The following is a 57,671-nucleotide window of genomic DNA, read 5'->3' as shown; positions in this document are numbered from 1 at the left end:
GAAATTTCCTAGAAAAGTTTACCACCTCAACTGGCGCAAGAATTGGCAGTTATCAAAAACTTGTAAAAGATCCTTTTTCAGAATGGAAAAAGTCAGAACAAAAAAAATATGAACAATATTACAATGATTGCATAACTGGAGAAAATGACCTAGGTAGACCATTACTTCCTGGTAAAACTCCAGACGAAATTTATGAAATTGATATATGGGCTGAAGAAAAGAGAACTAACTCCTATGAGCCAATTATTGCCGGTTCAAAACCTCCAGGTTACGCAGAAAAGAAAAGAGAAGGACTTCCAAAACCGTTCAGAAATTTTATTCCTCTTGGAGTTGTTTTAGGTGCAGCTCTGGGCATAATAGCTTGGTGGGGAGTTGACCTCTTTGTATTGGCTACTGCCAGTGGTGGTATTGCTCTTGGCGTTGGTTTTGCATTGAAAGAAACTTTTGAAAATTACTTTGCATATATGATGATAAGAAAAGACAAGATCTTTGTTGAAGGAGAAAGAATTGCATTAGCAAGTGGTTACAAAGGTATAGTCTATAAAATTACTTCACGTGTAACATTTGTACGTCACCCACTAAATGAATCCGTAGCAATTGTTCCTACACGACAACTAGTAACAAGTGAGATCATCAACTACACTAAAGAATTTGCAATTGTTCCTGCAACAGTTGAAGTTGGTGTTTCTTACCTAAATGACCCAAAACAAGTAGCAGCTGCATTAATGAAAGTAGGAACTCGTGCATTAAATGAAGTAAAGGACTCTAAGGGTAAACACCTTGCAGTTCAATCAAGATGTCCAAATATTGATGAAAACAAACCTAGCTGTGGATGTGATAAGACATTCATTTTAGATTTAGAACAACCAACTGTTAGATTCCAAAAATTCAATGATTCCTCGCTTGATTTTGCAATTTGGGTGTATGTGAGAGATTATGGTTCCCAATTCAAAATGGAAACTGACATGAGGATGATGATCTATGAAGAATTTAAAAAATATGATATTAGAATCCCATGGCCAATTAGAACTATCTATCAGGGCGATGAAAAAAAAGAGACTGAAGAAATTGATAAACTCAACACTGAACGCAAAAAGCTTATTGAAAAATATGGTATCGGAGATTTGCTAAAAGGCGATGGTGGAGATACAAACTAAATTAAATTCATTTTAAATTCCAAATTTTGACAATTTTACTACATTCAATATTTTCACTCTTTTTTACACATTTTAGAACATAAAGGTACAAAAAGCCAGGAATCAACTATTTTTATGCGTAAAAATCTCCTTTTTGTTTTCATAGTTACATTTATTGGAATTTTACTTGTATCTTCTTTCTCTTTGGGTGATTCATTTACTTTACTTCAAAATGGAAATGAACCGTCTTCTGCCCAAATACTCGAAGAAGATGCAACTTCTTTTTACGATAATATTCGAACTGCTTTTCAAAAAGCAGAAAATTCTGATTTTCTGCCTATTGATTATATCAATAGCCTAATTACTGAAATTGCAAAGGATTCCTCAATTTATGATATTGTTGGATTTTCTATTGGAATGGTTGTCTATGGTGTATTTGTTTATAATTTTTACAGATTTTTATCCAAACGAGATTTATTTAATATCAACATAGAAAAAATTTCTAAAGGTTATTTTTCCTCTTCTGGAAAAAAATCATCCGGTGCCCCTAGAGCTGCAGCATTTATCGCAACTAATTTCTTTGTATTTCCATTTGTGATATTTTTGTGGTTTTTGGGATATTCTTCATTTATGTTTATTCTTGTACAACATATGCCAACTGCAACAATCTTTCTTGTATCAAGCTCATTAATTATTGCAATTAGAATATCTGCATATTATAGGGAAGATCTTTCACGAGACCTTGCAAAATTACTTCCATTTGCATTACTTGCTATATTTTTATTTGATCCGCAATTTTATTCACTCGTTGATGTTCTCCAAAGATTATCTGAGATACCATCATTTCTAACACAAATTGCATCATTTATGATTGTAGCAATGATTGTTGAAATTTTCTTAAGCATAATTTATCTAATTAAAATCAGATTTTTTCACAAAGAGAAAAAATCCAAAGTTGATGATTCAGAACATCCTATTTAATTCCGATTCATTAAATAGTCGTCACGTGTTTTATTTACACATGTCTGCTCAAACTCGTAAAAGTAAGGTAATCATTCGTAATATGACTAAAGAGGACATACCCAAAATTGTAGAATTACAAAAAGCCGCATTTCCATATATGGCAGCTGAAGGTGTTTACTGGAAACCTGAACAATTAGAAGCACATCTCAAAGTATTTCCAGAAGGCCAATTTGTGGCTGACTATGATGGCAAGATTGTCGGTTCATGTAGTAGTTTAATTGTGAAATTTGACCCTGAATACAAAGAACACACTTGGAAAGAAGCTTGTGGTGATAGTATCTTTTCAGCACATAATCCAAAAGGAGATTCATTATATGGTGCAGATATCTCCACACATCCAGATAACAGACGATTAGGTGTAGCAACTAAAATTTATGATGCACGAAAAGCACTTGCAATAAAACTCAATTTACGTAGAATTATTGCAGGTGCGAGATTGTTCAACTATTGTGAATATGCAAAAGAACTATCTCCTCTTGAATATGTTAAAAAAGTTTTGAAACATGAAATTAGAGAACCTGTTTTAGAATTTCAAGTCAAAAACGGTTTCAAATTTATAAAAATTCTTAATGATTACATGAAGGATCCACGATCACTTAACCATGCCACTTTTATTGAATGGATTAATCCAAATTACAAAGCAAAATGATCATCGACTGCCATGTTCACGTAAATCAGTACGAACTCATCCAACATATCTCTTCTTTAGATGATAGAATAGATGAACTTCAAAAAGAAATGACAAGTAACAATGTAGATTACGCTATTATTTTATCATCCTACAAAACAAATTCAGAGAGGCCTTCTGCAAAACAGATCATTGATGCAATTAAAAAATACGATAATCTTGGTGTCGTTGCAGGATTCTCAATTGACAATCATACTGATGATGATCTAAAAAATTACAGAACTTGGATTAAAGATGGATTAGTAAAAGGACTCAAAATCTATTCTGGTTATGAACATTATTATCCCTATGATGAAAGATATCAAAAAATTTATGATACTTGTGTGGAATTTGACGTTCCTGCAATGTTTCATACTGGGGATACATATAGTCCAAAAGGAAAACTTCGCTATTCCCGTCCGTTAAATCTCGATGATGTTGCAGTAGACAATCCTGAGCTAAAAATTGTAATGTGTCATCTAGGAAACCCATGGATTCAAGATGCTCAAGAAGTGATATATAAAAATAAAAATGTCTATGCTGATATCTCTGGCCTCGTTATTGGCAGCTTTGATCACTTTTTTGAAAAAATGATCAAAGAAAAAGTTGCCGAGCTAATTAATTATGCCGGAGAACCAAAATACCTACTTTATGGAACTGACTGGCCTATCAGCTCAATGGATTCATACCTTAACTTTGTTGCAAAGTTGAAAATCAAACAGGAATTTATAGATAATTTCATGTACAAAAAAGCAAAAGAATTGTTTAAAATCTCATAAATCTAATTTCACGAAACTGAACCTAAGCAAATTTCATACAGCAATCTGCTTTTTTCCAACCCTTGTTGTATTTCTTTGATGTTTCTTTTGCAATATTCTCTGCTTCTGCGATACTACTGGCTTTATGCCATTTTGATGTGGCTGTATCATTTGGATTGCTTTGATAGACACCACAAGTCTCAAGATGGATTTTGACTTCAGATGCATTCAGTGTATCTTCCATTATTCTATATGTCAATAATTTTTCAATAACTTGCTAGTTGATAAAAATTTAGTTTAAATTGATATCCATTCTTAATTTATGACATTTAGCGTCATTGTACTTACTACTCTTGATAATTTTCTAATATCTGCAACCGCTTTTTCAAAATCTTTTTGCTCTTCTGTGTTTACTTCTACAATTACATCATATGCTCCATAAGTCAGATGTGCGTTTTTGACTTTGGGCATCTGTTTTAATTCCTCAACAATGTATTCTTCTGCACCAAGATCACAATTTAACAAAATAAATCCAATATGCATTTTTCTTAGAATAATAGTTCTATTACTTGTCTTTAAGTTTTACAGCTACTACCATCTACTGCGTCCGCCATAGCTATTTCCACTATTTCGGTCACCATATCTTTTTCTTCCACCACTTCTGTCATCTCTTGCATCTCCTCTACTGGAACCTCTATACCCACCAGAACCTCCAGACCTTCCATATCCACTACCGCCTCTGCCTCTTGAGTAACCTGATCTTGATTGTGAACCTCCAAATCTTCTGGATGGAGACTGTCTCTTTAGTGGGTCCGGAATTGAAATTTCTATTCCCATTTCTTTATTCAAATCTGTTAGTGGTACTTTGATTTGGCGTTTAATTAAATTCCAATCTCCTACTGATGAGTATGATACTAGTGTGATTGCTCTTCCTTTTGCTCCTGCTCTTGCGGTTCTTCCAATTCTATGGAAATATGCCATCTCTTGATTTGGAACATCATAATTTACTACCAGTTCTACTCTTGGAACATCAATTCCTCTTGATGCTACATCAGTTGCAACAAGAATGTCTACTTTGCCACTTCTAAATTTGGACATTGATTGTTCTCTTCTGCTTTGTGACATATCTCCTTCGATTGCAACTGCATCAAATTTTTCTTGATGAAGATATTTTGCTACATCTCTGGTTCTATATTTTGTAGAACAGAAAACTATGATCTGACCTTTAAGTGGTTTGATAAAATCAATAAGGTATTTCATTTTATCTCTGTCTTTAATTACCAGATATGCTTGGTCTATACCCTCTCCGCTAAGATCATCTGCATCAAGCAAAAATTGTTTAGGATTCTTTAGATAGTCTTCAGATAATCTTAAAATTTCAGTTGGCATTGTTGCTGAAAACAATGACATTACTCTCTCTTCTGGAGCAAGATCTAAAATAAACTGAATGTCGTCAACAAATCCCATATCTAACATTGTATCTGCTTCATCTAACACAATGTGAGTGATATCTCCTAGTTCAATTGAACCACGTTTAAGATGATCAATTAATCTTCCCGGAGTCGCAACTACTATCTCCACTCCTCTATCTAGTGCATCTAATTGTAATCCCATTCCTTGGCCTCCGTACACTGTTGCTACTCTAATTCCCGTATATTTTCCAAATTTCTTTATCTCTGATGAAATTTGCATTGCAAGCTCTCTTGTTGGAGCCATTACCAAACCTTGGATGCCTTTTTTTGGTTGAATCTCTTGAAGCATTGCTAAAGCAAATGCGGCTGTTTTACCTGAACCAGTATGAGCTTGTCCTACGACATCTCTCCCTGTAAGTAATACTGGAATAACGGCTTCTTGAATAGGAAATGCTTCTTCAAATCCCATTTCACGAATCCCTTTCAGTAATTCTTCTCTTAATCCTAAATCTTGAAATTTTGTCATTTTGTTTTCTTCTCTAAAGCAATGACGAAAAAGCTCATTGCCCACTCGTCATTATTCCGATACATTAAAGTCATTTTTAGGTCTAATAAACGCTTGTTCTGATTTTTCAAGAGTTGAGCTGAGACTCTATTATGCCTTGAAATACCTCAAAGGGCTGGGCTCCATTTACTTTTACAAATCCCAACTTTTCATTTCCAATGAAAAATCCAGGTGTTCCAGTAATCTCATAATTTCTTCCATCTGTTAGATCATTGTTGATCTCATTGACATATTTGCCAGAATCAAGACAAGCGTTGAATTGTTCTTGATTTAACTCTAATTCTATTGCATATTCTTTAAAGGTTGTAATTGCAGATGTAAAATCCATCTTATTCCAAATTCCTTGGTTTTCAAATAACATATCATGATACTGCCAAAATTTGTTTTGCTCATCTGCACACTCTGATGCAACAGCTGCTGGCATTGCATTAGGATGACTGGATTGAATTGGGAAATCTCTAAACACAAATTTCACTTTTCCTGTTTCTACATATTGTTCTAAGATTAATGGTAGGGTTTGAATTTGAAATCTAGCACAAAATGGACACTGAAAATCTGAAAATTCTATTATGGTAATCGGTGCATCGTGATTTCCAATGACTGGGTCGTCATCTGCAGATATCTTGATTGGCTGTATGTTTGGTTGTGTTGGCATCTGATTTTTTGAAATTTTTGCTTCAAGACTTGCTATTGCATTGTTTAATTCCGATTTTGTTACCTGCTCTGATTTTAAACTAATAAAAGAACCTGCAAAAAATGCAGCTATCAAACTAACTCCAATTATTGAAACCACTAAAATATTAAAAACCGATTTATTCACTATTTTTTTCCCACTGTGATTTGATTCTACATCTGAATCCATTTAGGCTTGCTTCAATTGTTACATACTTATTCGTATTGCCTATTTTTCTTTCTAACAGTTCTTATATTCCCTCATAAGTATCTCTAGCAATGTCAGTAGATGACCGAAAAATGTACCCATGTACATGTTCTGATTGCGGAAAAGAATCCCAAGTACCTTTTCAACCAATAGAAGGTAGAGATGTATTCTGCAAAGAATGTTTACCAAAACATAGAAAACCAAGATCTGAAAATAGAGGAAGATATTAGGCTGAAATACGCTTAACGTCGTTTTTTCTTTTACTCTTTTGAAGTTATTTTTATAAAAATTAAAAAGCCAATAATGGGATCCGAACCCACGACCCTCAGATTACAAATCTGATGCTCTAACCAGGCTGAGCTATATTGGCACAAAATCCAATAAAAATTTCGGATCTTTAAAGTGTTACCGAATATCTTCAATCTACGTATCATGAGTTTAGTTATGCAAAACTTCTGAAATTATTTGATGGATCTATTACATCAGATTATAATAGTGTCAAATAATCAATAATTTATCCATGAAATATGTCAATCCTTTACGACTCAAAGTCTTAATGATGATGTTTTTTGTAACTGGTATTGTTGGTATTGTTGTGGGTCTGAAAGTTGCACCACCAAATACCTCATTATTAATTACATTTATGGGTGTCATCAATATCTCGTTGGGTGGATTTTTTGGTTGGGTCTTTCTTAATCAGACACCACAATCAGATAACAAAAGAAAGAAAAAGCGCGATAATAACTAGAATATTTGTTGCAAAGTGCATTGCAAACGAATGATTAATTCCCTTTTTATCATAAATATATTTGAACAAAAATCCTATTGGCAAAAGTAACAGTGCCATGTGTACTTTAATTCCCATAGCAATATGGATCAATGCCCAAACTACTACCATCTTCTTTGATTTTCTAAAATACAATTCTTCGACATAGTTGATGTGAATAAACATGTACACTAATAATGGGATAAACGGTACTATTCCCCAAAACCCTTGGTCTGCAAATGGGCCAAACGCAATGTTGTACCCTAACCAACTCCAATTTAGAATTGGTATGGTCTCAACAAAATCATGCGCAAAAACGATATATGCAAATAAAATTCCAAATGGAATTGGCGCATATTTTATTGAACCAATTCCTATTTTTAGATCTGTGATTCTTTTCCTAGTCTCTTTGATGAGAAGTAATGATGCCCCTACAGTTAGAATGTAATATCCAATCACAAATGAATCTGATTGAAAAAAATCCTCTAGCATAATTCAAATTGCTCTTATATTGTGTAAAAAATCTAACTCATCAATCACTAGGATGCCTTTAAATGATAATCTTGGCTGTGTTTTATTCCGTTATGCTAATTCGCTCTAGGTACAATAACATCTTAAAATCATCTCATTTTTTCACAAATATGGTAAATTTCTATAGAACGATTTTGTAAATGAGAAAACATCTTGAAACATTTTGATGTGGTGATACGACCAATTGATATTTTTTAAAACCTGTTTTTAGATTTTTCAATCAAAGTATAAATAATAAAACTGTTTCATCAAAAAAGAATTGCTAGATTTAGTTGCAAAGAAATTATTTCTTACAAAAGGTAAAGGCGTTCATGAAGACCGATTGACAAGTTTTGAGTATGCACTAAGGGATGCTGGTATTGCTGGTACAAATCTGGTTTTGATTTCTAGTATATTCCCGCCAAATGCAAAATTAATATCTAGAAATGAAGGTCTTAAGCAAATTAAACCTGGACAAATCTTGTTTACAATTTATTCTAAAAATCAAACAAATGAACCACAAAGACTGTGTTCTGCTTCAGTCGGTATTGCCAGACCTAAAGATACTAATCGTTATGGATATCTTTCTGAATACGAATCATTTGGTCAAAATGAACAACAGTCAGGTGACTATGCTGAAGATATTGCAGCACAAATGCTTGCATCTTCACTTGGAATTCCATTTGATATTGATAAAAGCTGGGATGAAAAAAGACAACAATGGACTATCTCTGGTCAAATTTACAAAACACAAAATGTTACTCAATCAACAAAAGGCGATAAAGATGGAAAATGGACTACTGTCTTTGCAGCTGCTGTTTTACTAGTGTGATTACTTTCTATACCCTTTAAGATAATATATTGCAGCACCAATTGCAATAACTGAAATTATTATTACAATTACAATTGATTCATCAAATGATGTTTCAATTTTAGGCGTAGATAACTGACTACCTCCTAATGAAAATATTAATTCATCTTTATCAATTGATTTTCTTTCCCCAAAAATAAATTTCCCTTGAATTCTCTTTCCTTGTTCAGGATCAAAAATCCATCCTTCTTTTGTAATTTCAGTAGGAATTTTTTCACCATCGACTAATTGTGAAGGTACGATATTTCCTCTTACGTCTGATACGTTAGTTGATTCTGGTGATAGTATTACTACTTGTAATATTGAATTTAATGGATAAAATCCTGATGCAAAGTATTCTGATCTTTTCAATTCATTTGTTTTCAACAATTCTAATGGACTGATTTGATTTATTGATGAGGCAGTATTTGGATAATCCACTGATAATTTTAATTGTAATAATGATTTACTTTCTATTGGTATTATGGAGAATGTTACCTTTGCATTTTCTTCTTTTGATAGATTCTTTGCTATATCATAAAATCCCCCTCTATCTCTAATCTCTCGTGGAAGAAGCATTGCTGAGATTTTTTCATACATTGAAGCAGTATCTTCCATAGGCATTGTATACACTGCCGATACAGTCCCTTTGCCTGAAATAGACCCAGATGTTTCTAAAGCCTTACTTGTTTCATCTCCACTTTGAATGAATACTGAATGAAATTTTGCTTCTGTATCTAATGCCTTATTCACATCATCGATAAATAACGATGCAACTCTTTTTGTAGTATTTTGTATTGCTAAAATGCCTTTGTCTTCTGGGTTTCTTGCAACGTTTATGATAATACATGATTTGTCAAAAACTCCTAAAATACAATGATTCTCATTTGTTACTACTATTGCTGTAATTCTTCTATCTTCTCTGATCTTTTGCTCCAATTCTGCTGGGATTTTTATCTCTTGAATACTTGTACTTTGTAAGGCAATTGAGGCTGTAACATTTTGAGATATACTCTTATCAATAATTATCTGTGCCGTCTCTTGAAATGTAGCAAGACTAGTTTCTTGGGAATATGCATGACCGGTCATCCCAATTAGTATACCTATCAATCCAAACAAAATCAAGATCTTCTGCATAGGTTTGACTTTTTTATAATGAAATTATTAAATTTACTCTCTTTTTATTCATCACACCTTTGATCTTTGATGAAATTTTTTTGCTAATTTTACTAAAACTCTCTATCTGGTACCTAATATTGTAATTTAAATTATTTTTTAGATGTGGTCCTAGCTCCATACTTAGTTGAAGTTTTTCAAAATCCTATATTTTCAATAGCTGCAATAGTAAGTGCGTTTGGGATTGGGGTTTTTCAAGGAATTATTTTGGGAAAAGCAATTCTCTTACGATTTCCGCGTCTCCAAAATCATGTAAAGACCGTTTCTGTCTCTTTATTTTTCTTGTTTCTTGCAAATGCCATCTTGAGTGTTCCTAGGTTTGCATCCACTGAAAAAATTGACATCTCTAGCATTTTTCAGGCAAATAATCTTGGAGAGATAACCTCTCTAATTTTTCTTGTATTTGGATTGAATGTTGGATTCTTGGCAGTTCTTGCCATATCTGTAACTGTTATGAGTTTTGTATTGATGAAATTTGCACCTATCCATGGAGCCACCAAAATTTTTGTTTTGTTTTTTAGCTTGCTTATTTTACTATTAACCGGTCTTAGTAGATTTACTGATCTAACGCCAAGTACTTTTGAAGTCTTTTTGTACTTTCTTTATCATATTGGGATTACTATTGGGATTTTGGCTGGCTCTATTCGAAAACTAAAATCAAGAAAAATAGACTGGGGATAGTTTCAAACATTTAAATCAGATAATTTTAAACTTCAAATTGACATCGAATTCAAACCGTTCGGGGAACAAGCTGGCAGTCCATGCGTTGGGCTGCCAGCCCCATTATTAAAAATCTAATTTAATGCTGAAAGTGCTTTTACTTGGCTTTGGACATAATCAAATCCGTCTTGCCAAAATTTCTCTGATCTTATGTCAAATCCGTGCTCTGCCAACAATTTCTCTGGCTTCTTTGAACCACCTGCAGCAAGAATATCGATATATGATGGAACGAAACTATTTCCTTCTTTTTTATATCTTTGAAATAATGCCAATGCAAGTAAATTTCCAAATGAATATGCATAGCAATAAAATGGTGTGTGGTAAAAATGAGGTATGCAACTCCACTCTATTGCAAAATCATCTGAGATGACAACTGCATTTCCAAACTGCTCTTTTAGATTTTGAAGATATGTCTTTGAAATCTCATCCACTATGGTTCCTTTTCCAATTTGCTCATGTGCTGATACTTCAAAAATAGTAAAAAATGCTTGACGCATAATTGTTGCATATAGGTCGTCAATTTTTTCAGCTAGCATTATTTTTTTCTCATCGTTTGTTACTTTATTTGATAAATTATCATATAGTAATAATTCCGAAAACGTGGATGCAGTTTCAGCTAGAGGTAACGGGGCATCTTGAACAAGAATTGATCTATCTTGAGCTGCTTGACTGTGAACGGCATGGCCTAATTCATGAGCTAGTGTGAAAACGTCTCTAGTTTTTCCAGTAAAATTAACTAAAACGTATGGTGTAATCTTTGGAGTTAATGTGCTGCAAAATGCACCGTCTCTTTTTCCAGGTCTTATGGATGAATCAACATGTTTTTCATCAAAGACTTTTCTTGCAAACCCTTCTAGTTTAGGGCTAAATCTTCCCAGTGACTCTAAAACAATTTTTACTGATTTATCATATTGATAATTTTTCTCTTTCATGTGGGTTGCTACAGGAGCATACAGATCATACCTGCGTAATTTTTTCATTTTTAGCATTTTTGCTTTTTGTAAAAAGAATTTTTGAAATACAGGAGAATTTTTTCTACATACCGTTAGAAGCGACTCTATTGTTTTATCATCTACATCGTTTCCAATATTTCTCATAGAGATTGGCGATTTGTACCCTCGAATTTCGATTCCTTCATCTTTCCAATTCAAAACAATGTTCTGATATATCTCTCCATTTACTCCCTTGTTTTCAGTATATTTTGTTAAAATTGTCTTGTATGCAGTCTCTCTAACTTTTGCATTTGTACTTCTAATGTAATTTGTAATCTCTTCACGTGTCATCTTTTTTGTTTTTCCACCTACTTTCATTTTGTACACATATGCGCTAGTCATTTTATCATACAGTTTGACAAGGGCAGAAATTCCTGTAACATCTAAAGTATTGATGATCTTTTCTTCTGGTTCCGATAAAGCATATTTTGCAAATAGTCTTTTATGATTGAGATATTCTGAAAGTTCGCCTGAATCTTTAATCAGTCTTTTTGCATTTTTATCATCAACCTGAGTTTTCCACCATAAATCAAAAAACAAAATTTTATTTGAAATTTCTGAACCTAATTTTGACATTCTAGTAATTAGTGAGGTTGCTTCATCTGACTGTGTATCTGCAGAGTATTGTAATGACGCATATCCTCCAATTTTGCTCATTTTTTCAGAAATTTCTTCTACTTCATGTAGTATATCAATAAATTTTTTTGATGACATTTTAGGGTCTAGTTTTAATTTTATTTTTTCAAATCTCTTTGCCATTTCCTCTAATTCTTTAATTTGTTTTTGAAATTCTGGACTCTTTGGATCCTTTGTAAGTTCTGAAAGATCCCATCTCTCCAGTTTGTACTCTGACATATGATAATCATATTTTACATCTATTAAAAAATGCATGCTGTATGCCTAAAAATTAAAATATTCAAAGAAATTTTTAACTGGAACTTAAGACCAAAACCGATTGGGTACTTGGTGAGAGTTCCAATTGATATTAATTTTCAAAATTAGTATTTAGGGCGTGCTGATGATTTCTATGTATGATTCATACGCGAGTGTTTTAAGCAAATTTTGTAATTGTATTGTATGACAAATAATACTGATACCCCACCTGCTTGGGAATCTATAATGGGATTATCTTGGATAATTCTAGATGACGAATAGTCATTAAAATACAGTATTTGTTAAAACAAATACGCATATCTTAATTTTCAATATTTTTTTAAAGTCTCTTTGTATCTTTTGATTGATTCCACGATGATCTCTTTTGCTTCTATAGCTCCTTTCCAACCTAATATCTCAACTTTTTTCCCTTCCAAATCTTTGTAGACCTGGAAAAAATGCCCAATCTCTGAGCGGAAATGATCTTCTACATCTGTAATGTCTACCGTATGAAGATACCTTGGATCATTTGTTGAAACACAGATAATTTTGTCATCTGGATTTCCATCATCTTTCATTTGTAACAATCCAATCGGTCTTGCCTCGATTAGAATTCCTGGGTATGTTGGATTTGTTACCAATACAAGGGCGTCAAGTGGGTCGCCATCTTCTGAAAGTGTTTGAGGAATTAAACCGTAATCTCCTGGATAATGAAATGGTGAAAATAATACTCGGTCTAGTTTTATCATGTTGTGTTTTTTATCGTATTCATATTTGTTCATGGATCCTTTTGGAATCTCAACTATGACATTAACAATCTCTGGAATGTCTACTCCTGATTCTATATCATGCCAAAAATTTTTACTCATATTCTAATTCTTAAAACTCTTTGAACTGTATATGAATTCTATGACTTTCTAAATTTGTGATTTGGTGGGAATAACTTTGAATATCTTTACAGTGTATTCTCCTTCAAAAATATCTATTATTTTACCAGTGTTTTGATCAGTATTTCTTATTTTGAATTTGTATTCATAGGAACCATCCCCCTTGACTTTAACCTGAGCTACATGTACTGGTTCATCTCCTTTGAAAAATTGAATTATTACTGGATATCTCTCAACATAGTCAGAAGCATCCCCCTTTACTTTTCCCCATGAGAGTGATTTGTCTTCAGGTATACGCATTGTTGAAATTGTCTTTTGGAGACTGATTTCGTCATTAATTTGTGTAATTGTTATATCTTCAGATGTGTCTGTGGCAGTAGCATTTGATGTATATCCAAACCCTGTTGCTACTAATACTATTAACACAAAATGTATGATGCCTATCTTTATCATGTCCTGATAAATGAAATTTCTTGGTTATAATACTAATGTTTTTGCAAAATCAACAACTTGTGTGGGTAATAAAAAATAGTATCTGCAAATAATGATGTTTTTACAGTATGATGATTTGATGATATTTTCCAAATTGGATCCTATGTGCGTAAAAAATTTCCATTTTACCTATATCCAATACTGATAATCGTAATCTAGATGATTTCAGAACTAACTCTTTTTGATAACGAGTCTGAGACTGAACTGTATCAACATAAAATAACTCTTGAGAAAATCAAGAATGAATTAATCAATTTTGGATTAACTGCAAATCAAAGTAAGGTGTTTATCTATCTAGGTAAGTATGGTCCAAAAACAGCTTCTGAAATAGCAAAAGCGCTTCAGTTACCTAGAACTGAGACATACCACCTGGTAAACTCTCTCCAAAATTTGGGATTGGTAATTGCTCAGATGGAACATCCTACCAAGTATTCTGCAATGGAGATGAAACAAGCAATTGAAACCCTGGTAAAACAAGAACAACAACGAGTTGACTCTTTGGCTGGTAAAGAAGAATCTCTCTCAGAATTGTGGAAACAGGTACCATTTTTTGTAGTGGAGACTGACGAGTCAAAATCTGAAAAGATGCAATTGCTTCATGGCATGGGCCCAATCATAAACAAAATAAAAGAAATGGTTGGAACCAGTACTGAATCTATCAAAATCTATGGAAGTATTCCCGACGTTTTACAATTCTATCATTCGGATGTGTTTGATTGGATTGATGAATCTAAATCTGAAATGGAAATGGTCATCTCACCATTAAGTAAAACTCCTGAGTTTATCTCTGAATTAGATCAGAAAAAAATCCGAGCAATTACCTTTGATTCCGATAACAAGTGTTTTGTCATTAATGACAAAAAAGAGGTTTTAATCTTTATGAGAAATGCAACTCATGCAACAAGACAAACTTTTGCATGGTGGTCCGATTCTGAAACTCTAGTAGATATGATGAATTCGTTATTTGATCTATCTTGGGAAAAAGGAGAGACATTATATTGATTCATACAGTTTTGGCACTATCTAGTTTAGAGCAGGAAGTTGGCAATATTTCAAAAAGTTCCTATGAACAAGGACGTGATAATCTTGATGATTCCGAAATCAACTATTTGCTAAAAATGACAAAACATGTTCTCATGAAGATAAGAGAGCAAATAACGGAGGACTCACAATGACTATGGGTGATTCTGAAATGAATCGATTATTGCAAATGACTGACATATTTCTATCAAAAATTAAAGAACAATCAAAGATATCTCAATAAACATCTGTAACGAAGATTATTTGCCATAGTATATGGGCCTACGCTGAGGCAAAAATTTCTGATTATTCTCTGCATGGTTAATTTGTTCAAATTATCTGTGTTAGTATTAAGAATCACGACTTAATTCTTTAGTGTGACTAGAATCATTTTTTACTGATTCTCTAACTCTTTTTTCGATATTCATTATGTATGAATCTCTACAACTCTGAGAACAGAATTTAGTATTATCCCCCTCAAATTGATGTCCACAATTCATACACACTAATTTCATTGCTCGTCATTTTTTTCTATATTAGTTAAGTCTAACTAGAATTTCCAAGTTTTGGGAATTTCATGAAAAATATGTAATAAAATATTACACTAATATGATTTTTTCATATAGTTAATAAATTCATTTTTGTAAGAATTTTTAGATGATTCAAAGTGAAATTGAAAAGGAAATGGAACAGTTACTCGTTAAGGAATTGGCCCAACTGCTTACAGAAGTTCATGAAGCCGTAGAAAAGAAAAAATTGTTAATGCAGCCTGAAGAACTATCTCCTAGAAAACACAGATATTGATTTTAGTTTTAATTATCTTCGCTGATTTTTTTAGTATGACTCTTATCATTTTGAGTCGCTTCATTGATTCTTACTGTGATTTCAATGATATGTGAATCCCTACAATTTTGAGAACAAAATTTATCATTGTCCTCAAAAGATTTTCCACAATGCATGCAGATAGATTTCAATGCGATCACGTTTTTTGGTACTCTAATAAATGCGATCATTAATTCTCATTTTTGGGACTTAAAAATGAGACTAGAGGAGTGGACCGGGAGGGATTTGAACCCTCGACCTTTGCGGGATTTCTCCATACGCAGTGTGAGTGCGTCATCCTAACCACTAGACAACCGGTCCAACGAAATTGCAAAACAAGCGTCTTTTTTGCCTTTAGGTTTTGTATATTATGATAACCTTGACCTTTTCTAGTAAAATTTCAAAAATCAAATATGTCTTTACACGAATTTGATGCTCTAATTGAGAGAATGCAACTAGCATTTGAGTATGCTGCTAATTTGGGACAATACACAGAAGCTGCCAAAGTACTCTATCAAATGAATGACCAATTACCTGATGACTTGCAACTATCCCTTGATGAATTGGAAAACGAAAATGCTGTTAGACCATTTATCTCTGAATATCAATACAAGATAAGATCAGCAATTGTTGAATATAGGCAAAGATTGATGAATTTCTAACTCTACTTTTTGACGCCGAGATTTCTGTTCTTTAGTCTCAAGTATGGATTTCTACATTTTCTACATCTGCTAGCATTAATGTCATTTCTACAACCACAGTTAAAGCAAATCTTCATTACCAAACGTGCAGCTTGTGCAATGCGTTTTTTCTCCGGGTCTGTTATGGGCATATAATTTTCTCCTTAATCTCTCTCTTTTATTCTAATCGGATTGTTGCATTTTTCCTGCTAGTAGTACTGGCACCTGAGACGGTCTTTTTGCCACTGGAATGTTTGCCTTGTTAAACATCGATACCTTTGATTCTGCAGAACCATACGTTCCCATCACTATGGCCCCTGCATGCCCCATTCTCTTTTCTTTTGGAGCAGCTCTTCCTGCAATGTATGCTACAGTTGGTTTTTTGAATCCAATATCTATAATTCGTTGAGCCAAAATTTCTTCCGAATCTCCTCCTATCTCTCCAACTACTACTAATCCTTCTAAATCTGGAATGTCTTTTATCATATCAAATGCATCAATCATTCTAGTTCCGTTAATTGGGTCTCCTCCAATTCCTATCGTTATTGACTGTCCAAATCCTGCACTTGTAAGTGCATCTGAAATTTCATAAAGTAATGTACCGCTTTTTGATAACACGGCAATCTTTCCTGCCTTAAATGGAGTTGCTGGCATGATTCCAATTTTTATTAATTCTGGAATCATTATTCCTGGAGTATTGGGTCCGATAATTACTGCGCCTTTTTTATTTGCTAAATCTAATACTTCCATTGTGTCTCTAACTGGAACATGTTCTGGAATTGCAACTAGTAGTTTGATTCCTGCTTCAAGTGCCTCTTTTGCAGCTCCCAAAAAGAATTTTGCTGGAACAAAAATAATTGAAATTTTTGCACCACTTGCATCAACTGCTTCTTTAACTGTATTGTAAATTGGCACCTTGTTTTCAAATTTCTGACCGCCTTTTCCTGGAGTTACCCCTGCAACAATGTTGGTTCCATAAGTTATCATGTTTTTTGCATGAAGTGAACCATATGCTCCAGTGATACCTTGAACAATTACCCCTTTTTTCTTGTAATCTGAATCTTCAGGAGTACCTTTTAGTATTTTGAAAATATCTGTCATCTTTTAATTCCCATAACTACTGCATTAATTGCTTCTTCTACTGAATCAAAAATTTTTGTTCTAGAATCTTTCAACATTTCTTTTGCTTTGTCTGATTCTGTACCTTTTAGTCTTGCAAACACTGGTAAGTTAATCAATTTATCATCATATGCTTTTAGAAATGCTTCTGCAACTACTGTAGTTTTTACAATTCCACCATAAAGATTAACTAAAATTCCTTTAACTCTATGCATTTTGCTAATCAAAGTTAGTGCTTCATAAACTGAATCAGTTGTTGCACCACCTCCCACATCCAAGAAACATGCTGGTTTGCCTCCGTTATCAGATAACATATCCAGTGTAGACATTACTAGTCCTGCACCGTTTCCAACAACTGCAATATCTCCATCTAATTCTACAAGTGAAAATCCACTTTTTTCTGCTCTTTCTTCAATCTCTGTTTTTTCTTGATACTTTTGTAATTCATCATGTCTAAAGTTGCTGTTGTCATCTGTTACAAATTTTCCATCAAGTGCTATCAATGAACCATCTTGCATAATTGCTAGCGGATTTATCTCTGCAAGCTCAGCTTCTTTTTCAACTGTAAGTTTTGCTAACTTTTGTAATATGTCTACAAAGTCATCTGCGGCTTTACCTTCTAGTTTCATCTCTTTTGCAACTTCTCTTGCTACTTGATCTGAAACTTCACCTAGGCCAACTTCTTTAATAATCTGATTTTTAACTGATTCAATTTCAACTCCTCCTTCAGGCGATGCAATAATTGTATAGCACCTTTTTGATCGATTCAAAAATAATGACAGGTACAACTCTTTTTTGATATCTGCCATCTTTTCAAGTAAAATTGCTCTTGCTTTTTCTCCTTTAATTGTCAAGCCTAACACTTGTGGATATTTTAACTCAAATTCGTCATCATTTTGACATTTTTGAATGCCTCCGGCTTTTCCTCTACCTCCTACGGGAACTTGAATTTTAATTACAAATGGATATCCTAATTCTTTTGCATGTTTTCTGCCTTCCTCTATAGTTGTAGATGCTTTGCTTGGAAGGAGATTAATTCCATAGTTTCTAAACAACTCTTTTGCTTGAAACTCTAATAGACGCATACAAAAGCCAACAATTTTACGATCTTTATTAATTATGAGGCTAATTTAGCTGCTCTTCTAGAAAATCAATTATCTGTAAAAATCGATCACGACTTTTTCTCAATAATTCTTGAGGAAATTCTTCAATTGTAAAAACATATTGTTGATGAAAACTTGGAACTATCACTCCACCTGATGTGACTAATTGTTCAATGACATAATCTTTGGTGATGGTACATACAATTTCTTCATACGAATCTTCTTCTTCTTCTAGTGTTTGTCTGTACAATACAATTGGTTTGTTGGTTTTTGCAACAATATCTGAGCCTTTTTTTAAGAGATCTGTTAAATGTTGAATTTGCCAAGCATCAAGACTAATCTGTTTTACCATACAATTACTATGCGTTTTTTCTATTTATCATACAGGTTTAACTAAAAGCTAACCAGTTGGTTCATTTTTAATTAAAAGAAAAGAGTGTGATTTGGCTATTATGCCATATCAAGTGCTCTAGAATGTTTTCTGGTATGTGGTCTTTCTCCAGAATATTTTCTTCTCATGTGTCCTGATGGTCTTCCGTAGATTAATTCTAGGAACCAAGACTCATGTTCGATCTCTTCTGCCAAAATATCTTTTGCAATGTCGTATGTTGTAGGATCTTTTCCGAAAGTCATTTTACATACTTTGTCCCAATTTACAATTGCTCCTTGTTCGGCTTTGAGACATTTTTCTAGTATCGCCTTGTGATCTGTTGGATTTGCTGGAAGCTGTAAGAACTCACACCCTGACATTTTGATGAATTGTGTAGCGTCATTTGGAAGTGAGCCTCCTAATTGATAAATTCTCTCAAGACATGCTTCAAAGTGGCTAAGATCTTCTAATCTTGCATCTTCGATAATTCCCTTGAGTCCTTCTCCCTCCAAGCCTGTACAATGTGCCCTCAAATTGGTAAAGTAGTAGTAGGCAGTAAATTCTACTGATGCGTTTTGAATCAATAGTTTTTTTAGTTCCTCTACGTCCAAGCCATTTTGTTTTAGAACATTGATTCCAACAACTGGGATTTTTGAATCGGACATATCTGCTTGTCAAGTTAGGTGTTCTAATAAAAATATTGCATTTTTCAAAAAATGATTTTAGATAAACGAGGGTTAATTTGACTGATTTATTCTACTGAAATTCTTATTTTTTGACCATCAATGTCCTCATCTTTGTATTCTTTGCATGATTCTGCAAAATCTACTTTTTTGACTCTGACTAAAAATGCCAAATCCTCTGATTTTTCTTTAATCATCTCTAATGACTCTTCATCTAAATCAAGTATTGATGCAACATTTAGAATGTCTGTTGGATTATATCCTCTTTCTTTTCTTAGAGTCTGTAATCGTCTTGCAATATCTTTTACTAATCCTCTTGCCATCATCTCTTTATTTCTTGAAGTTGATATGAATACAATGTAGTTGTCTCTTTTTGAAACCGCAAATTCTTCTTTTGCATCAAAATCAACTATAAAATCATCTTTGTCTAATGAAATTTTTTCTCCGTCAATTTTATAATCATGATGTCCTTGTTTTTGAAGTGATGTTATGATCTCTTCTCTGTTAGTTTCAGAAAACATGTTGACCAGTTTTCCCATATGTTGTTTTGCTTTTGGACCGATTTTTTTTCGTTCTAATTCAACTACTGATATTAGTGGTAAGTTTAGTTGTTTTAATTCTAAGATTTGGTTTAATCCTGATTCTTTTTCTGTCTCATAAATTGTAAATTTCTCTACGTTTAGCTGTGACATTAGTAAATTAGAAAGTGATTCTAGTTTTTTCTTTTGACCTTTACTTACACAGATTAATGCTTCAGCGAGTGGCCATCTTCGTTTTAATTTTCCCTTCATTCTTGCAGCTGATGAAATTGAAACAACATCTTTCATGATGTCAAATGATTCTTCAATCTCATCATTTACTAAAGCCTCTTTGTATTGTGGCCATTTGTCAAGCAATATGCTCTTTTTTCCGTCAAATACTGTTTGATAGAGATATTCGCTAGTAAATGGGCAAAGCGGATGAATTAAGATATCTAATGTTCTGAGGACATCGCTTAGTACTGCATAAATTGCCAGTCTTCTGTTCTTTTTTGACTCATTATCATCCCATAACTCACTTCTAGTAATTGGGATGTAAATTTGACTTAGATTGTTTATAATAAAATCATCAATAGACTTTGCAGCTTCGTGAAACTTGCAAGATTCGTTACGTTCCGTGATTTTTTTAATTAATTTTTGTAATTTAGATACCAGCCAAATATCTGGTGAGGTTAACAGACCGTTTTCTTTTGCCCATGAAATGGTTTTTGTTTCATCAAATTCATCATACTCGCTGTTTTGTTTAAAATACAGATGTAAATTAAATAACGTGTTTATTACTTGATATGGTCTTGACATTAATTCATCAGTGCTAAAGCTAAGTGGTTCTATCGGGCTTGCCTTCCAAATAAAATAAAATCTAATCAAATCAGTTGGGTATTTTTTTAGTAGTTCTTCACCATCAATTACATTTCCTAAACTTTTACTCATCTTACCACCTTTTTCATCAAGTACATGACCCTGAAACAAAAATGACTTGAATGGTGGAATTGGTCCATTATTTAGAATCACGTTTTCTATCAATAGTGTATATGCCCATCCTCTAGTTTGATCAATACCTTCTGTGAAAAACGGAGCTGGAATATTTTTTGAATATTCTTCATCTGTTAATGATGAATATGGAGCTGACCCACTGTTATGCCATGTGTCAAGTACGTACTCTTCTCTTTTTGTATTAGTACTGCTACAATGTTTGCATTTTATGATGATGTTATCAATCCAAGGACGATGCAACTCAAAATTTGGACCATCTGGTAATTTTGCAGATGATTCAACAATATCTTTTCTTGTAAAAAACCAATTTTGTTTTTTACAATCATTGCATATCCAAACTGGTAATGGACATCCCCAAATTCTTTCTCGGGATATACACCATGGGTGCTTTTCTTTAATAATTCCTAAAAATCTATTTTTTGGTTGTTCAAAAAAGTACTCTACGCTTTCTGCTGCATTGATTGCTTTGTCATCTAATCTGTCTAGTTTGTAAAACCATCCTTTTCGTGCTAGCCATACAATTGGGTGATGAGATCTCCAACACAGCGGGTATTTGTGCTTAATTTTACCTATCTTTACTAATGCATTTCGCTCCTTTAGATCGTCTACGATTATTCTGTCAGCGTCTCTGACAAACATGCCTTCGTACTTTCCAGCTAAATCAGTGAACTTTACCTGATCATTTATTGGGCTGAACACTTTGACTTTTCTTTTATTTGCAATTTTGATATCTTCCTCACCATTTGCAGGGGATAAATGAACCAACCCGCTACCTGTTGTGGCATCTACAAATTCTTCTGATACTGCTACATGGAAATTATTTTCTTTTGCACATTCATCTAATCCTGGAATTAAATCTAAAAGTGGGTGAATGTATTTTTTTCCTTCAAACTCTGAACCTTTTATAGTATTTACAATTTCATATCCTTCAATATTTACTTCTTTGAAAAATTCCTCGAGTCTTGTTTTTCCTATGATCCATTTTTCGTTTTCTACTTTGACACACGCATAATCTTCATCTGGATTCAACCCAACCATTGCATCTGTAACTAATGTGAAAGGCATTGTTGTCCAAACAATTAGGTATGTGTTTTCATCTCTGAGTTTAACTTTGTAGTATAATGATGGATCTTTAACTTCTTCATATCCTTGATTGACTTCTGCATGGCTAAGTGACGTTTGACAACTAGGGCAATACGCAATTACTGTAAAATCTTCTTCTAATATTTTATTTTCATGTGCTTTTTTTAGTATCTTCCATTCTCTTTCAATAAATTCATCTCGATAAGTCCAATATGCTTTGTTGTGATTAAATGACATTCCAAGTAATTCATCTACTTCTACCCATTTTGTATTGAATTTTTTTACAATCCTCTTACATTCTTCAACTAGTTTTTCAATTCCTACTTTTTCAATAACTTCTGATTTACCTCCAGTTACTCCAAGTTCTTTTTCTGCCTGTAATTCCACAGGAAGTCCTTGTGTATCCCAACCCCCATTAAATACAATTTTTTTTCCTTTCAAGGTATTGAATCTGTACCAAAGATCCTTGATTACACGTCCTCTAAGATGTCCTGCGTGTGGAATTCCATTCATAGTTGGAGGGCCTTCAATAAACATGATCTTTTCAGGCTTGTTTGATTCAAAGATTAATTTTTCAATGTCGATTGATTTGACATATGCTTTAATTTCTGACTCAATTGATTTTGCATCAAATTTCGATGAAAGTTCCATCTTGAATTCTGATATAGGTGTGGCATTATAAAGCTAAATTGATTTTCTTATTCTTTATTCAATTCTTGCCCTAGTTTGTTTCACGCTGATTCGCATCCAATGAGTAAAATAACTAAAATACTGAATTGTCTAAAAATGTGATTTTTACATTTTGATAACTTGGATTATATAATTGAGTGAAAGATAATTTTTGTTGGTTAATGTTTTAGTCATTGGTTCGGGTGGACGAGAACATGCACTATCTTGGAAATTATCACAAAGTCCAAAGATTGATACTGTATTTACTGCACCTGGAAATGGTGGAACTGAAAACAATGTTTCAATTAATGTTGATGATCTTGATTCCCTTGCAGACTTTGCAAAAAAGAATAATTGTTTTACTGTAGTTGGTCCAGAGATTCCGCTTGCAGCAGGAATTGTCGATAAATTTAATCAAATGAATTTGAAAATTTTTGGACCCTCTAAAAATGCAGCACAATTAGAATCTAGTAAAATCTGGGCAAAAAATTTCATGAAAAGAAATGGAATTCAAACAGCAAAATTTGAAATCTTTGATGATCCAAAAAAAGCAGAAGAATATGTAAAATCTCTTGATTATAATGTTGTAGTTAAAGCTGATGGCCTTGCCTCTGGAAAAGGAGTAATAGTTTGTAATAGCTCTGATGAAGCAATCGCAGCAATTAATTCTATATTGGTAAAAAAGGCATTTGGCAATGCTGGTAATAGAATTATTGTGGAAGAGAGGATTGATGGAATTGAAGCTTCTTACATTGCATTATGTGATGGAGTAACTGCAATACCTATGGCGTCAAGCCAAGATCACAAAAGAATTTTTGATGATGATAAAGGCCCTAATACTGGAGGTATGGGTGCATATTCTCCAACTCCTGTCATTAATGATATCCTTGCTGAAAAGATCCAAAAAAAAATTATCCATAAAACAATTCAATCAATGAAAAATGAGGGAATTATTTTCAAAGGATTCCTTTATGCCGGAGTAATGATTAGAAACAATGAACCATATGTTTTAGAATTTAATGCACGTATGGGTGACCCAGAATGTCAACCCATTATGATGAGGATGGATTTTGATTTGTATGATTATTTTGTTGCAAGTGTAGATGGTACATTATCTTCTATGCCTACACCAAAATGGAAATGCCAATCAGCTGTTTGTATTGTTTTGGCATCTCAAGGATATCCTGAATCTTATCCATCAGGTGAAGAAATAACTGGATTTGATTTGATTCCAAAAAATGCTATTGTTTTTCATGCCGGAACAAAAAAACAAAATGGAAAAATTCTATCAAATGGCGGTAGAGTATTAGGAGTCACTGCACTTGGTGATACATTATCTTCTGCAATTTCAAATGCATATGCTGCAGTAGATAAAATCACTTGGCCAAGCAAATTTTGCAGAATGGATATTGGTAAAAAAGGTCTATCTTATCTTTGATGTATCGATTATTCTATCTTCAGTAACAATCCAATTAATTGTTATGTCATGTTCTGAAGCTGGTATGTTTTTTACTATTTGTTTTTCCATTGTTATTGAAATTGTTTCAATTTTATTTTCAGCTAAAAATCTATCATAAAATCCATGACCATATCCCAATCTTACTCCCTTTTGTGAAATTCCTACTGTTGGAACCAATATGATGTCTAGATTGTTATCCATTGGGCATTCATTACGAGGTTCCATTATGTCAAAAGATCCATTTTCTAGATTGCTAACACTCTCAATCTTTCTAAATTCTATATTTTTTCCAACTACTTTGGGCAAAAATACTTCTTTTCCTTCACTTAGTGCTTCTTGGATGATATCTTGTGTCATTATTTCACTTCCGATGGGGTAATACATCCCTATTTTTTTTGCATTTCTGAACGAATCAATTTTTTTTAGTCTTTTTTGTATTGCTTTGCTTATGATTTTCATTAAATCAAATGAAGTACTATCTCTTTTATCAAGAAGAAATTTTCTTAATGATGTTTTTTCTGAATTATCTTTCAATTTGACTACTTAATGATGCGGCTGTTATTGTATTTTTCAACAACATTGCAACTGTCATAGGTCCTACTCCTCCTGGAACAGGCGTTGCATATGATGCTTTTTGAATAATTTGTTCATAATCTGTATCTCCAACTAATTTTTCGTTGTATCTTGATATTGCAACATCGATTACTATTGCATCTTTTTTTATCATATCTGGTGTTAATGTGAACTTGTTTCTATCTCCAACAGCTGTAATTATAATATCTGCATGTTGACATAATTCTTTGATATTCTTTGTTTTAGAATGACATGTAATCACGGTTGCATTTCTTGCTAAAAGTAAATGATATAGTGGTTTTCCAACTAAATTACTTCGATTAATTAAAACTACATTTTTGCCATCCAAATCTATCTTGTAATAATCAAACATTTCCATTACTCCTAATGGCGTACATGCTACAAGTGCAGCTTTTCTCATTGCTAATAATCCTACATTATGTGGAGTGAGACCATCCACATCTTTTAGAGGAGAAATTCTTGATGTTGTGAAAAATTCATCTAATTGACTTGGTAACGGTAGTTGTACTAAAATTCCGTGAACAGTTTTATCTTTATTTAGATCATCAATTTTTTTATTTAATTCTAATTGGCTAATTTCTGAAGCAAACTTGAAATCTTTAGTGATAATTCCGACTTCTTCACATGCTTTGTGCTTGTTTTTAACATAAGTAGCAGATGCTGGATTGTCTCCAACTAGAACAGTTGCCAAACATGGATTGATCCCTTGATTTTTTAATTCTTCAACAGCTTTTCTAACTCTATTTTTTACTGACTGGGCTATTTCTTTACCGTCTATTTTTATGCCCGCCATCAGGATTAATTCTAACTTGTAGATATTTAATCCTTGAAATGACTTGATCTATAATTGAAAATCTTAGAAAGGAAATTATGGAACTAAATTGGAATAATTTTATGTTTGTAGTAATATCTGACGTTCAAATAAAATCTGAATCTCTTATTATCTTTAAAAATTGGTTTTCAGAATCAAATAAAACAGTATCAAAATTTGATGGTTTTGTAAATAGACGTCTTTTGGAAACGAAAGATGGCAAACATAGGATATTAGTTGAATTTGAAAATCTTGAAAAATTCAGTAAAATGCATCAAAGTCCTGAACATGAAAAACTTCATTCCATGGCTGCATCCTTTATGGAAAAATTACCTGAACCTAAATTTTATACTGTAGTCTCACAATAAAATGAATCTAGTTTTTGACGTAAACAAATACATTGAAAAAATAAAAAAAAGTGATAACTACTTTCATACTTTTATCAATAAAGAAAATTTAGCTACAGGTGTGCTCGTATTGCAACCTGGAGAAGAAGACACTCAAGAACCACATGATAGTGATGAAGTATATTTTGTAATCAAAGGTAACGGTTTTTTAAAAATAAAAAACAAAGACTATGAGATTTCTGAAAATAAAATGTATTTTGTAGAGAAAAAAATTCCTCACTTTTTCCATGGCAATTCAAAAGAATTAGTTGTATTGTATTTTTTTAGTGGATTTGATTCTTAGGAAATTATAGTTTTTCTACCTACGATTTTTATCCTATTTTCAGCAAATAACCTTACAGCTTCAGGGTATGCTTTATGCTCTTTTGCTAAAATCCTCTTTGATAATGTTTTTTCTGTATCGTTGTTTTTTACTTTGACTACTAGTTGTAAAATTATTGGTCCTGTATCTACCCCAGAATCAACAAAATGTACAGTACATCCTGAATATTTTGCACCGTTATCAATTGCCTGTTTTTGAGCATTTAATCCTGGAAAAGCTGGAAGTAAAGCTGGGTGGATGTTGATTATTCTATTTTTATATTTTTTAACAAACTCCGGACTAATTATTCTCATAAATCCAGCTAAACAAATCAACCCATTTTTTGGTGTAACGCCATGTTTTTCTAGAGTTGATATTATTTTTTTATCATAATCTAATCTACTACCTTTGAAATTTTTACTTTCAATTACTTCTGTTTTTATGCCCATTTTTTGTGCAATTTTCAAGCCTTTTGCATCAGGTTTGTTTGATATAATAATAGCTGGATTAATTGGAATTTTTTTATGTTTAATTGCTTTTAGAATGGATTCCATGTTGCTCCCGCGTCCTGAAATTAAAATTCCTAGATTTAGCAACTAGTCAATAGTAGATCAAACCTGCAATTTATATCAAATCCAATTATTTTGTTTGACATTGTCTCCTCGTATTCGAATGACCAAAAATGGAATACTATGTGAGACTGAAGGTAAACGCGTTCGTTTGGATCCTAAAAAAACTGATTCAATGGGAGTAAATTTTGTATCCCATGCACACTCTGATCATCTTCCATCCAAAAATGGTGGTACCATACTTGCCTCAATTGAGACAAGTGAAATTGCAAATCTTAGAGGTTTTAAGATGGAAAATCATGTACAAAATATTGTTGATTTTTCATTAATTGATAGTGGGCATATTTTAGGTGCAAAAAGTTTGCTTTTTGATGATATTTTTTACACTGGGGATATTTGTACACGTGATAGAGGGTTTCTTAAAGGTGGAATAATTCCAAAATGTAAAACACTAATCACAGAATGTACATTTGGTTTACCTGAATTTGTATTTCCAAAATTAGATATTATCCAAAAACAAGTCAATGAATTGATCTCAGAACTTTATGGAAAAGGAGTTCCTGTGATTTTATTGGGCTATCAGCTAGGAAAAGCTCAAACTATTACTCAACTTTTTGGTCATTGGGGGCCATTGTATTTTCATGATTCTGTAAAACAAATGAATGCGCTTCATCAGAAACTTGGTATTTCTCTAAATGACGGAATAGGTCATACTGAAGCAGAAAAAAATGGATTATTGAAAAACAAACCGTGGGTGATGATAGCTCCCTTAATGTCTGAAAAGAATCAATTTCTCAAAGATATGAAGTCAAAGTATGGTGCAGTAACTATAGGTTTTAGTGGTTGGGCACAATCTTCTCGATTTGCATTTGGACGACGTTCAGATTATTCAATAATTATGAGTGATCATTGTGATTTTAATGAATTAGTGGACTTGGTAATTCGTTCTGGAGCGGAACAAGTTTACACTATACATGGATTTGTTGAAGAATTTGCAGCACATCTAAGAACACTTGGAATTAGTGCACAACCGCTTCGTGAAAATTCTTTAGACGACTTTACTTAGTTTGAAATTTTCCACAGTCACAATCTAATACTAAACATATTTCAGAATTTCTAATGTGATCATGTGAGAAATGTTTGCATTTATCATTTTTACATATTCTTCTTTGAGCCTCTCTTTTTACAACTGATTGGGCAATTGAATTTGCCTTGTCTATTGAATATCCTTTCTTATCCATGTAATAATGAACAATTCTATTATACAATAAATCTGGATTGAATTGTTTTTCTAGCATCTACTTTCCCCCTTGTGATGGTATGTAATGAAGTGTTATAGTTGAGCGAATCTTTGGAATCTTTCTAATTTTATTCGTAATTACATTATCCAGCGAATCTTTTGTGTCTGCTTGAACTTTGCAAAAAACATCATAAATTCCATATGTTCCTCTTACCTCTTTTACTTCTGGAATTTGCATAATTTGATTTATGATCTGCTCTTCGGAACCTAAATCACACTGTATCAAAATATATGCAATTTCCATAATCTATCCTCTTATCCTTCCCCGTCTATAATTTGATCCCTCATGGCAACCACATGCACAAGATGGATTATCGCATTTGCTCATACTTTTTTTATTCATGATATGGTTTAGTGATTATAGTATTTCAAACCAGTATATTTTTTATTAAAAAAACGTTTATTTTTTGAATTTGTTTTAAACAACTGTAAGAATTTTTTACATCTTTTTTGGGAAGTGTTTCAAGTTATCTTGTTAAAACAGTAAAGGCTCCAGTGACTGTAATAAAATAAACAGGTTAATTTTAATGATTTAGAAATAATATGAATTTCTAAGAATGTATAATTCTTAAATCCTGATTGATTTATTTTATACAATCTCATTAAATCTTTAAGTTTCAGTATTTTATGTGAGTGTTATGTGCGAAACTCTGGATGAAATTCATGAAGCACAATTAGCTGCAGTTATAGCTAGAATGCGAAAAGAGCATTCAAAGAAAGAACAACAATCAATCTGTAATTGAAAATTTATTTCAATATTATGCCTATGTCCATAAGATTCGTATGGGTAAAATCGGTTCGAATATTGCATTTTTGTTTTTGAAAGAATCTTGCGGAATCGCTATTTTTTAAAAATTCTTTAATTATTGACTCGTCAATTTTGATATTTTCTATTATCGCTCCTGCAAATAATGAATTTCCATCAATCCCATCAGTACCTACTGACGCAATAGCAATTTTTTTCATGTTTTGTGCATTCTTTAAAATTCTTAAAACTAACTCTTGATTTCTTCCTCCTGTTCCTTTCCCGATTACTTCAACTGTTGGTTCACCACCAAATATTAGGCAAGTTTTTTGTTCATCTGAAATATTTTCTATAATTTTTTGTGTAGCATCTTTTATGTTACCAAATATCTGTATCGTTTTTGTTTTATATCCAAGCTCTTTAGCTTTTAATTCCATTGCATCAAGACAATTTTTATTGTTTGCAATGATGTAATTTTCAATCAGTGCTTTTTTTGGTGTTTCAGGAATTTTTCCTTTAAATCCATCTTCCAATCTTTGTAAAATTTCTAATGGGATTTTATTTTTTAATTTGTACTTGTTGATTATGTTTAGTGCCTCTAAAAATGTTGTATTGTCCATGTATGTTGTACCTGATGCAATAGATGAAAGATCATCTCCTTCAACATCTGACATAACTAGTCCAATTCCTTGACATTTCGTATTTTCAACTAGTCTACCCCCCTTAATTTTTGACAAGTGTTTTCTAATACAGTTGAACTCTTGAATTGTAGATCCTGATTTTAGCAACAGATTGGTCACGTAGATTTTATCATCCAATGTTATGTCATCAGGAATTGCAAGTAATGATGATCCTCCCCCTGAGACCAAATAAATCACTAATTCTCCTTCTCTTCTATTTTGTAGAAATTTTATCACTTCTTTTGCTGCCTTTACACTTGTCTGATCAGGTTTTGGATGTCCTGAATTAAAAATCTGAAATTTTTTACCTTTTATTTTTGATTTTGAACCTTTTGGAATTACTATGATCCCGTTTTTTATTGGAATTATCGCATTTAATGCTCGCGTCATGGAATCTCCGGCTTTTCCAAATGCTACCGTATAGATTCCAGAAAACTTGTTTAGTTTGATAATTTTTCCGTTAATTTTAATTTCTTCTGGAGTGACAAATTTTGGTATGATGTTTTCTGGATCTGCAGCTTTTAGTCCTTCCTCTAGGATCTTCAAACAATCTATCTTCTTTTCTGATATTGCCAATTCTTCATAATTTTGAATAATCATACGTTTCTTTTTCACGCCAAGATATAATAATAATCAATGATGGTTAGATTTATGCACACAGTACGCATTCCAAAAATAATTAATTTTGGAAAAAATGCACTTGGTGAAACAGAATACCCAAAAAATGCCCTAGTTGTTACAACCGTTCCTCCAGAACTTTCTGATAAATGGCTTGGTAAAATGGGGATTAAGGACTATTTACTGTATGATCAAGTAACACCTGAACCATCAATCGATGATGTCAATACTGTTATTTCAAAATTCAAAGACAAGAATCCTTCAGTGCTAATTGGATTAGGAGGAGGCAGTTCAATGGATGTAGTAAAATATGCTGCACCTGAAATGAAAAAAGAAAAAATCTTGATTCCAACTACATTTGGAACAGGAGCTGAAATGACAACATATTGCGTTTTGAAGTTTGATGGAAAAAAGAAACTATTGCGAGAAGACAGATTTCTTGCTGACATGGCTGTAGTCGATTCATATTTTATGGATGGTACTCCAGAACAAGTCATCAAAAGCTCTGTTTGTGATGCATGTGCACAAGCAACTGAGGGCTATGACAGCAAACTCGGTAATGACTTTACAAGAACAATGTGTAAACAAGCATTTGAGATACTTTATGATGCAATTATGAATGACAAACCAGAAAACTATCCTTATGGTTCGATGCTTTCTGGTATTGGATTTGGTAATTGTTCAACTACCCTTGGACATGCATTGTCATATGTATTCTCAAATGAAGGAATCCCACATGGATACTCGTTGTCTTCTTGTACTACAGTTGCACATAAGCATAACAAATCTATCTTCTATGATAGATTCAAAGAAGCCATGGCTAAACTTGGCTTTGATAGATTGACTCTAAAGGCTGACGTATCAGAAGCAGCAGATACTGTAATGACTGACAGGGGACATTTGGATCCAAATCCAATTCCAATCACTAAACAAGATGTCATCAAGTGTCTAGAGGATATTAAATCAGGTAATCTATAAAAAATCCACACGGATTTTACTTTTTTTCTATTTTATTGATACATTATAACGATTCTCGTTTTGACTAAACTTATTTATGCTAATGTTTTAGTCTAATTGTATGATTACTGAAAAGCCATTAAAGTTCGGTATTCAAAACGGATTAAATGTTGCCCGTGCAGGATATTCTGAAGATCAAATTTTAACTGCCTGTATGCTTGCCGATAAAACTGGCTATGATTCTATTTTCTATATGGACCACACAAATGTGCCCCAATGGAGAAATGCTATAGTTTTAGATCCTTGGGTAATGCTTTCTGCAATCGCTGCAGTTACAAATAATGTTGAACTGGGAACTTGTGTCACTGATGCAATCAGAAGACATCCCTCAAACATTGCATTAGCTGCAATTACACTTGATAGAGTTTCAAAAGGAAGAGCAATTTTAGGAATTGGTGCAGGTGAAGCTCAAAATTTAAAAGAATTTTGTATTCCATTTGAAAAACCAGTTTCAAAATGGGAAGAACAAATTCAAGTTATCAAAACATTGTATGGTTCAACTCCTGATAATACTGTAAACTATGATGGTAAATATTACAAACTAGAAGGTGCATGTCTTCAAGCACCTCCAATTAGAAAACCACATCCACCAACTTACATGGCATCAGGCGGTACTCGCACTTTAGAACTCACTGGAAAATTAGGAGAAGGATGGTTGCCAATTGGTTATACTCCTGAATTATTTGAAGATCATGCAAAACAAATTCAAACATCTATGAATAAACATAATCGTACTCAAGAAGAAAAAGATAAGTTCCAATACGCACTTGATATTGACGTTTACTTTTCAGAAGATGCAGAAGAATCATGGGCAAAAATGAAAGAAGCTGTAAAGGTAAGTTTGTTCAAGCCTGAAGTCTTACGAGTACATGGCATTAAAGAAATTGAAGGGTTTGATTTTGTAAAATACTTTACAGAATATTCAATGTCTGATCAATCTTGGATTGTAAAAATGAGAGAAGCTGCAACAAAAATTCCTGATAAAATTGCTCGCTCATCAACTGCTGTTGGTACTCCTGATGATATTATTCCTACATTTGAACGATTTATGAAAGCAGGTGTAAATCATTTCGTAATTAGATTCTGGGGTAAGAATTACTTTGGTTCAATTGATAAATTTGCAAGCCATGTGATGCCTTACCTGCGTGAACAAATCCAAAAATAAGTCTGTTTTAAATCGAAAATCATTTACTATACCATAACTTGCTAATTGGTATGGATGACGAACTTCCTGAGGCAATAAAAAAGTGCATCAAAATTCTCGAAGAAAATATTGATATTTTATCTAACATTGAGATGGACTTGGAAGATCAAAAAGAAGATGAAATAGTTTCAAATCTAGAAATCCATGATCTTTATGATATGACTGAAGATCTTGCAGAATCTACAAAACTAAAACGTGCTGAATTCAATCTTATGCGCAGAAATGCAGAAAATCTTCCACAAAATTAAATCATGATTTATGTGGTCGCCTGTTTTTACTTTTCATTCTAGTGTATGATCTCACTTGTCGTTTTTTGTGTTGTTTTTCAATTCTTTTTCTTGTACGTGCAGTTGCGTTTGTTTCACCTTGAATTACTTTGACTTTACTTCCATCTCTTAGCATTATTGGTTTTCCTTTAAATCTAAATTCTGCATCATGGCATTTTGTATAGTATTTACTTAGACAAAAAAATATTCTATTATTTGTACCATGCATCTGTTTTACATCTTTTGATTTTTTTAATTCATTGAGAATATTTCTTAATTGCCCTTTGTCAACATCTGAAATTCTGTGTAACTCTCTAAACCAAATGAATTTTGAATTTGATCCCCAATCTTCAAGTGTTTTAAGCACTAAATTTGTTGCTTCCATCCATTCTTCTTCTTTTTCATCCAACTCTTATTCTCTACATTAATCCTATATTTTAGGAATCTTATTTCACATTTAGAATTTTTTTGTTCTAGTGATTTCTTTTAATCTTGATTTTGTTACTTTAGCTGATTGTGTTTGATTTTTTTCCATCTCTTTGGCAACTTTATCTATTTTTTTTATAATTTTTGATTGTTCCTCTGGAGAAGTTGATTTTAAGAGATTTTTTTTTAATATTTTTAATTCTGAGGAATATTTTTTGAACTCATTTTTTAATTCATTCAGATATGGATCGTCCATAATTTTCTTTAATTACCTTGTATTTTAGCGATTAATGATCTGGATTTATAATATTATTAGTAGAATTGCTTTTATTGCAACTAGTTGGAATTTTACAAATAAAGTCACCCCAAAAAATTAAAGAATTTTTGAATCAAGAACATGTTGGACGTATTTCAAGTATTGATGAGAATGGATATCCTCAGATAATCCCAATGAATTTTGTTTTTTTAAATAATTCTGTATACATGCATTCGCATATCAAAGGTGAAAAAATAGATAACATCAATAGAAACTGTAAAGTTGGGTTTGAAGTTGATAGAGAGTTGGAATTTTTACCCTCATATTTTGAAGATCCAAAAGATGCATCTCTGGCTGATACATTGTATGTCAGCGTTGTAATCAAAGGTACTGCATCACTAGTATCAAGCAAGGAAGAAAAAACACTTGCGTTAAATGGCTTAATGAAAAAATATCAGCCTGAGGGTGGATATGATCCGATCCAATCTTCTATGAGAGTTTTAGATGCAGTAGCAGTTATCAAAGTTATCCCTGAAGTTCTTTCAGGTAAATACAAAATTGGACAAAACATGCGTCCTGAAAGTAGAGTTCATTTGGCACAACAAATACTAAAAAGAAATTCTCCAACTGCAAAAGAAACTTTGAAAATAATGGGATTTGAAATTACTAGTTCTGGATTGCAGATGGTTGATGAACCAGTTTGGTAAAATCTTGTGGTTTGAATTTCAACCTTTTTTGATATGACTATTTCTATCACTTCCACGCTACAATTAGATGAACAACAATCGCTTGTTCTGTTCTCAAACTTACAATTGCAAACAATGCAATCTTTTTCCTAACTAAATTTTAGATTTTTAATTAATAAATAAAATCAAAATCTGGTACTAATGCTAACATATGCTAAATTATGGTGTACCGTAGGTAACCCTTGGAGAATAGTTAGCTATAAGTTCAGTTTTAGACGATTGTAACTGTTGCAACAAATCCATAAATTTGAACTTGTATCTGAATATGAGCCTACAGGTGATCAACCTCAAGCTATTGACACTTTAATTTCAGGTGTAAAAAAAGGAACGGTTCAGACACTATTAGGTGTAACAGGAAGTGGAAAGACATTTTCAATTGCAAATGTAATTGCAAGAACTGGAAAGAACACACTAGTAATTTCTCACAATAAGACTTTGGCTGCACAACTTTATTCTGAACTAAAACAGTTTTTTCCAAAAAACAATGTTGGATATTTTGTATCATACTATGATTACTATCAGCCTGAAAGTTATCTGCCTCAGACCGATACATATATTGAAAAAGATACTCAGATTAATGAAAAAATTGAAAAACTGCGTTTAGAGGCAACTGCAATGCTTCTATCTGGCGAGCCTACTATTATTGTGTCTACAGTATCTTGTATCTACTCGCTTGGTAATCCAAAAGACTGGGAGGATCTGGCAATTACAATTAATACCGGTGATGTAATAAAAAGAAATGATCTTATAAAAAAATTCATTGATGCACGATATGAAAGAAATGATACTGAAGTGGCTCCTGGAAATTTTAGAGTAAAAGGTGATACTATAGATATCATTCCTGCATATTCTGAAGATATTGTTCGAATTTCAATGTTTGGTGATGATGTAGAAAAAATAACTTTGTTAGATAATATCTCGCTTAAAGAAAAACGTATCATAACTCAGATGAAAATATTTCCAGCCAAACATTACTTGATAGCAAAAGATGTTAGAGAAAAGGCTATCCTCTCAATCAAAAATGAACTAAAACAAAGATTACCTGAACTCAACGAACTAGAAAAACAACGATTAGAGATGAGAACAAAATATGATCTAGAAATGATTGAAGAATTAGGTTATTGTTCAGGAATTGAAAATTATTCAAGACATTTTGATGGAAGAAAAGCTGGTGAGAAAGCATTTTGCCTGATGGATTTTTTTGGTGATGATTATTTGCTTGTTATTGATGAATCACATGTTACATTGCCACAACTACATGGAATGTACAAAGGTGATTATTCAAGAAAACAACAACTAGTAACATATGGTTTTCGCTTACCTAGCGCATATGATAACAGACCATTAAAATTTGAAGAATTTGAAGATTATCTAAAAAATACTATTTTTGTTTCTGCAACTCCCAGTGATTATGAGAAAAAAATATCTTCTCAAATTGCCGAACAACTAGTACGACCAACTGGTCTATTAGACCCTGTTGTAGAAATTAGATCTACTAAAGATCAAATGGATGATTTAATCCAGGAAATTGCTAAAAGATCCGTCAAAAATGAACGCGTTTTAGTCACAACTTTGACAAAACGTATGGCTGAAGACCTAGCTGAGTACCTCTCCAAAAAGCAAGTTAGAGTAAGATACATGCACTCTGAAATCGAGGGATTACAAAGGACAGAACTTATTCGACAACTACGATTAGGTGAATTTGATGTTCTAGTTGGAATTAATTTGTTAAGGGAAGGATTGGATATTCCTGAAGTTTCCCTTGTTGCAATACTTGATGCAGACAAGGAAGGATTCCTCAGAAATTTTACTAGTTTAATTCAAACTTTTGGAAGAGCGGCAAGAAATGAAAATGGAACAGTAATCATGTATGCTGATACTATTACAAAATCCATGTCTAATGCAATAAATGAAACTAAAAGGCGTAAAGAAAAACAAATACAATTCAATAAAGAACACAACATCACTCCCAAGACTATCATAAAGTCAGTTCCTGAACAAGTTACAACATTAGATGAATCTAAACTAAAATCAACTCATGATCTTGCTACTGATATTATCGAGTTAGAATACCAAATGAAAAAATATTCTGAAGAATTAGATTTTGAGCGAGCAATTGAATGCCGAGATAGAATAAAAAGACTGGAAAAAGAGATCAAATTTAAAGATGGCAGAAAATAAATTAAAAATTCGTGGTGCAAGACACCATAATTTAAAAAATATTAATGTAGACATTCCAAAAAATAAACTCGTTGTAATTAGTGGGTTATCTGGTTCTGGAAAATCAACTTTAGCTTTTGATACGATTTATGCTGAAGGACAGAGACGTTATGTTGAATCTCTTTCTGCATATGCAAGACAATTTCTTGAAATGATGGACAAACCTGATGTTGATTCTATTGAAGGTCTTTCGCCTGCAATATCTATTCAACAAAAAACAACAAGCAAAAACCCACGTTCTACTGTTGGAACCACTACTGAAATTTATGATTATATGAGACTACTTTTTGCAAGAATTGGAATTCCTTATTGTGTGAATTGTTCACGAAAAATTTCCAGTCAATCCGTTGAAACAATCTGTGATTCTATTCTCAGAGATTTTGCTGATCAAAAGATTTTGATTTTATCTCCAATTGTTCAAAGAAAAAAAGGAACGTATGAAAAATTATTTGAACAGATAAAAAAAGATGGATACTCTAGAATACGCCTAAATGGGGAAATTTTAAGCCTTGATGAGCCAATTTCTCCACTTGATAGACAAAAATGGCATAATATTGAGATTGTAGTTGACAGAATTCAGGCAGAAAAATCTGAAAGATCTAGGCTTTTTGAAGCAATACAAACTGCAATAAAAGCATCAAAAGGCGATGTTATGGTTTCTTCTGATAAATCTGAAAAGATATTTTCTCAAAATAATGCTTGCCCTTACTGTGGTCTGACAATTGGTGATCTAGAACCACGAACCTTCTCATTTAACTCACCATTTGGAATGTGTAAAGCATGTAATGGTTTGGGAGTGAAGATGGAGTTTGATGAAGATCTTGTAATTCCAGATAAAAGTAAATCCATTTTAGATGGCGCAATTGTTCCCTGGAGTGGAAGATTTTCTGCATTTAGAAAACAAGCGTTAAGAGCTGTTGGTAAAAAATTTGGTTTTGATTTAATGACCCCAATTGAAAAAATATCTCTAAAACATCTTAAAATTATTTTACATGGCTCAAACGATTTGATTGATTTTAAATATCAATCAAAGTCTGGTGATTCATCTTGGCAATACACTGATGCCTTTGAAGGAGTACTTGTCAATCTTCAGCGGTCATTTATGGAGACCGATTCTGAATCTAAACGTGAATGGCTAAAACAATTCATGCGAGATACCCCTTGCACTGCATGTAATGGAAAAAAATTAAAACCAGAGTCACTTGCAGTAAAAATCAATGATAAAGGAATAATGGATGTATGTGACTTATCAATAGATCACTGCTATGATTTTTTTTCTACATTACAATTAACTGAGAATGAACAATACATCGCCAAAGACGTACTAAAGGAAATCAAAGAACGATTAGAATTTCTAATGAATGTGGGGTTAAACTATCTTACATTGAATAGATTAAGCTCAACACTATCTGGTGGAGAATCTCAGCGAATTAGATTGGCAACTCAAATAGGTTCTAATCTTACTGGTGTCTTGTATGTACTTGATGAGCCAACAATTGGATTACATCAGCGTGATAATGAACGCCTCATTAAAACGCTAACAAAGCTGCGAGATTTAGGAAATACGGTCATTGTTGTAGAGCATGACGAAGAAATTATGCGAAATTCGGATTGGATTATTGATTTGGGTCCAGGCGCCGGAGTTCATGGCGGTAACGTAGTATTTGAGGGAACTGTAAAACAAATACTTCATAATAAAAAATCTATAACAGGAGAATATCTAAAAAATAATTCTCTTATAAAACTTGATGGAAAAATTCGTAATCGTTCTGGAACTCTGGTAATTAAAGGCGCATCTGAAAATAATTTAAAGAGTATTGATGTTGAAATTCCTCTTGGTTTGTTTGTTTCAGTAACTGGTGTCTCTGGTTCTGGAAAATCCACTCTGATTAATGATATTTTATTAAAATCCCTTGAAAATTATTTTTATAAATCCAATATTAAATCTGGATCTCATAGTGGGATTTCAGGTCTCGAATATATTGATAAAGTTATAGCAATTGATCAATCCCCAATTGGGAGAACTCCTCGTTCTAATCCTGCAACTTACATTGGTGCCTTTACTCCTATTAGAGAACTATATGCAAATACTGAGTTAGCAAAAGAAAGAGGATATTCTTTGGGCCAGTTTTCTTTTAATGTGGCTGATGGAAGATGTTTTGCATGTGAAGGTGATGGTGTAAAACAAATAGAGATGCAGTTCTTGTCTGATGTTTATGTAAAATGTGATGAATGTAAAGGAAAGCGTTACAATTCTGAAACGCTTTCAGTTTTGTATAAAGGAAAAAATATTTCTGATGTTTTGAATATGACTGTCTACGAAGCGCTTCAATTTTTTGAAAATATCCCTTCAATTAAAAGAAAACTACAAACCGTCTATGATGTTGGATTGGGATATATAAAATTGGGACAGTCATCAACTACATTGTCAGGCGGAGAGGCCCAAAGAGTAAAACTTGCATCTGAATTATCAAAAAGAGGAACAGGAAAAACATTTTACATTCTTGATGAACCTACTACCGGATTACATTTTGCTGACGTTCAAAAACTACTTGATGTTCTAAATAGATTGGTGAATTTAGGAAATACTGTATTGGTAATTGAACATAATTTGGATGTGATTAAAAATTCTGATTGGTTAATTGATTTGGGACCTGAGGGTGGTGATGAAGGTGGTAAGATAGTGACTGTTGGAACTCCTGAACAAGTTTCAAGAGCTCCTGGAAGTTATACTGGAAAATATCTTAAAAAATTACTCAAATGATGACTAAAATAATGACTTTTGACATCTCAAAAATTCACATTCCTTCAAATCCTGGAATTTATTTGATGAAAGATTCTGATGAAAAAATTATCTATATTGGTAAAGCAAAGAATCTAAAAAATAGAGTAAAATCATATTTTCTAAAAAATCAGAATTATAAAACACAAAAATTAGTAGAACATATTTCTGATATTGAATTTGTATTAACTGATAATGAAAGTGAAGCATTTCTTTTAGAATCTAACATGATAAAAAAATACAGACCAAAATTTAACATTGAATTAAAAGATCAACAACGATATACTTACCTTAGAATTTCGGATGAAAAATACCCTCGATTGCTAGTTGCACGAAGAACTCGTAATGGAAAGTTTCTAGGCAGTGGTAAAATCTTTGGACCGTTTATGCACGGAAGCTCTAAACTGCTTACAATTGGTACTCTGCGAAAAGCATTTCAAATTAGAATCTGTAAACAATTACCAAAAAAAGTATGTCTTGAGTATCATCTTGGTAATTGTGAAGGCCCATGTGAATTTAAAGACGCTCAGGAAAAATATGCCGATCATGTATCTGCATTAGAAGAAGTTCTAAAAGGAAAAAATCAAACTCAGATCTTTACAGAGAAATTAAAAGAAGAGATGTCTCAGGCTGCTGCCTCCCAACAATTTGAACGTGCAAAGGATATTCGAGATACTTTGATTAGATTAGACAGTCTTCAAACAAAACAAAAAATGGAATATGTTGAAAATTCAGATGAAGAGTATTTTGGAATTGCTGATAAAGATCAAACTGTGACTGTGATGAATTTTAGAATGATAAACGGAGTAATGCGTGATAGTGACAAGTTCTTTTTTGATCTTGTTGGGGATAATGATTTTTCAAATTTTTTATTTCAATATTATACAGTACACAAAATTCCAAAATTTATCTACGTAAGTACTCTTCCTAAAAACAAAATACTCTTAGAATCTTTACTCTCAAAGCAAGCAGGTTTTTCAGTTAAAATAATTTATCCAAAACGTGGTAAAAAAAAGAATATTGTTGATTTAATTTTGAAAAATATTTCTTTAATTCATTCTAAAGGAAGTAATTTAGGTCTCATTGAATTAAAAGAAATTTTACATCTCTCTACCATGCCAAATATCATAGAATGCTTTGATATTTCAAATCATGGAGATGAATTTGCTGTTGGTTCAATGGCTAGATTTGTAAATGGGAAACCCGATAAATCTGGTTACAGAAAATTTAGAATTAAAACAGTTTCTGGAAGAGATGATTTTGCAATGATGAGTGAAGTAATCAAACGGCGATATCTTAGATTACTTGAAGAAAATTCACAGTTACCTGATTTGATATTAGTTGATGGTGGAAAGGGTCAACTAAACGCTGCATTAAAGTCATTGCAATCACTTGGATTGAATCTTGATTGTATTTCACTTGCTAAAGAAAATGAAGAAGTGTATATGCCAAATCAAAAAAATCCTACTATTATTTCAAAAGATAAACCCTCATTGAAAATTTTACAACATGCTAGAGATGAAACTCATAGATTTGGTGTTGCATATAATAGAACAATACGTAAAAATAAAATAAAATAAGAAAAAAGAAAATATTCTTGCTTAGTTAACTATAACTTTTCCAACCATCCATGGGTGTACCATGCAGAAGTAATCATAGGATCCTGCATTATCAAATGTATGTGAATATTTTGCTTTTCCCATGACTAGACTACTGTCAAATACTCCTGATGGGCCATCAGCTGGACTGCCACCTGTTACTGTGTGTGCAGCAGTATCTACATTGTCCCATTCTACAGTATCACCTACATTGATTGTAACTGATGCTGGAGTATAACACTCATTAGTTGTTTCACAACCTGGAGATGAAGTTCCAGCTGGAATTATTACGCTAACTGTTTTTGGTTCAGATGTTTCAACTGGTGGAGCTGGTTCAGTTTCAACTGGTTCAGTTTCAACTGGTGGAGCTGGTTCAGTTTCCATCTTTACCTCTTCTTTAAGCTCTGTAGTTTTTTCTGTTGTAGCCGCAGCGCTTTTCACCTTTTCTGCAATGCTTGCCATTGGATCAACTTGTGTTTTTGGTTCAGTATTTGCAATTACTGGGGCTTTAGCAACTGGAGCGATATCTTGCGCATATCCTGCATATGCGGCAAAACCTACACCTACAGCTACAATTGCAATAGAAAATGCAATTGCTGCTTTGTCTATGTTTGCCATAATTGATCACATGATTTTTTCAAGCTAAATAAATCTAATCTTTGTTTCTACGTTCATATTTTGAAATAATTGCAATATTTGAGTAGTATCTTATTTTTTAACTATTTTTAATTTATGTATGTCTGCGACTTTCTTCAAAAAATTACACAAATCTAAAACATACGTTGAAAATCTCATATGATCGCTTTAATTGATTTAAACTAAAGTCAATCATATTGAACAAGTATTTCTTTTATGATTTGATACATTTCATAAATTAATAATGCGATGGAGCTGTCACCAAGTAACTCCCGTTTTTGGTCTTAAGCACCTTTGCATTATGTTTTTTTAGCAGCTAAATTTTTCTCAGGTTCTACTAATTCATATTTAATTTTTAATTTTCTTTGCTCAATTAATTGTCTGATGAAAAAAGTTCTTTTTTCAATGAATTCATCATCACTTTTTTGATTTGAAATTAAATGCTCAAACACTGTTTTATCGTCAGTTGTTATTATTACCATATCCTCATTTTTAATGATAAATGTGCCAATTCCCCAAAATATTCCAATATGTAACCCGATGTATTTTGATTGTTGATTTGTTACTTTATCCAAGTAAATTTCTGCATGTTCTCTTTTTTGTTCTACAATTGAATTATCTGTTTGAATGACCCATGAAATTCTCTTTGAATTACCGTCAAAAAATAAAATATGCTCCAATTGTCAACCAAAAAGTGGTTTTTTGTCTATATATTTTGAATCCCGCCCTTATGATCAAAGATTCAAAGATTAACATATGTTAGAGTCACACACATTCTTTTCAAAAATGGTTGATGAACTCGTAGAATTTTCCGAATATGATCCTGAACTTGCTGATGGTATTCGTTGGCTAGATGATCAGGCGCAGAAAAAAGGTATCTCATTTTATGATATGGTTTTTGAAGTATTATACAAACACGATGTGAATTCTAAAGCAAAAGAATGGCTTAATACTAGAAATTAAAAACTATTTTCTCAAATCTAGAGATTTGTATTCACAACCCTCTGGTCCGCAATATTTTCCAACGTATACTGCTTTTGGTCTGTAAAGTGCAGGCTTTGGTGCAGCTTCTGCAAATTTTTCTTCAATGATATGTGCAGCCCATCCAACTACTCTTGATATTGCAAAAATTGGTGTATTGAGATCCATTGGTATCTTTAGCATATAGTAAAGAGATGCACTGTACAAATCCACATTTGGATAGATGTCTTTTCCTTTTTGTTTTTTCATTTCTTCAATTGTAGTTGTTTCTACTTTTTCTGTAATTGCATACCATGGGTCTCCCGTCTTTGCAGCAAGTTTTCTTGATAATTCTTTAAGAACCTGTGCTCTAGGATCATATGTTTTGTATACTGCATGACCCATGCCCATAATTCTTTCACCTTTACTCATTTTTTCTTTAATCCACGGAACAACATTATCTATTGTACCAATTTCTAAAAGCATCTTCATTACTTCTGTATTTGCACCTCCGTGAAGTTCTCCACTTAATGCACCGATTGCTGCACTTGTTGCTGAATACATATGCGCTCTAGTTGATGCAACTTGTCTTGCAACAAATGTAGATGCGTTAAACGTATGTTCTGCATGAAGAATTAAACAAGTATCGAAAATCTTTTCAATCTCGTCGTCTGGTTTTTCACCTGACATCATATACAAAAAATTTGCCGCATGATCTAAATTTGGATCAGGATCTACTATATCTAATCCGTCTCTTACTCTTTGCCAACTCGCAATTATAGTTGGTACTTTAGCAATTAGGTTGATTGCTCGGTCATAACTTGCTTCTTTAGTTGCAAATTCTTCATCATAATACCCAGCTAGTGCTGCCACAAATGCTTGTAGCATGTCCATAGGATCTGCATCTTTTCTCCAATTTCCCATGTTTATCTGCATTCTTTTTGTAATCCATCTGGCATCACTTAATTTGGATTTAAATTCTAACAATTGCTCTTTGGTTGGCAAAGCATCATGCAATAACAAATATGCTGTTTCTTCAAAACTTGATCTTTTTGTGAGTTCTAATATGTCATAGCCACGATAAATCAGCTTGCCTTTTTCTCCATCTATGTTTGAGATTCTGGTATCTGCAACCTCAATTCCACGTAAGCCTATGTTTTTTGTCTCCACATCTTTACTTTGTGAAATCTTTTATTATATTTATGCGAAAAACACGTCTATGAAATTTAGTAATTAGTCTAATCTGACAACTCTGGCTCATAAATGATTATTTTTTGATAAAAATTATGAACCCTTCAGAAAGAGAACTTTTAGAGAAACTCGATAATCTTGTTTTAACTGCATCTGGAGACGAATTGCTAAAAATTCAAGAGATTGACATTCAAACTCAACTAGATGGCGTATCATTTTATGATGCATTTGTAAATTCAACATCTTTAGCAAATCAAAGCATAAAACAAGAATCACGTGAATCTCAGTAGATTTCATTCTTGATTTAAATGAGGCATATAAGTAAATCGACAATAATGGTTTCATCAAAGACAAAGAAAACTGTAAAACCTACAAAGAAAAAAATAGTGAAAAAAACAAAACCTACTCAACAAAGAACTAAAGTAATCTGCATATCTCATAAAGAAGATGCAGACGGAATTAGTTCAGCAGCTTTGATTAGACAAGCATTTGGTGGTGATTCTGTTTTAGTTGATTATCCAGGTCAGATGGAAGCTATACAGAAAGTTTGTGCAGATGAAAAATTAAAGTCCCTATACATTTGTGATTTAGGCCTGAGCAAAAAGAATCAAGATGAGTTTGTTGAACTACTAAAAACTCTAAAAAAGAATCGTGTATCTGTAACCTATATTGATCATCATGATATTGATCCAGAAATTACAAAAGCTCTAAAAAAAATTAAAGTTAAAATGATTCATGACATCAACGAATGTACCACAGTTCAAGTCTACAATGCATTTAAATCAAAACTCTCTGATCATTCTCCATTCATTGCAGCATGTGCAGCTATTACCGATTATATGGAAGATAGGCCAATTGGTTCCAAATTACTTCAAATCTATGATAGACAATTTGCTTTAATCAACGCAACTGTTCTTACCTACAACATAGTGGGACATCAAAAAGATCCTGATTACTTGTTGTATTTAGTAGAGGAATTGGCAGAATCTAAATTCCCCCATGAAATTCCAAATACTTTTGAGTTTGCACAAATTCAAGTTGATAAATTAGCTCAGATAATTGCCAAAGTCAAAAAAGGAATGAAAACCATGAAAAATATTGGATATATGGAAATTATGGACTCTGGAGCAAGTGGTGCAGTTAATTTTGTTTTAGGATTATCTGGAAAAGATGTTGGAGTTGCATACAAAGAACGAATTGATCACGGCATCTATGCTGTTTCAGTTAGAGGTTCAAAATCTTGTAAAATTCATTTGGGTCAAATTGTTAATCTGCTTGCAACTGAACTTGGAGGCTCTGGTGGAGGACATGATAAAGCATGTGGCGCAGTAATTCCAAAACCCAAAATTAAAAAATTCCTTACAGAATTTAATAAAAAATTAAACTAAATTTCAAAATTTAATTATTTTTTATTTAATTTCTACTATTGCATCTATTTCTGTCATTGAGTTGAGTGGCAAGCTTGATACACCAACTGCAATTCTGGTGTGTTTTCCAACATCACCAAATATTTCATAAAGTAAATCTGATGCAGCATTGATTACTTTTGGATGTTGTGTGAATTCTGGTACTGAATTTACAAATCCGGATAGTCTTACAAATCTAGAAATTTTCTCTAGATCTCCTAGTTCTTTTTTTAATTGTGCTAGTATGTTTATTGCGCAAATTCTTGCTGATTTTTGTGCAGTTTCAATATTTTCATCTGACACTTTTCCTGTAAATGCTACTTTTCCATCTTGTAATGGAATTTGTCCTGAAACATATAACAAATTCCCAGTTTTTACTAGCGGGATATATGAACCAGCAGGGGTTGGCGGGACTGGAATGTTTATTCCAATTGATTTTATTTTTTCCTCTATCATGAATTATGGTTTAATTCAGATGATTTTAGTTTTTACTTATTTTTATGGTGACCTTTTCGCCTTTTGTTTGATTATTTTGATATATTGTTCTTGTTTTGAATCCTTGTTTTTGAAGACAACCGTCTAATACATATGCCCATGGTAAAGAATGCCCACTGTTTAATTTTGATTCAATTGTTATGTTTTTGGTATTTGCATCAAAATTTACATGTCCTGAACACATAATTTGTAATGCTGCATCAATAATTTCGATAATTTCATCTAATGACTTATTTTTTAAATGAATCCCATTTTTCTCAAGTAGTTTGAGCATATCTAAATCAGGTTTTTTTGAAATCATGATTGAATTTAGAATGTATGTCAATCCGTTTTCATTTATAATTCGAATAATTTTGTATACTTCCTGTGCTTCATTTTTTGTCATATCTGCAAGAGCATCTGTTTTAACTGAATTTCTCCAAATATCTGAAAAAATTCTATTTTGATTTGTTCCTAATACTTCAGTAGATGAAAATATTGCCCCTTTTCCATTTTCATCATCAATCATTAATACCTCTGTTTCATCAAATACAAAACAATTTTGTATAATATCTGATGATCTAATTTTTACTTCGTTTGGTATTGCTCTGTATGATTCTGAACCAATTTGAGTTGACGGTAACAATAATTTTACTTCTAAATTTCTACGCAGCACTGAAAGTAATTGTTCTTTACATTCTGCAAGTAACCCCAAACCCCACTGATCAACCATGATGTTGATGGAAGATTTTGATCCATCAACCATCATTTTTAATTGTTCAAGTACGTTGTTTGCGCTAATATGGACATATCTTTTTTCTTCTGATCCTCTTGATTTTCTGCTTTCCTCACTTGCCTTTTTTAAATTTGAAATCAAAGCATTCATTGCATTCACTTTGTTAATTTGTTCATGAATTACTGAATCAAAAGCGTCTTCAGGTGCAGTTGCTGTACACATAATTGGTTTGCTTTTTGAGATAATAACTAATTTTTTGCTTTCTAGCTTTAATAGAGTTGGATATATCTTGGTTCTTGGAAGATCTGAATAATATGCAAGCTCGCTTGCGGATATCGTGCCTTTTGATATAAGGGCAACATATGCCTGAGCCTCGTATTTGCTTAGTCCAAATTCTTCAAGACTTACAGTTAATGCTTGCTCATTTACCATAATTCTCATTTACATCTGATTAGGTAATATTGAAAGCTAAATTCCTTTACACAAATACTCAAAAAAAATTCAAAATTGTAACTCTTTGGTGGTGTTACTGCGGTTACTGGTAAAATTGTGACACCGTCCTGAAATATCAAATCTATGTTGAAAATATGGCATGATGGTTAATCCTAATCTAGTTAGAAACGAAAGTTCTAGCGTATCCCAAACTGTTACTATTGTTCCTAGATTGGAATATTCTAATTATTTGCTGTGTGATATAATGGATACTTTAAAAAGAAAAAAGGCAGAGATAAAAAAATCAAACCGAGTATATCTAGAACTAGATAATGATGACCATACATGTGTTAGAGCACTTGATTTTGAAAGAACCATTTCATTTTCTTTAGAAATTCTCTCTAAAATACACAAGAAAATTAACTCTATCTCTGGTATTACCAGTATTCCTAAACTTTTACCTTTAATCCCTATGATGCGAACTGTCAGCGCTCAGCTTTATACTTTATTTCCTATTTGCAGTAAAAATCTCTCAGAGTTATCAGTCCATTTAGGTAGTATTATTTTAGATTCTGCAATTCTTACTGAGGCTAGATTTGATTTTAGCCAGTCAAATACTGAATCATCTTTGATCCTAAATGAAGTAAAATTGATGGTAGACTCTAAAATAAATAAGCAGTATCCTAATCTTGATTTTTCTAAAGTATGCAATACTTGAATTTTCTTAACCCTAAAACTGATTTACCAAAAGATATCTCTAATATTCAATCAATATCTGCAAAAATTGAAAAAAAACTCTCTGCATCTGGCGTTCAAATTGATAAATTAACTTTGGAGGAATTACAGGATATAAATAAAATTGTTGGATTGGCTAACTTTATGCTTTGTAAATATGAAGATAAAAAAGAAACGCGTTTAATTTTACAGCATTTTGTTTCGATAATAGGTGACTCTGCCCAGTCCATGGAAAGCGTTGATGATGATATCTCTGAATTAATTTTATCCGCTGAAGATTCTATTAACAAAGTCAAAAATATGCACTCAAAAATTTCAGAAAAATCTGATCTTGAAAAATCATATCTTGATGAATCTGATGTTGAATCAAAAAATGGTTCATTTAATTTAACCAATTTTACTACACCAATTAACACCTCCAAATACCAAGAAAAATCTCAAGGGGATACTGTACAAGTGATATAGATGAGTTTAGCACCACAAGAATTAGAAAATAATGCAAGCAAGTATGCTTCTGAGGCAATCAAGTTTGACTCCCAAGGAGCACGAGGCATGGCTATTACTCATTACCAACATGCAATCGATGCGCTTGTAAAACTAATACAACTTTATCCTACTAGCAAACTTAATCCAATTTACAAAGATAGATGTAATTCATACCATAACAGAATAACCGCACTTCAAGAATCACGCGGTGTCGAGCCTGCAGTTGACCCTAACGCTTCTCCTAAAGAACAACAAGCTTCTGTACAAAGACAAACTGATGAAAATGACTTTGAAGATCTTGTAATGAAAGAAAAGCCTAATGTTACTTGGAGTGAAGTTATTGGGCTGGATGATGCAAAGAATGCTTTACGTGAATCCATTGTTTATCCAACAAAAAGACCAGACCTATTTCCTTTAGGCTGGCCAAAAGGAATGCTACTTTATGGTCCACCTGGAACTGGAAAGACTATGTTAGCTGCTGCAACTGCTAATGAAATGGACGGTTACTTCATTAATGTTGATGCAGCATCTATGATGAGTAAATGGTTAGGAGAAGCTGAAAAGAATGTTTCAAAATTATTTGTAATGGCAAGAAAATATGCAGAAAAAGAAGGTAAACCTGTTATTCTTTTTGTAGATGAAGTTGATTCTCTTTTAGGTTCTAGAAATAGTGAAGTCGGTGGAGAAGTAAGAACCAAAAATCAATTCTTAACTGAGATGGATGGTGTTAATGGAAAAGGTAAAGATTTGATGTTATATGTTATCGGTGCTACAAACAAACCATGGAGTCTTGACTGGCCATTTCTTAGAAGATTCCAAAAAAGAATTTATGTTTCACTTCCAACTCAAGCTGCAAGAGAAAGTCTATTTCAACAATATACAGCTCCACTAAAAAATGCTGTTAGAGTTAATGTGGCAGAACTCTCAAAACTTTTTGATGGTTACAGTGCAAGTGATATCAAAGATGTATGTCAGGCAGCACAAATCAAGGCAGTTCATGAAATATTCAATTCTCCTGATTATCATGAGCCAGTAGAAGGTGAAGATCCAATACAACCACGTGAACTCACAACTGCTGACTTTAAGGCAATAATGGAAAGAAGAAAACCAAGTGTTTCACTTGAGATGGTACGTGCATACCACAAGTGGAGTGAAGAATTCCGCGCCCTTTAAGATCTATTTTATTTTTTTAGCGATCAACCTTCAAAAAACTTAAATCCAGAATCAAAAGTACTCGTCGAGGGTCACAATTACTACAAAGAAATCAGTCCACGCAAACAAGTTTGGGAAGCTAATTTTTGATGATGGCACGGTTTTAGATGGTAAAGGATTTGGTTATTCTACGACTGTTTTTGGTGAAATTGTCTTTAATACTGGAATGGTAGGCTATACTGAGACTCTAACTGATCCATCCTACAGTGGTCAGATTCTTACTCTTACTTACCCACTTGTAGGAAATTATGGTGTTCCTGATCCATCACTTACCGATAAAGATGGAATTTCAACATTCTTTGAATCTAATAAAATCCAAATACGTGGCTTAGTTGTACATGAACTTTCTTTATCTGCTAGCCATTGGAATATGTCTATGACTTTAGATGAGTGGATGTATAATGAAAAAATTCCTGGAATTTCAGGAATTGATACTAGAGCAGTAACAAAAAATCTTCGTCAAGGTGGAGTGAAAATGGCAGCATTGGTAGTCTCTGATACTGAAATTAATGTAGAAGAAGTCAAAAAACAACTTGCAAATGCAACTCATTATAATTCTGAACAATTCATGGATGTAGTATCTACAAAACAAGAAGTAGTTTATGGTTCTGAAGAAAAATCTGTTGTTGTAATTGATACTGGTACAAAAAATGCTATACTAAGAAACATCCGTGAATTGGGATACAAAGTAATAAGATTGCCTTGGAATACCTCTTTTGAAAAAATAATGTCATATCATCCTAATGGTGTTGTAATTAGCAATGGTCCTGGTGATCCTCAAAATTGTCCAGATACTATTGAAACTGCAAAAAAATTAATTGAAAAAAATATTCCTACTCTTGGAATCTGTTTAGGTGCACAAATTATTGGTCTTGCAGGCAACACGCAAACTTACAAATTAAAATATGGTCATAGAGGACAAAACAAACCGTGTGTTAATTTGGAAAATAATCAAGTCTATGTTACAAGTCAGAATCATGGTTATGGGATAACTCCTGAATCATTGAAAACATCTGAATTTACTTTATGGTTTACAAACGCAGACGATAAAACAGTCGAAGGAATCAAACACAAAAAACAAAATTGTATTGCAGTTCAGTTTCATCCTGAAGCTGCACCTGGACCTTATGATTGTAAATTCGTCTTTGAAGAGCTCAAGAACCTTATGGAGGAAGGCAAATCTGCCAAAAAATGAGTCGATAAAAAAAATTCTTGTACTTGGTAGTGGGGCAATAAAAATCGGAGAAGCCGGCGAGAGTCGCTAAAAACGACCGTCAATTTGACTACTCCGGAAGCCAATGCCTCAAAGCAATACATGAAGATGGACTGCAAAGTATTCTAATCAATCCAAACATTGCAACAATCCAAACAGATACTAGATTTGCAAATAATGTGTATCTGTTACCTGTTAATACTGAATATGTAGAATCTGTTATCGAAAAGGAAAGACCAGATGGAATTATGCTGGCATATGGTGGTCAAACTGCTCTAAATTGTGGTATTAATCTTGCAGAGGCAGGTATACTGCAAAAGTATGGCGTGAAAGTATTAGGTACACAAATTCCTGGAATTCAAAGAACTGAGGATCGTCAGCTCTTCAAAGACTCTATGACCCAATGTAATGTTCCAGTTCTAAAAAGTAGAACTGTTACTAATTTTAAAGATGCAAAGGAAATAGCTCAGGAACTAGGTTATCCTGTAATTATTCGAGTAGCATATACACTTGGAGGTAAGGGTGGTGGAGTAGCTTACAATGAAATTGAATTACATGAAATTGTAGAGCGTGGATTACGTGCAAGTCTTGTGGGACAAGTTCTAGTTGAAGAATACATTGGACATTGGAAGCAAATAGAGTATGAAGTAATGCAAGATTGGGATGGAAATAATGTTATTGTGTGTAATATGGAAAATGTTCTTTCTATGAAAGTTCACACCGGTGATAATATTGTCGTTGCACCTTCTCAGACAATTAATAATCACGAATATCATATGCTACGAACAGCAGCATTACGTGCTACAAAACATGTTGGAATTGTAGGAGAATGTAATATTCAATATGCATTAGATTCTGATTCTGACCGATATGTTGCAATTGAAATTAATCCAAGATTGTCTCGTTCTTCTGCACTTGCAAGCAAAGCAACTGGATATCCATTAGCATACATGTCTGCCAAAATTGGATTGGGATATACTCTCCCTGAATTAGTTAATAGAATCACTAAATCCACTACTGCTTGTTTTGAACCATCGTTAGATTATGTTGTGTGTAAACATCCTAGATGGGATTTTGGTAAATTTGATCTTGTAAAACGAAAACTTGGTCCTACAATGAAATCAGTTGGTGAAGTTATGGCAGTGGGAAGAAGCTTTGAGGAATCATTACAAAAAGCAATACGTATGCTTGACATTGGAAATGATGGACTTGTTTTAAACAGAGCAAACATGAAAACATTTGATGAAGAGCAAATAGAAGATAAACTATCTCATCCTGATGATTTGATTTTGTATTATGTTGCAGCTGCCCTCAAAATTGGAATTTCAGTTGAAAGAATTTACAAATTATCTTCAATTGATCCATGGTTTATTGAAAAGATCAAAAACATCGTAGATGTAGAATCTAAATTAAAACAAGAAGAACTTTCAACTCCTTTACTTTGGGAGTCAAAAAAATTGGGATTCTCTGATAAGCAAATTGCTCGTGCTAAAGATAAATCTCCTGAAGAAGTACGTGAAATACGCAAAAAAGCAGGGGTTTTGCCCTCTGTAAAGCAAATTGATACGCTTGCAGCTGAATGGCCAGCGGTCACAAATTACCTATATCTGACATATGGTGGAAATCAAAATGATATTACCGTTAATCCTGATGAAAAAGGAGTAATTGTATTGGGTGCTGGACCATATCGTATTGGCAGTAGTGTAGAATTTGATTGGGGCACAGTAAACATGGTTTGGGGTTTGCAAGAAAATGGAGAAAAAAATGTTTCAGTAGTAAATTGTAATCCTGAAACCGTTTCAACTGATTATGATATTTGCAGTAGATTGTATTTTGAAGAATTGACTTTGGAGAGAATTTTAGATATTGCTGAATTTGAAAACCCAAAAGGAATTATCACATGTGTTGGAGGCCAAACTGCAAATAATCTTACATTGGGCCTTGCAAAACTAGGTGTTAACATTATGGGTACTAGTGCAAATGATGTTGATAGAGCAGAAGACCGTTCTAAATTTAGTGCTGAATTAGATAAATTACACATTCAACAACCTCGATGGCAGGCATTTTCAAATGTTGTAGAAGCCAAAAACTTTGCAAATGATGTAGGATTCCCCGTAATTGTTAGACCTTCCTATGTGTTGTCTGGAGCTGCAATGAAAGTTGTCTGGTCTCAAGATGAACTAAAAAAATATGTTAAGGAAGCAACTGATGTATCTCCTGATCATCCTGTAGTGATTTCCAAATTCATGTTAAATTCACTTGAAGTTGATGTTGATGGAATTAGTAATGGCACTGATGTAATAATTGGAGCAATAGTTGAACACATTGAAAGCGCAGGCGTTCACTCTGGTGATGCTATGATGTGTATTCCTCCATGGCGATTAAACAATAAAACTATTGATACCATAACTGAATATTCTATAAAGATCGCAAAAACATTTAATGTTAAGGGGCCATTTAATTTACAATTTTTAATCCACGATGATCATGTCTATGTAATTGAATTAAACATAAGAGCATCACGTTCTATGCCGTTTGTATCTAAACTTGTTAAGACAAATCTAATTATGCTTGCGGCAAAGGCAATCTTAGGTAAGCCACTACCTAAAATGCCTGAAAATAAATGGCAAAAAATCCATAACTTTGGAATCAAGGTACCACAGTTCTCATTTATGCAATTAGAGGGAGCAGATATTACATTAGGTGTAGAAATGCAATCAACTGGTGAAGTTGCATGCTTTGGTACGAGTTTTTACGATGCATTAGCAAAAGGACTTACTTCTGCAGGGTATACTCTTCCTAAAACAGGTACTGCGTTGGTAACCGTTGGTGGCTCTCAAAACAAAGAAAAATTACTACAACCTATTGCGCGATTAAAGGGTCTTGGATTTAAAATCGTAGCAACAGAACACACTGCAGAATTTTTTGAAGAAAAAATAGGTGATATTGAAGTTGTACATAAAATATCAGAGCCTACAAGAAAACCAAACATTGCGGATTTACTCTATGATAGAAAGATCGATTTCATCATAAATATACCAAGTACGTCAACACTTGAAAAATATGTTGGAATGCTCGAAGATGAATATCAAATTAGACGAAAATCTTTGGAGTTAGGGATTCCTGTTCTTACTACAATTGAACTTGCTGATTCTTTTGTAAAGACTCTGGAATGGCTTAAAGATAATAAAACAACCAGAGATCCAATAGAACCATATGATAAAATTGATTAATCTTAAGAAATAAATTTTATAATTTTATTTTGAATTTCATTTATGTTGAAATATTTTCTTGATCTATATTTCATAACACTTGATCAATCATTGATTCATCCCCAATAATTGTTCCATCTAACGTAATTATTTTAGCAGTTGATACATGTTTGATTCTTTCTATTATAGGTGAAATGGATTTTTTATATTTTTTTTTATGTGTTGCATAAAAATATCTATTAAATGATGGAATTATCGTAATCTCTATGTCCCCCGATTTGTTTGGAAAAATATTTTGTTTTTCTGTTTTCATTGTCACCCAGACTCTTTGTCCATTTAATAATGAATCCTCTTGAAAAAATACTGGATGTACATGACCCATTATAATTTTGTCAACATGAGAAAAATTCTCTGAAGGCATTGTATGTCCGTGTGTAAGTAAAATGTTTTCTTCTACCATTCCAGTAGCACTGATCATTGAAATGTTTTCAGGAATGAGTCTCTGAATATTTGCATCATGATTTCCAGGAATTAATGTTATGTGACATTTTTCTTGGATTTTTTTAAAAAATAATGGAACATCATCCCATTCGCTCTTTGAAATATTTTTAATACTTGATTTTACATCCCCTAGTAAAATCAGAGAATCTGGCTTTTCTAATTCAATTACATCTAATAATTCTGATATTGTTTCATTGATAGAAGAATTCTTTCCAATAAAAATTTCATTTGATGCAAATATGCTTTCAAAACCAATATGAATATCTGTTATTATGAGGTTCTTTTTTTCTCCTTCTAAAACCATTATTGGTTTTAATGACATTATTCTAGTTTTGGGCATCAAAGATATACGATGGACTTTGGATTAAATTCTTGTGAACAAAGATTCTGAGAGAATTAAATCTGTTGTTTCTGAAAATCGAGTTAAATTACATCTCTTTGAACCAAGTCAAAGAAAGATCTGGACAGTAGTAGGAAAAAGCAAGGAACATTGGTTAGATCCTGATGCCGAGTATTGTTCATGCAATGGGTATTATTTTGGACGATTAAATGAAAAAACAACTTGCTATCATTTGGAATCTGTGTATTTAGCACAACGAGAAAACAAAATTGAAAAAATTATCTTTTCTGATGATGAGTATAGTGTTTTTCTTTCAGGATTGATTTCTGATTTATAATAATACTGAATTAGAACTTGTTAATAACCAGGAAAAAATACCAAATAATTATGGATGAGAATCAATACAATTCATTAATTGAAAAAATTGCAACAATGATGGAATCTGATGGAATTTCTGTTGATGAACAAAATGTTCAGAAACTTCAAAAATACAAAGACGATGTAAAATCAAATTCAAATCTAGATGAAGATGATTCATTAAAATTGGTTTACGAATCACTACTTTATTTAAAATTAAAAAATTCTGATTCTGGTGATCCACTTCAAAAAGGCGATGAGTTTGGGGCTGGATTTTCTTAAATTTATCCTAGTGAAACAGTATCGATATCATCTTTAGAAACCCCTTTCCATAACCCTATCATTCCTTCTGGTTTTACTTGTTCAACTTTGGTTATATGTTGAATTTTTATATGATCTGGTGTAGGTGGCATCCAAAGCATAGCCATGTAATCCCCAACATTTCCAACTTTGTTTGGTACTGCCATTATGATTTTCTCCTTCGAAAATCCTTTTGAGACTAGGGCTGTGATTGCTTTTTCTTGTAGATCCATTCGTCCGTGTGTGAATAGATAGACGTTTTTTTGATTGTCGATTTCTACCATATTTTCTTTGAAGTCTTATGCTAAATCAATCTTTCCTGATCCACTACCTGCCAAAAAGGGTTAAATTAGAATAAACAAAATTTTGTACTGTGAAGATATTTACTGTTGGAAGCAAATCCTTTGTTACGAGCTTTCAGTTAGCTGGTGTACCTGGAATTATATCCGATTCTCCTAAAAAGACATTAGACGAAATCAAAAAATTAACTGATGATTCTGACGTTGGATTAGTATTGGTAAGTGATGACATGACTGAATCTATCAGTGATGAACTAACCGAACTTCGCGCAGAAAAATCTACTCTGGTATTTGCGTTACCTTCAGCAGGAAGTGAAAAATCTGAAGTTGATTATAGATTAATGCTCAAAAAGATACTCGGTGTGTAATTTAATCTACTTATATTCAATATTCTGAAGTTTTGATATGAAAACTGCATTTGTTAAGGAACCATCTGTTATTTCAATCAACGAAACAGACCATCCGCTTTTGAGTTCTGGTGATATTTTGGTTCAAATGCATGCATGTGGGATTTGTGGGTCTGATCTGGAAAAAGTATTTGGGGAATATGGACAACCATCAATGCGACTAGGTCATGAACCTGCAGGAATTGTGCTGGACGTTGGTCCTAATGTTACTACATTTAAAAAAGGAGATAGAGTATTTACTCATCATCATGTACCATGTTACTCTTGTCACTTATGTAATCATGGTAATGAAACAATGTGTCCAAAATATTATGAAACAAATCTGTCTCCATGTGGTTTATCTGAAGAGTATGTTGTACCACAATGGAATGTAGAACACGGCGGTGTACTAAATATTCCTGATTCTATGAGTTTTGAAGAAGCTGCAATGATTGAACCATTAGCATGTTGTGTTAGGGCATGGACAAAATACTCTTATCGTGAAGGAGACTCTGTTGCTATTTTTGGCGTTGGACCTACTGGAATGATGCACGTAATGCTTGCTAAATCTAAAAAATTCTCAAAGATTTTCTGCTTTGATGTTAATGAATTTCGATTGAAATTTGCAAAAAAATTTAACATTACTGATTCAATCCACTCTCTTGACGAAAAACGAAAAGAAAAAATTTTAGATCATACTGAAGGACGTGGTGTAGATGTTGCAATTGTAGCAACTAGTAGTCTAAAAGCATTAGACGATGCAATAGACATGGTACGAAAAGGTGGTGCTGTTATGATGTTTGGTGTTCCTTCTAAAGACGCTAAAATCCTTTTAGATATGAATAAAATTTATTCTAAAGAAATTACTCTGGTAACAAGTTATGCTGCATCTGATAATGATACTAAGGAAGCTCTAAAACTGATAGAATCATCTAAAATAGATGTGAAACAATTGATTACTCATACATATACAATTTCAGAGTCTCAAAAAGCATTTGATCATGCTAAAAGTGGAGATAATGCAATGAAAATAATTATCACAAAATAAGAAAGGCTTAAGAAAGGTATTTTTATTCTTTCAAAAACGAAGATACATGGATTGGGGATTAAAAAATAGAATTTCACAAATAATTAAACCACAAAATAATCGCGCGTTAATGTTAGCAGTTGATCATGGATACTTTTTAGGTCCAACTGAAAAATTAGAAAACCCAAAAAAAGTAATTGCACCACTACTGAAATACTGTGATTCATTAATGCTTACACGTGGTGTACAACGAACTTCAGTTCCAACCTCTACTAATGTACCAATGGTTTTACGTGTCTCTGGAGGTTCTAGTATTATTGGTGAAGACTTGTCAAAAGAAGAGATCACTGTTAGTATCAAAGATGCTATCCGACTAAATGCTAGTGCCCTTGCAATGTCTATCTTTGTTGGCTCAAAATATGAACATCAAACAATTGTAAATCTTGGAAAATTAGTTAATGAAGCTGAAGAATACGGAATTCCTGTGCTTGCAGTTACTGCAGTAGGTAAAGAACTTGGTAAAGATGCTAGGTATCTTTCATTGGCATGTAGAATTGCTGCAGAACAAGGCGCTCATATTGTTAAAACATACTATTGTGAAAATTTTGAAAAAGTGGTTCAATCTTGTCCAGTCCCAATAATCGTTGCAGGTGGAAAAAAGATTCCTGAAAGAGATGCTTTACAATTAACTTACAATGCAATCAAAGGTGGTGCAGTAGGTGTTGATATGGGCCGAAATATCTGGCAATCTGATAATCCAGTAGCAATGATTAGAGCAGTCAGATCTATTGTACATGGAAATTCAAATGTTGATCAAGCCTACAAATTATATCAATCACTTCGAAATGAAAGATCTAATCAAAACAAACCTAATCAAAACAAACCTAATCAAAACAAACCTAATCAAAACAAACCTAATCAAAACAAACCTAATCAAAACAAACCTAATCAAAACAAACCTAATCAAAACAAACCTAATCA

At 32.8% G+C, this 57,671-nt stretch carries 66 protein-coding genes, 2 tRNA genes and 1 pseudogene (1 of these 69 running past the window's edge); 37 read left to right on the top strand and 32 right to left on the bottom strand.

All coding sequences use genetic code 11. From position 1 onward, the window contains the following. From K5782_RS06800 to K5782_RS06785, 4 genes are all read left to right on the top strand, one after another. Positions 1–1,157, top strand: partial view of a mechanosensitive ion channel domain-containing protein gene (locus K5782_RS06800; RefSeq protein ID WP_297465175.1) — the 3' portion only. Its footprint begins 607 nt before the window's first position; only the last 1,157 of its 1,764 coding nucleotides appear in the window; the start codon falls outside the window, past its left edge; the stop codon is at positions 1,155–1,157. A 114-nt stretch (positions 1,158–1,271) separates the two neighbouring features. Continuing rightward, positions 1,272–2,117: a hypothetical protein gene (locus K5782_RS06795; RefSeq protein WP_297465173.1), complete on the top strand. Its 846-nt coding sequence runs from the start codon at positions 1,272–1,274 to the stop codon at positions 2,115–2,117. Positions 2,118–2,157: 40 nt separating this feature from the next. Further along, complete coding sequence (locus K5782_RS06790) at positions 2,158–2,808, top strand: GNAT family N-acetyltransferase (protein WP_297465171.1); 651 nt, start codon at positions 2,158–2,160, stop codon at positions 2,806–2,808. Beyond that, positions 2,805–3,605 (top strand): amidohydrolase family protein, encoded by an 801-nt coding sequence (locus K5782_RS06785; protein WP_297465169.1) that lies wholly within the window; start codon positions 2,805–2,807, stop codon positions 3,603–3,605. The genes K5782_RS06790 and K5782_RS06785 overlap by 4 nt, the downstream gene beginning before the upstream one ends. A gap of 22 nt (positions 3,606–3,627) precedes the next feature. Here the strand turns inward: K5782_RS06785 and K5782_RS06780 are convergent, their stop codons facing one another. The 4 genes from K5782_RS06780 to K5782_RS06765 all read right to left on the bottom strand — a co-directional run bounded on the left by K5782_RS06780 (position 3,628) and on the right by K5782_RS06765 (position 6,423). Continuing rightward, positions 3,628–3,828 (bottom strand): hypothetical protein, encoded by a 201-nt coding sequence (locus tag K5782_RS06780; protein WP_297465167.1) that lies wholly within the window; start codon positions 3,826–3,828, stop codon positions 3,628–3,630. Positions 3,829–3,899: 71 nt separating this feature from the next. Continuing rightward, positions 3,900–4,127, bottom strand: a complete 228-nt coding sequence (locus K5782_RS06775; RefSeq protein ID WP_366069493.1) for an Lrp/AsnC ligand binding domain-containing protein — start codon at positions 4,125–4,127, stop codon at positions 3,900–3,902. Between the two features lie 48 nt (positions 4,128–4,175). After that, positions 4,176–5,522, bottom strand: coding sequence for a DEAD/DEAH box helicase (locus K5782_RS06770; protein ID WP_297465162.1), 1,347 nt, complete (start codon positions 5,520–5,522; stop codon positions 4,176–4,178). A 106-nt stretch (positions 5,523–5,628) separates the two neighbouring features. Continuing rightward, a complete protein-coding gene (locus tag K5782_RS06765) occupies positions 5,629–6,423 on the bottom strand; it encodes a DsbA family protein (RefSeq protein WP_297465160.1) in 795 nt (264 codons plus the stop codon). Positions 6,424–6,512: 89 nt separating this feature from the next. Here K5782_RS06765 and K5782_RS06760 point away from each other — a divergent pair, with 89 nt between their 5' ends. Then, positions 6,513–6,671 carry a CxxC-x17-CxxC domain-containing protein gene (locus K5782_RS06760; protein ID WP_007550994.1) on the top strand — a complete coding sequence of 53 codons (159 nt, stop codon included), beginning with the start codon at positions 6,513–6,515 and terminating at the stop codon, positions 6,669–6,671. Between the two features lie 65 nt (positions 6,672–6,736). Here the strand turns inward: K5782_RS06760 and K5782_RS06755 are convergent. Further along, positions 6,737–6,811 (bottom strand) — tRNA-Thr (locus K5782_RS06755). 150 nt (positions 6,812–6,961) lie between these two features. Between K5782_RS06755 and K5782_RS06750 the strand changes: the two genes are divergently transcribed. Beyond that, complete coding sequence (locus K5782_RS06750) at positions 6,962–7,189, top strand: hypothetical protein (protein ID WP_297465158.1); 228 nt, start codon at positions 6,962–6,964, stop codon at positions 7,187–7,189. On the opposite strand, the gene K5782_RS06745 is transcribed toward K5782_RS06750, so the two are convergent. Beyond that, positions 7,151–7,699 (bottom strand): hypothetical protein, encoded by a 549-nt coding sequence (locus K5782_RS06745; RefSeq protein ID WP_297465156.1) that lies wholly within the window; start codon positions 7,697–7,699, stop codon positions 7,151–7,153. The two genes, K5782_RS06750 and K5782_RS06745, sit on opposite strands and share 39 nt — an antisense overlap. Before the next feature lie 298 nt (positions 7,700–7,997). Between K5782_RS06745 and K5782_RS06740 the strand changes: the two genes are divergently transcribed. Then, the gene (locus tag K5782_RS06740; protein ID WP_007550991.1) at positions 7,998–8,549 is read left to right on the top strand and encodes an arginine decarboxylase, pyruvoyl-dependent; all 552 of its coding nucleotides are present in this window, start codon (positions 7,998–8,000) and stop codon (positions 8,547–8,549) included. On the opposite strand, the gene K5782_RS06735 is transcribed toward K5782_RS06740, so the two are convergent. Next, positions 8,550–9,704, bottom strand: a complete 1,155-nt coding sequence (locus K5782_RS06735; RefSeq protein WP_297465154.1) for a hypothetical protein — start codon at positions 9,702–9,704, stop codon at positions 8,550–8,552. It lies immediately after the preceding gene. A 144-nt stretch (positions 9,705–9,848) separates the two neighbouring features. Here K5782_RS06735 and K5782_RS06730 point away from each other — a divergent pair, with 144 nt between their 5' ends. Next, on the top strand, positions 9,849–10,424 hold the full coding sequence (locus tag K5782_RS06730; RefSeq protein WP_297465153.1) for a hypothetical protein: 576 nt from the start codon (positions 9,849–9,851) through the stop codon (positions 10,422–10,424). A gap of 113 nt (positions 10,425–10,537) precedes the next feature. On the opposite strand, the gene K5782_RS06725 is transcribed toward K5782_RS06730, so the two are convergent. From K5782_RS06725 to K5782_RS06715, 3 genes are all read right to left on the bottom strand, one after another. Further along, on the bottom strand, positions 10,538–12,310 hold the full coding sequence (locus K5782_RS06725; RefSeq protein WP_297465151.1) for a M3 family oligoendopeptidase: 1,773 nt from the start codon (positions 12,308–12,310) through the stop codon (positions 10,538–10,540). Positions 12,311–12,657: 347 nt separating this feature from the next. After that, positions 12,658–13,197 (bottom strand): inorganic diphosphatase, encoded by a 540-nt coding sequence (locus K5782_RS06720; RefSeq protein ID WP_007550985.1) that lies wholly within the window; start codon positions 13,195–13,197, stop codon positions 12,658–12,660. 48 nt (positions 13,198–13,245) lie between these two features. Further along, positions 13,246–13,668, bottom strand: a complete 423-nt coding sequence (locus K5782_RS06715) for a hypothetical protein (protein WP_297465147.1) — start codon at positions 13,666–13,668, stop codon at positions 13,246–13,248. A 198-nt stretch (positions 13,669–13,866) separates the two neighbouring features. On the opposite strand from K5782_RS06715, the gene K5782_RS06710 reads away from it, so the two are divergent. Then, positions 13,867–14,709: a helix-turn-helix domain-containing protein gene (locus tag K5782_RS06710; protein ID WP_297465145.1), complete on the top strand. Its 843-nt coding sequence runs from the start codon at positions 13,867–13,869 to the stop codon at positions 14,707–14,709. After that, positions 14,706–14,882 (top strand): hypothetical protein, encoded by a 177-nt coding sequence (locus K5782_RS06705; protein WP_297465143.1) that lies wholly within the window; start codon positions 14,706–14,708, stop codon positions 14,880–14,882. Before K5782_RS06710 ends, K5782_RS06705 begins: the two co-directional genes overlap by 4 nt. Before the next feature lie 195 nt (positions 14,883–15,077). Here the strand turns inward: K5782_RS06705 and K5782_RS06700 are convergent, their stop codons facing one another. Continuing rightward, a complete protein-coding gene (locus tag K5782_RS06700; protein ID WP_297465141.1) occupies positions 15,078–15,242 on the bottom strand; it encodes a hypothetical protein in 165 nt (54 codons plus the stop codon). 142 nt (positions 15,243–15,384) lie between these two features. On the opposite strand from K5782_RS06700, the gene K5782_RS06695 reads away from it, so the two are divergent. Further along, a complete protein-coding gene (locus K5782_RS06695; RefSeq protein ID WP_297465139.1) occupies positions 15,385–15,531 on the top strand; it encodes a hypothetical protein in 147 nt (48 codons plus the stop codon). A gap of 249 nt (positions 15,532–15,780) precedes the next feature. On the opposite strand, the gene K5782_RS06690 is transcribed toward K5782_RS06695, so the two are convergent. Beyond that, positions 15,781–15,870, bottom strand: a tRNA-Val gene (locus K5782_RS06690). A gap of 92 nt (positions 15,871–15,962) precedes the next feature. On the opposite strand from K5782_RS06690, the gene K5782_RS06685 reads away from it, so the two are divergent. After that, on the top strand, positions 15,963–16,211 hold the full coding sequence (locus tag K5782_RS06685; protein ID WP_297465137.1) for a hypothetical protein: 249 nt from the start codon (positions 15,963–15,965) through the stop codon (positions 16,209–16,211). A 201-nt stretch (positions 16,212–16,412) separates the two neighbouring features. On the opposite strand, the gene K5782_RS06680 is transcribed toward K5782_RS06685, so the two are convergent. From K5782_RS06680 to ileS, 5 genes are all read right to left on the bottom strand, one after another. Then, the gene (locus tag K5782_RS06680; RefSeq protein ID WP_297465134.1) at positions 16,413–17,330 is read right to left on the bottom strand and encodes a CoA-binding protein; all 918 of its coding nucleotides are present in this window, start codon (positions 17,328–17,330) and stop codon (positions 16,413–16,415) included. Next, complete coding sequence (locus K5782_RS06675) at positions 17,327–18,433, bottom strand: ATP-grasp domain-containing protein (protein ID WP_297465132.1); 1,107 nt, start codon at positions 18,431–18,433, stop codon at positions 17,327–17,329. Before K5782_RS06675 ends, K5782_RS06680 begins: the two co-directional genes overlap by 4 nt. Positions 18,434–18,473: 40 nt before the next feature. Further along, positions 18,474–18,803, bottom strand: coding sequence for a hypothetical protein (locus K5782_RS06670; RefSeq protein WP_007550975.1), 330 nt, complete (start codon positions 18,801–18,803; stop codon positions 18,474–18,476). Between the two features lie 98 nt (positions 18,804–18,901). Further along, positions 18,902–19,486, bottom strand: coding sequence for a DNA protection during starvation protein (dps, locus tag K5782_RS06665; RefSeq protein WP_007550974.1), 585 nt, complete (start codon positions 19,484–19,486; stop codon positions 18,902–18,904). 86 nt (positions 19,487–19,572) lie between these two features. Further along, on the bottom strand, positions 19,573–22,770 hold the full coding sequence (gene ileS / locus K5782_RS06660) for an isoleucine--tRNA ligase (protein WP_297465128.1): 3,198 nt from the start codon (positions 22,768–22,770) through the stop codon (positions 19,573–19,575). 193 nt (positions 22,771–22,963) lie between these two features. Here ileS and purD point away from each other — a divergent pair, with 193 nt between their 5' ends. After that, positions 22,964–24,226, top strand: a complete 1,263-nt coding sequence (gene purD, locus K5782_RS06655) for a phosphoribosylamine--glycine ligase (protein ID WP_297465126.1) — start codon at positions 22,964–22,966, stop codon at positions 24,224–24,226. Here the strand turns inward: purD and K5782_RS06650 are convergent. Together K5782_RS06650 and K5782_RS06645 are read right to left on the bottom strand one after the other, a co-directional pair. Next, on the bottom strand, positions 24,212–24,781 hold the full coding sequence (locus K5782_RS06650) for a 5-formyltetrahydrofolate cyclo-ligase (protein ID WP_297465124.1): 570 nt from the start codon (positions 24,779–24,781) through the stop codon (positions 24,212–24,214). The genes purD and K5782_RS06650 overlap by 15 nt on opposite strands. Further along, on the bottom strand, positions 24,771–25,634 hold the full coding sequence (locus K5782_RS06645) for a bifunctional 5,10-methylenetetrahydrofolate dehydrogenase/5,10-methenyltetrahydrofolate cyclohydrolase (RefSeq protein WP_297465122.1): 864 nt from the start codon (positions 25,632–25,634) through the stop codon (positions 24,771–24,773). Before K5782_RS06645 ends, K5782_RS06650 begins: the two co-directional genes overlap by 11 nt. A gap of 77 nt (positions 25,635–25,711) precedes the next feature. Between K5782_RS06645 and K5782_RS06640 the strand changes: the two genes are divergently transcribed. Together K5782_RS06640 and K5782_RS06635 are read left to right on the top strand one after the other, a co-directional pair. Further along, positions 25,712–26,020, top strand: coding sequence for an antibiotic biosynthesis monooxygenase (locus K5782_RS06640; RefSeq protein ID WP_297465119.1), 309 nt, complete (start codon positions 25,712–25,714; stop codon positions 26,018–26,020). Between the two features lies 1 nt (position 26,021). Beyond that, positions 26,022–26,342 carry a cupin domain-containing protein gene (locus K5782_RS06635; protein WP_297465117.1) on the top strand — a complete coding sequence of 107 codons (321 nt, stop codon included), beginning with the start codon at positions 26,022–26,024 and terminating at the stop codon, positions 26,340–26,342. On the opposite strand, the gene purN is transcribed toward K5782_RS06635, so the two are convergent. Next, positions 26,339–26,956, bottom strand: a complete 618-nt coding sequence (purN, locus tag K5782_RS06630; protein WP_297465114.1) for a phosphoribosylglycinamide formyltransferase — start codon at positions 26,954–26,956, stop codon at positions 26,339–26,341. The two genes, K5782_RS06635 and purN, sit on opposite strands and share 4 nt — an antisense overlap. 76 nt (positions 26,957–27,032) lie before the next feature. Here purN and K5782_RS06625 point away from each other — a divergent pair, with 76 nt between their 5' ends. Further along, positions 27,033–27,995, top strand: coding sequence for an exonuclease (locus tag K5782_RS06625; RefSeq protein WP_297465340.1), 963 nt, complete (start codon positions 27,033–27,035; stop codon positions 27,993–27,995). On the opposite strand, the gene K5782_RS06620 is transcribed toward K5782_RS06625, so the two are convergent. From K5782_RS06620 to K5782_RS06610, 3 genes are all read right to left on the bottom strand, one after another. Beyond that, complete coding sequence (locus K5782_RS06620) at positions 27,988–28,227, bottom strand: hypothetical protein (protein ID WP_297465112.1); 240 nt, start codon at positions 28,225–28,227, stop codon at positions 27,988–27,990. The two genes, K5782_RS06625 and K5782_RS06620, sit on opposite strands and share 8 nt — an antisense overlap. Continuing rightward, positions 28,228–28,473, bottom strand: a complete 246-nt coding sequence (locus K5782_RS06615; RefSeq protein WP_007550931.1) for an Lrp/AsnC ligand binding domain-containing protein — start codon at positions 28,471–28,473, stop codon at positions 28,228–28,230. A gap of 503 nt (positions 28,474–28,976) precedes the next feature. Beyond that, positions 28,977–30,254 carry a DUF4147 domain-containing protein gene (locus tag K5782_RS06610; protein ID WP_297465110.1) on the bottom strand — a complete coding sequence of 426 codons (1,278 nt, stop codon included), beginning with the start codon at positions 30,252–30,254 and terminating at the stop codon, positions 28,977–28,979. Between the two features lie 51 nt (positions 30,255–30,305). Between K5782_RS06610 and K5782_RS06605 the strand changes: the two genes are divergently transcribed. From K5782_RS06605 to K5782_RS06595, 3 genes are all read left to right on the top strand, one after another. After that, positions 30,306–31,250 carry an iron-containing alcohol dehydrogenase gene (locus K5782_RS06605; protein ID WP_007550926.1) on the top strand — a complete coding sequence of 315 codons (945 nt, stop codon included), beginning with the start codon at positions 30,306–30,308 and terminating at the stop codon, positions 31,248–31,250. 100 nt (positions 31,251–31,350) lie between these two features. Continuing rightward, positions 31,351–32,454, top strand: a complete 1,104-nt coding sequence (locus K5782_RS06600) for an LLM class flavin-dependent oxidoreductase (protein WP_007550924.1) — start codon at positions 31,351–31,353, stop codon at positions 32,452–32,454. Between the two features lie 50 nt (positions 32,455–32,504). Then, positions 32,505–32,741, top strand: a complete 237-nt coding sequence (locus K5782_RS06595; RefSeq protein ID WP_297465105.1) for a hypothetical protein — start codon at positions 32,505–32,507, stop codon at positions 32,739–32,741. Between the two features lies 1 nt (position 32,742). Here K5782_RS06595 and K5782_RS06590 read toward each other — a convergent pair whose 3' ends face one another. Both K5782_RS06590 and K5782_RS06585 read right to left on the bottom strand, forming a co-directional pair. Beyond that, positions 32,743–33,168, bottom strand: coding sequence for a hypothetical protein (locus K5782_RS06590; protein WP_179365086.1), 426 nt, complete (start codon positions 33,166–33,168; stop codon positions 32,743–32,745). A gap of 48 nt (positions 33,169–33,216) precedes the next feature. Then, on the bottom strand, positions 33,217–33,441 hold the full coding sequence (locus K5782_RS06585) for a hypothetical protein (RefSeq protein WP_179365085.1): 225 nt from the start codon (positions 33,439–33,441) through the stop codon (positions 33,217–33,219). Positions 33,442–33,515: 74 nt separating this feature from the next. Here K5782_RS06585 and K5782_RS06580 point away from each other — a divergent pair, with 74 nt between their 5' ends. The 4 genes from K5782_RS06580 (at position 33,516) to uvrC (ending at position 40,769) form a co-directional block, all read left to right on the top strand. After that, positions 33,516–34,148: a pyridoxamine 5'-phosphate oxidase family protein gene (locus tag K5782_RS06580; protein WP_297465102.1), complete on the top strand. Its 633-nt coding sequence runs from the start codon at positions 33,516–33,518 to the stop codon at positions 34,146–34,148. 267 nt (positions 34,149–34,415) lie between these two features. After that, positions 34,416–36,368, top strand: a complete 1,953-nt coding sequence (gene uvrB / locus K5782_RS06575) for an excinuclease ABC subunit UvrB (RefSeq protein WP_297465100.1) — start codon at positions 34,416–34,418, stop codon at positions 36,366–36,368. Beyond that, positions 36,355–39,171: an excinuclease ABC subunit UvrA gene (uvrA, locus tag K5782_RS06570; protein WP_297465097.1), complete on the top strand. Its 2,817-nt coding sequence runs from the start codon at positions 36,355–36,357 to the stop codon at positions 39,169–39,171. The genes uvrB and uvrA overlap by 14 nt, the downstream gene beginning before the upstream one ends. 11 nt (positions 39,172–39,182) lie before the next feature. Further along, entirely contained in the window at positions 39,183–40,769 is a 1,587-nt protein-coding gene (gene uvrC / locus K5782_RS06565) for an excinuclease ABC subunit UvrC (protein WP_297465095.1), read from the top strand. A gap of 21 nt (positions 40,770–40,790) precedes the next feature. On the opposite strand, the gene K5782_RS06560 is transcribed toward uvrC, so the two are convergent. Together K5782_RS06560 and K5782_RS06555 are read right to left on the bottom strand one after the other, a co-directional pair. Next, positions 40,791–41,405, bottom strand: a complete 615-nt coding sequence (locus K5782_RS06560) for a plastocyanin/azurin family copper-binding protein (protein WP_179365080.1) — start codon at positions 41,403–41,405, stop codon at positions 40,791–40,793. A 317-nt stretch (positions 41,406–41,722) separates the two neighbouring features. Further along, on the bottom strand, positions 41,723–42,103 hold the full coding sequence (locus K5782_RS06555; protein WP_297465093.1) for a hypothetical protein: 381 nt from the start codon (positions 42,101–42,103) through the stop codon (positions 41,723–41,725). 76 nt (positions 42,104–42,179) lie between these two features. Here K5782_RS06555 and K5782_RS06550 point away from each other — a divergent pair, with 76 nt between their 5' ends. Further along, positions 42,180–42,386: a hypothetical protein gene (locus tag K5782_RS06550; RefSeq protein WP_007550914.1), complete on the top strand. Its 207-nt coding sequence runs from the start codon at positions 42,180–42,182 to the stop codon at positions 42,384–42,386. 3 nt (positions 42,387–42,389) lie between these two features. Here K5782_RS06550 and K5782_RS06545 read toward each other — a convergent pair whose 3' ends face one another. Beyond that, entirely contained in the window at positions 42,390–43,553 is a 1,164-nt protein-coding gene (locus K5782_RS06545) for a citrate synthase (RefSeq protein WP_007550913.1), read from the bottom strand. A gap of 116 nt (positions 43,554–43,669) precedes the next feature. Between K5782_RS06545 and K5782_RS06540 the strand changes: the two genes are divergently transcribed. After that, positions 43,670–43,864, top strand: coding sequence for a hypothetical protein (locus tag K5782_RS06540; protein ID WP_007550911.1), 195 nt, complete (start codon positions 43,670–43,672; stop codon positions 43,862–43,864). A 45-nt stretch (positions 43,865–43,909) separates the two neighbouring features. Then, positions 43,910–44,962: a DHHA1 domain-containing protein gene (locus K5782_RS06535; RefSeq protein WP_297465087.1), complete on the top strand. Its 1,053-nt coding sequence runs from the start codon at positions 43,910–43,912 to the stop codon at positions 44,960–44,962. A 21-nt stretch (positions 44,963–44,983) separates the two neighbouring features. Here the strand turns inward: K5782_RS06535 and K5782_RS06530 are convergent, their stop codons facing one another. Both K5782_RS06530 and K5782_RS06525 read right to left on the bottom strand, forming a co-directional pair. Continuing rightward, on the bottom strand, positions 44,984–45,436 hold the full coding sequence (locus tag K5782_RS06530) for a RidA family protein (RefSeq protein WP_007550908.1): 453 nt from the start codon (positions 45,434–45,436) through the stop codon (positions 44,984–44,986). A 25-nt stretch (positions 45,437–45,461) separates the two neighbouring features. Beyond that, a complete protein-coding gene (locus K5782_RS06525) occupies positions 45,462–46,622 on the bottom strand; it encodes a helix-turn-helix domain-containing protein (RefSeq protein WP_297465083.1) in 1,161 nt (386 codons plus the stop codon). A 160-nt stretch (positions 46,623–46,782) separates the two neighbouring features. Here K5782_RS06525 and K5782_RS06520 point away from each other — a divergent pair, with 160 nt between their 5' ends. The 5 genes from K5782_RS06520 (at position 46,783) to carB (ending at position 53,501) form a co-directional block, all read left to right on the top strand. Beyond that, entirely contained in the window at positions 46,783–47,340 is a 558-nt protein-coding gene (locus K5782_RS06520; protein ID WP_297465081.1) for a hypothetical protein, read from the top strand. Beyond that, the gene (locus K5782_RS06515) at positions 47,328–47,822 is read left to right on the top strand and encodes a hypothetical protein (protein WP_297465078.1); all 495 of its coding nucleotides are present in this window, start codon (positions 47,328–47,330) and stop codon (positions 47,820–47,822) included. The genes K5782_RS06520 and K5782_RS06515 overlap by 13 nt, the downstream gene beginning before the upstream one ends. Beyond that, a complete protein-coding gene (locus tag K5782_RS06510; protein ID WP_297465076.1) occupies positions 47,823–49,016 on the top strand; it encodes an AAA family ATPase in 1,194 nt (397 codons plus the stop codon). 121 nt (positions 49,017–49,137) lie between these two features. Next, the gene (gene carA, locus K5782_RS06505; protein ID WP_192805792.1) at positions 49,138–50,250 is read left to right on the top strand and encodes a glutamine-hydrolyzing carbamoyl-phosphate synthase small subunit; all 1,113 of its coding nucleotides are present in this window, start codon (positions 49,138–49,140) and stop codon (positions 50,248–50,250) included. A 116-nt stretch (positions 50,251–50,366) separates the two neighbouring features. Then, entirely contained in the window at positions 50,367–53,501 is a 3,135-nt protein-coding gene (carB, locus tag K5782_RS06500; RefSeq protein WP_117439721.1) for a carbamoyl-phosphate synthase (glutamine-hydrolyzing) large subunit, read from the top strand. A 70-nt stretch (positions 53,502–53,571) separates the two neighbouring features. Here carB and K5782_RS06495 read toward each other — a convergent pair whose 3' ends face one another. After that, entirely contained in the window at positions 53,572–54,321 is a 750-nt protein-coding gene (locus K5782_RS06495) for a metallophosphoesterase (RefSeq protein ID WP_297465074.1), read from the bottom strand. A gap of 34 nt (positions 54,322–54,355) precedes the next feature. Here K5782_RS06495 and K5782_RS06490 point away from each other — a divergent pair, with 34 nt between their 5' ends. Both K5782_RS06490 and K5782_RS06485 read left to right on the top strand, forming a co-directional pair. Further along, positions 54,356–54,658 carry a hypothetical protein gene (locus K5782_RS06490; protein ID WP_007550898.1) on the top strand — a complete coding sequence of 101 codons (303 nt, stop codon included), beginning with the start codon at positions 54,356–54,358 and terminating at the stop codon, positions 54,656–54,658. A 50-nt stretch (positions 54,659–54,708) separates the two neighbouring features. After that, the gene (locus K5782_RS06485) at positions 54,709–54,960 is read left to right on the top strand and encodes a hypothetical protein (protein ID WP_297465072.1); all 252 of its coding nucleotides are present in this window, start codon (positions 54,709–54,711) and stop codon (positions 54,958–54,960) included. A 2-nt stretch (positions 54,961–54,962) separates the two neighbouring features. Here K5782_RS06485 and K5782_RS06480 read toward each other — a convergent pair whose 3' ends face one another. Beyond that, a complete protein-coding gene (locus tag K5782_RS06480) occupies positions 54,963–55,262 on the bottom strand; it encodes a hypothetical protein (protein WP_048109860.1) in 300 nt (99 codons plus the stop codon). A gap of 89 nt (positions 55,263–55,351) precedes the next feature. Between K5782_RS06480 and K5782_RS06475 the strand changes: the two genes are divergently transcribed. The 4 genes and pseudogenes from K5782_RS06475 to K5782_RS09725 form a co-directional block, all read left to right on the top strand. Continuing rightward, positions 55,352–55,645, top strand: a complete 294-nt coding sequence (locus K5782_RS06475; protein WP_297465069.1) for a V-type ATP synthase subunit F — start codon at positions 55,352–55,354, stop codon at positions 55,643–55,645. A 37-nt stretch (positions 55,646–55,682) separates the two neighbouring features. Continuing rightward, positions 55,683–56,711, top strand: a complete 1,029-nt coding sequence (locus K5782_RS06470) for a zinc-dependent dehydrogenase (RefSeq protein WP_297465067.1) — start codon at positions 55,683–55,685, stop codon at positions 56,709–56,711. Positions 56,712–56,757: 46 nt separating this feature from the next. Beyond that, positions 56,758–57,474 (top strand): annotated as a pseudogene (gene lsrF, locus K5782_RS06465) (3-hydroxy-5-phosphonooxypentane-2,4-dione thiolase); the annotation flags it as partial. 10 nt (positions 57,475–57,484) lie between these two features. Then, the coding region (locus K5782_RS09725) for a pentapeptide repeat-containing protein (protein WP_366069523.1) at positions 57,485–57,671 on the top strand (187 nt) is incomplete at its 3' end.

Source organism: Nitrosarchaeum sp., assembly GCF_025699065.1.
Taxonomy (GTDB): domain Archaea; phylum Thermoproteota; class Nitrososphaeria; order Nitrososphaerales; family Nitrosopumilaceae; genus Nitrosarchaeum.
Note: the sequence above shows the minus strand (reverse complement) of the source record. Positions and strands in the feature narration are given on the sequence as shown.

Bases quoted from the DNA above. Each gene is read 5' to 3' on its own strand.
- K5782_RS06710 (WP_297465145.1), top strand. From the start codon at position 13,867: ATGATTTCAGAACTAACTCTTTTTGATAACGAGTCTGAGACTGAACTG.
- K5782_RS06510 (WP_297465076.1), top strand. From the start codon at position 47,823: ATGAGTTTAGCACCACAAGAATTAGAAAATAATGCAAGCAAGTATGCT.
- K5782_RS06535 (WP_297465087.1), top strand. From the start codon at position 43,910: ATGGTTTCATCAAAGACAAAGAAAACTGTAAAACCTACAAAGAAAAAA.
- K5782_RS06515 (WP_297465078.1), top strand. From the start codon at position 47,328: ATGCAATACTTGAATTTTCTTAACCCTAAAACTGATTTACCAAAAGAT.
- K5782_RS06725 (WP_297465151.1), bottom strand. From the start codon at position 12,310: ATGTCAGAGTACAAACTGGAGAGATGGGATCTTTCAGAACTTACAAAG.
- K5782_RS06625 (WP_297465340.1), top strand. From the start codon at position 27,033: ATGACCAAAAATGGAATACTATGTGAGACTGAAGGTAAACGCGTTCGT.
- K5782_RS06615 (WP_007550931.1), bottom strand. From the start codon at position 28,473: ATGGAAATTGCATATATTTTGATACAGTGTGATTTAGGTTCCGAAGAG.
- K5782_RS06685 (WP_297465137.1), top strand. From the start codon at position 15,963: ATGTCTTTACACGAATTTGATGCTCTAATTGAGAGAATGCAACTAGCA.
- K5782_RS06770 (WP_297465162.1), bottom strand. From the start codon at position 5,522: ATGACAAAATTTCAAGATTTAGGATTAAGAGAAGAATTACTGAAAGGG.
- K5782_RS06750 (WP_297465158.1), top strand. From the start codon at position 6,962: ATGAAATATGTCAATCCTTTACGACTCAAAGTCTTAATGATGATGTTT.
- K5782_RS06595 (WP_297465105.1), top strand. From the start codon at position 32,505: ATGGATGACGAACTTCCTGAGGCAATAAAAAAGTGCATCAAAATTCTC.
- K5782_RS06560 (WP_179365080.1), bottom strand. From the start codon at position 41,405: ATGGCAAACATAGACAAAGCAGCAATTGCATTTTCTATTGCAATTGTA.
- K5782_RS06790 (WP_297465171.1), top strand. From the start codon at position 2,158: ATGTCTGCTCAAACTCGTAAAAGTAAGGTAATCATTCGTAATATGACT.
- K5782_RS06495 (WP_297465074.1), bottom strand. From the start codon at position 54,321: ATGCCCAAAACTAGAATAATGTCATTAAAACCAATAATGGTTTTAGAA.
- uvrC (WP_297465095.1), top strand. From the start codon at position 39,183: ATGACTTTTGACATCTCAAAAATTCACATTCCTTCAAATCCTGGAATT.
- K5782_RS06550 (WP_007550914.1), top strand. From the start codon at position 42,180: ATGTTAGAGTCACACACATTCTTTTCAAAAATGGTTGATGAACTCGTA.
- K5782_RS06735 (WP_297465154.1), bottom strand. From the start codon at position 9,704: ATGCAGAAGATCTTGATTTTGTTTGGATTGATAGGTATACTAATTGGG.
- K5782_RS06480 (WP_048109860.1), bottom strand. From the start codon at position 55,262: ATGGTAGAAATCGACAATCAAAAAAACGTCTATCTATTCACACACGGA.
- K5782_RS06620 (WP_297465112.1), bottom strand. From the start codon at position 28,227: ATGCTAGAAAAACAATTCAATCCAGATTTATTGTATAATAGAATTGTT.
- K5782_RS06540 (WP_007550911.1), top strand. From the start codon at position 43,670: ATGAACCCTTCAGAAAGAGAACTTTTAGAGAAACTCGATAATCTTGTT.
- K5782_RS06785 (WP_297465169.1), top strand. From the start codon at position 2,805: ATGATCATCGACTGCCATGTTCACGTAAATCAGTACGAACTCATCCAA.
- K5782_RS06520 (WP_297465081.1), top strand. From the start codon at position 46,783: ATGATGGTTAATCCTAATCTAGTTAGAAACGAAAGTTCTAGCGTATCC.
- K5782_RS06635 (WP_297465117.1), top strand. From the start codon at position 26,022: ATGAATCTAGTTTTTGACGTAAACAAATACATTGAAAAAATAAAAAAA.
- K5782_RS06675 (WP_297465132.1), bottom strand. From the start codon at position 18,433: ATGCGTCTATTAGAGTTTCAAGCAAAAGAGTTGTTTAGAAACTATGGA.
- K5782_RS06640 (WP_297465119.1), top strand. From the start codon at position 25,712: ATGGAACTAAATTGGAATAATTTTATGTTTGTAGTAATATCTGACGTT.
- K5782_RS06610 (WP_297465110.1), bottom strand. From the start codon at position 30,254: ATGATTATTCAAAATTATGAAGAATTGGCAATATCAGAAAAGAAGATA.
- K5782_RS06765 (WP_297465160.1), bottom strand. From the start codon at position 6,423: ATGGATTCAGATGTAGAATCAAATCACAGTGGGAAAAAAATAGTGAAT.
- K5782_RS06760 (WP_007550994.1), top strand. From the start codon at position 6,513: ATGTCAGTAGATGACCGAAAAATGTACCCATGTACATGTTCTGATTGC.
- K5782_RS06670 (WP_007550975.1), bottom strand. From the start codon at position 18,803: ATGGTAAAACAGATTAGTCTTGATGCTTGGCAAATTCAACATTTAACA.
- K5782_RS06680 (WP_297465134.1), bottom strand. From the start codon at position 17,330: ATGACAGATATTTTCAAAATACTAAAAGGTACTCCTGAAGATTCAGAT.
- K5782_RS06485 (WP_297465072.1), top strand. From the start codon at position 54,709: ATGGATGAGAATCAATACAATTCATTAATTGAAAAAATTGCAACAATG.
- K5782_RS06470 (WP_297465067.1), top strand. From the start codon at position 55,683: ATGAAAACTGCATTTGTTAAGGAACCATCTGTTATTTCAATCAACGAA.
- K5782_RS06745 (WP_297465156.1), bottom strand. From the start codon at position 7,699: ATGCTAGAGGATTTTTTTCAATCAGATTCATTTGTGATTGGATATTAC.
- K5782_RS06775 (WP_366069493.1), bottom strand. From the start codon at position 4,127: ATGCATATTGGATTTATTTTGTTAAATTGTGATCTTGGTGCAGAAGAA.
- K5782_RS06700 (WP_297465141.1), bottom strand. From the start codon at position 15,242: ATGAAATTAGTGTGTATGAATTGTGGACATCAATTTGAGGGGGATAAT.
- ileS (WP_297465128.1), bottom strand. From the start codon at position 22,770: ATGGAACTTTCATCGAAATTTGATGCAAAATCAATTGAGTCAGAAATT.
- uvrA (WP_297465097.1), top strand. From the start codon at position 36,355: ATGGCAGAAAATAAATTAAAAATTCGTGGTGCAAGACACCATAATTTA.
- K5782_RS06530 (WP_007550908.1), bottom strand. From the start codon at position 45,436: ATGATAGAGGAAAAAATAAAATCAATTGGAATAAACATTCCAGTCCCG.
- K5782_RS06600 (WP_007550924.1), top strand. From the start codon at position 31,351: ATGATTACTGAAAAGCCATTAAAGTTCGGTATTCAAAACGGATTAAAT.
- K5782_RS06695 (WP_297465139.1), top strand. From the start codon at position 15,385: ATGATTCAAAGTGAAATTGAAAAGGAAATGGAACAGTTACTCGTTAAG.
- K5782_RS06585 (WP_179365085.1), bottom strand. From the start codon at position 33,441: ATGGACGATCCATATCTGAATGAATTAAAAAATGAGTTCAAAAAATAT.
- K5782_RS06525 (WP_297465083.1), bottom strand. From the start codon at position 46,622: ATGGTAAATGAGCAAGCATTAACTGTAAGTCTTGAAGAATTTGGACTA.
- K5782_RS06605 (WP_007550926.1), top strand. From the start codon at position 30,306: ATGCACACAGTACGCATTCCAAAAATAATTAATTTTGGAAAAAATGCA.
- K5782_RS06720 (WP_007550985.1), bottom strand. From the start codon at position 13,197: ATGAGTAAAAATTTTTGGCATGATATAGAATCAGGAGTAGACATTCCA.
- K5782_RS06645 (WP_297465122.1), bottom strand. From the start codon at position 25,634: ATGGCGGGCATAAAAATAGACGGTAAAGAAATAGCCCAGTCAGTAAAA.
- dps (WP_007550974.1), bottom strand. From the start codon at position 19,486: ATGTCCGATTCAAAAATCCCAGTTGTTGGAATCAATGTTCTAAAACAA.
- K5782_RS06795 (WP_297465173.1), top strand. From the start codon at position 1,272: ATGCGTAAAAATCTCCTTTTTGTTTTCATAGTTACATTTATTGGAATT.
- K5782_RS06780 (WP_297465167.1), bottom strand. From the start codon at position 3,828: ATGGAAGATACACTGAATGCATCTGAAGTCAAAATCCATCTTGAGACT.
- K5782_RS06715 (WP_297465147.1), bottom strand. From the start codon at position 13,668: ATGATAAAGATAGGCATCATACATTTTGTGTTAATAGTATTAGTAGCA.